Source organism: Sediminibacterium soli, assembly GCF_009939225.1.
GTDB classification, from domain to species: Bacteria; Bacteroidota; Bacteroidia; order Chitinophagales; family Chitinophagaceae; genus Sediminibacterium; species Sediminibacterium soli.
On sequence record NZ_JAACJR010000008.1, the window covers coordinates 1,648,062 to 1,705,732 of the forward strand.

54 protein-coding genes (1 of these 54 only partly in view) are annotated in these 57,671 nt (G+C 50.5%); 29 read left to right on the top strand and 25 right to left on the bottom strand.

Translation table 11 applies throughout. The features are described from left to right. The 4 genes from GWC94_RS14200 to rsfS all read right to left on the bottom strand — a co-directional run. Nucleotides 1-380: the 5' portion of a gamma-glutamylcyclotransferase family protein gene (locus GWC94_RS14200; RefSeq protein ID WP_161835667.1), read on the bottom strand. 46 nt of this gene lie to the left of the window's left edge; 380 of the gene's 426 nt are visible here — the first part of the coding sequence; the start codon lies at nt 378-380; its stop codon lies off the left edge, out of view. 6 nt (nt 381-386) lie between these two features. After that, entirely contained in the window at nt 387-1,019 is a 633-nt protein-coding gene (locus GWC94_RS14205) for a LutC/YkgG family protein (RefSeq protein WP_202628781.1), read from the bottom strand. Beyond that, complete coding sequence (gene ftsH, locus GWC94_RS14210) at nt 1,016-3,049, bottom strand: ATP-dependent zinc metalloprotease FtsH (protein ID WP_235918542.1); 2,034 nt, start codon at nt 3,047-3,049, stop codon at nt 1,016-1,018. Before ftsH ends, GWC94_RS14205 begins: the two co-directional genes overlap by 4 nt. A 100-nt stretch (nt 3,050-3,149) precedes the next feature. Next, nucleotides 3,150-3,551, bottom strand: a complete 402-nt coding sequence (rsfS, locus tag GWC94_RS14215) for a ribosome silencing factor (protein WP_161835669.1) — start codon at nt 3,549-3,551, stop codon at nt 3,150-3,152. 85 nt (nt 3,552-3,636) lie between these two features. On the opposite strand from rsfS, the gene GWC94_RS14220 reads away from it, so the two are divergent. Further along, nucleotides 3,637-4,443, top strand: coding sequence for a biotin--[acetyl-CoA-carboxylase] ligase (locus GWC94_RS14220; protein WP_235918543.1), 807 nt, complete (start codon nt 3,637-3,639; stop codon nt 4,441-4,443). Nucleotides 4,444-4,506: 63 nt separating this feature from the next. Here GWC94_RS14220 and GWC94_RS14225 read toward each other — a convergent pair whose 3' ends face one another. The 3 genes from GWC94_RS14225 to GWC94_RS14235 form a co-directional block, all read right to left on the bottom strand. Beyond that, the gene (locus GWC94_RS14225) at nt 4,507-4,743 is read right to left on the bottom strand and encodes a 4a-hydroxytetrahydrobiopterin dehydratase (protein ID WP_161835670.1); all 237 of its coding nucleotides are present in this window, start codon (nt 4,741-4,743) and stop codon (nt 4,507-4,509) included. Between the two features lie 98 nt (nt 4,744-4,841). Then, a complete protein-coding gene (locus GWC94_RS14230; protein ID WP_161835671.1) occupies nt 4,842-5,276 on the bottom strand; it encodes an IPExxxVDY family protein in 435 nt (144 codons plus the stop codon). A 9-nt stretch (nt 5,277-5,285) separates the two neighbouring features. Beyond that, a complete protein-coding gene (locus GWC94_RS14235) occupies nt 5,286-6,926 on the bottom strand; it encodes a M20/M25/M40 family metallo-hydrolase (protein ID WP_161835672.1) in 1,641 nt (546 codons plus the stop codon). Between the two features lie 171 nt (nt 6,927-7,097). Here GWC94_RS14235 and feoB point away from each other — a divergent pair, with 171 nt between their 5' ends. After that, nucleotides 7,098-9,221, top strand: coding sequence for a ferrous iron transport protein B (gene feoB / locus GWC94_RS14240; protein WP_161835673.1), 2,124 nt, complete (start codon nt 7,098-7,100; stop codon nt 9,219-9,221). A gap of 42 nt (nt 9,222-9,263) precedes the next feature. Here feoB and GWC94_RS14245 read toward each other — a convergent pair whose 3' ends face one another. Further along, nucleotides 9,264-10,559 (bottom strand): MFS transporter, encoded by a 1,296-nt coding sequence (locus GWC94_RS14245; RefSeq protein WP_161835674.1) that lies wholly within the window; start codon nt 10,557-10,559, stop codon nt 9,264-9,266. 133 nt (nt 10,560-10,692) lie between these two features. Here GWC94_RS14245 and GWC94_RS14250 point away from each other — a divergent pair, with 133 nt between their 5' ends. Genes GWC94_RS14250 through GWC94_RS14265 form a run of 4 tightly spaced genes read left to right on the top strand, consistent with a single transcriptional unit; the run spans nt 10,693 to nt 13,182 of the window. After that, nucleotides 10,693-11,139, top strand: a complete 447-nt coding sequence (locus GWC94_RS14250) for a hypothetical protein (protein WP_161835675.1) — start codon at nt 10,693-10,695, stop codon at nt 11,137-11,139. An 8-nt stretch (nt 11,140-11,147) separates the two neighbouring features. Continuing rightward, the gene (locus tag GWC94_RS14255; protein WP_161835676.1) at nt 11,148-11,798 is read left to right on the top strand and encodes a hypothetical protein; all 651 of its coding nucleotides are present in this window, start codon (nt 11,148-11,150) and stop codon (nt 11,796-11,798) included. After that, nucleotides 11,762-12,547: a sensor histidine kinase gene (locus tag GWC94_RS14260; protein WP_161835677.1), complete on the top strand. Its 786-nt coding sequence runs from the start codon at nt 11,762-11,764 to the stop codon at nt 12,545-12,547. Before GWC94_RS14255 ends, GWC94_RS14260 begins: the two co-directional genes overlap by 37 nt. Then, on the top strand, nt 12,544-13,182 hold the full coding sequence (locus GWC94_RS14265; RefSeq protein ID WP_161835678.1) for a response regulator transcription factor: 639 nt from the start codon (nt 12,544-12,546) through the stop codon (nt 13,180-13,182). The genes GWC94_RS14260 and GWC94_RS14265 overlap by 4 nt, the downstream gene beginning before the upstream one ends. Here the strand turns inward: GWC94_RS14265 and GWC94_RS14270 are convergent, their stop codons facing one another. Next, nucleotides 13,183-14,046 (bottom strand): serine hydrolase, encoded by an 864-nt coding sequence (locus GWC94_RS14270; protein ID WP_161835679.1) that lies wholly within the window; start codon nt 14,044-14,046, stop codon nt 13,183-13,185. A gap of 138 nt (nt 14,047-14,184) precedes the next feature. Here GWC94_RS14270 and GWC94_RS14275 point away from each other — a divergent pair, with 138 nt between their 5' ends. After that, nucleotides 14,185-16,575: an ATP-binding protein gene (locus GWC94_RS14275; protein WP_161835680.1), complete on the top strand. Its 2,391-nt coding sequence runs from the start codon at nt 14,185-14,187 to the stop codon at nt 16,573-16,575. 142 nt (nt 16,576-16,717) lie between these two features. Further along, nucleotides 16,718-19,174, top strand: a complete 2,457-nt coding sequence (locus GWC94_RS14280; RefSeq protein ID WP_161835681.1) for an outer membrane beta-barrel protein — start codon at nt 16,718-16,720, stop codon at nt 19,172-19,174. A 17-nt stretch (nt 19,175-19,191) separates the two neighbouring features. Here the strand turns inward: GWC94_RS14280 and GWC94_RS14285 are convergent, their stop codons facing one another. Continuing rightward, the gene (locus GWC94_RS14285) at nt 19,192-20,049 is read right to left on the bottom strand and encodes a helix-turn-helix domain-containing protein (RefSeq protein WP_161835682.1); all 858 of its coding nucleotides are present in this window, start codon (nt 20,047-20,049) and stop codon (nt 19,192-19,194) included. 60 nt (nt 20,050-20,109) lie between these two features. Here GWC94_RS14285 and GWC94_RS14290 point away from each other — a divergent pair, with 60 nt between their 5' ends. Then, the gene (locus tag GWC94_RS14290; protein WP_161835683.1) at nt 20,110-21,729 is read left to right on the top strand and encodes a L,D-transpeptidase family protein; all 1,620 of its coding nucleotides are present in this window, start codon (nt 20,110-20,112) and stop codon (nt 21,727-21,729) included. A gap of 141 nt (nt 21,730-21,870) precedes the next feature. On the opposite strand, the gene GWC94_RS14295 is transcribed toward GWC94_RS14290, so the two are convergent. Beyond that, nucleotides 21,871-22,560 (bottom strand): murein L,D-transpeptidase catalytic domain family protein, encoded by a 690-nt coding sequence (locus GWC94_RS14295; protein ID WP_235918544.1) that lies wholly within the window; start codon nt 22,558-22,560, stop codon nt 21,871-21,873. A 471-nt stretch (nt 22,561-23,031) separates the two neighbouring features. Between GWC94_RS14295 and GWC94_RS14300 the strand changes: the two genes are divergently transcribed. Beyond that, on the top strand, nt 23,032-25,380 hold the full coding sequence (locus tag GWC94_RS14300; RefSeq protein ID WP_161835685.1) for an ATP-dependent helicase: 2,349 nt from the start codon (nt 23,032-23,034) through the stop codon (nt 25,378-25,380). Nucleotides 25,381-25,410: 30 nt separating this feature from the next. Here GWC94_RS14300 and GWC94_RS14305 read toward each other — a convergent pair whose 3' ends face one another. The 3 genes from GWC94_RS14305 to GWC94_RS14315 all read right to left on the bottom strand — a co-directional run bounded on the left by GWC94_RS14305 (nt 25,411) and on the right by GWC94_RS14315 (nt 27,001). Next, nucleotides 25,411-26,226, bottom strand: coding sequence for a nuclear transport factor 2 family protein (locus GWC94_RS14305; protein WP_161835686.1), 816 nt, complete (start codon nt 26,224-26,226; stop codon nt 25,411-25,413). Between the two features lie 201 nt (nt 26,227-26,427). Continuing rightward, complete coding sequence (locus GWC94_RS14310) at nt 26,428-26,622, bottom strand: hypothetical protein (protein ID WP_161835687.1); 195 nt, start codon at nt 26,620-26,622, stop codon at nt 26,428-26,430. Between the two features lie 166 nt (nt 26,623-26,788). Beyond that, a complete protein-coding gene (locus tag GWC94_RS14315; protein ID WP_161835688.1) occupies nt 26,789-27,001 on the bottom strand; it encodes a hypothetical protein in 213 nt (70 codons plus the stop codon). A 361-nt stretch (nt 27,002-27,362) separates the two neighbouring features. Here GWC94_RS14315 and GWC94_RS14320 point away from each other — a divergent pair, with 361 nt between their 5' ends. The 7 genes from GWC94_RS14320 to GWC94_RS14350 all read left to right on the top strand — a co-directional run bounded on the left by GWC94_RS14320 (nt 27,363) and on the right by GWC94_RS14350 (nt 32,026). Beyond that, nucleotides 27,363-27,548 carry a hypothetical protein gene (locus tag GWC94_RS14320; RefSeq protein WP_161835689.1) on the top strand — a complete coding sequence of 62 codons (186 nt, stop codon included), beginning with the start codon at nt 27,363-27,365 and terminating at the stop codon, nt 27,546-27,548. Nucleotides 27,549-27,667: 119 nt separating this feature from the next. After that, the gene (locus GWC94_RS14325) at nt 27,668-28,267 is read left to right on the top strand and encodes a NifU family protein (protein ID WP_161835690.1); all 600 of its coding nucleotides are present in this window, start codon (nt 27,668-27,670) and stop codon (nt 28,265-28,267) included. Between the two features lie 133 nt (nt 28,268-28,400). Then, the gene (locus GWC94_RS14330; protein ID WP_161835691.1) at nt 28,401-29,504 is read left to right on the top strand and encodes a DUF2891 domain-containing protein; all 1,104 of its coding nucleotides are present in this window, start codon (nt 28,401-28,403) and stop codon (nt 29,502-29,504) included. Between the two features lie 5 nt (nt 29,505-29,509). Further along, entirely contained in the window at nt 29,510-30,247 is a 738-nt protein-coding gene (locus GWC94_RS14335) for a class I SAM-dependent methyltransferase (RefSeq protein WP_161835692.1), read from the top strand. 6 nt (nt 30,248-30,253) lie between these two features. Then, on the top strand, nt 30,254-30,904 hold the full coding sequence (gene pnuC, locus GWC94_RS14340; RefSeq protein WP_161835693.1) for a nicotinamide riboside transporter PnuC: 651 nt from the start codon (nt 30,254-30,256) through the stop codon (nt 30,902-30,904). Nucleotides 30,905-31,008: 104 nt separating this feature from the next. After that, nucleotides 31,009-31,470: a four helix bundle protein gene (locus GWC94_RS14345; protein ID WP_161835694.1), complete on the top strand. Its 462-nt coding sequence runs from the start codon at nt 31,009-31,011 to the stop codon at nt 31,468-31,470. Then, a complete protein-coding gene (locus GWC94_RS14350; RefSeq protein WP_161835695.1) occupies nt 31,439-32,026 on the top strand; it encodes an AAA family ATPase in 588 nt (195 codons plus the stop codon). The genes GWC94_RS14345 and GWC94_RS14350 overlap by 32 nt, the downstream gene beginning before the upstream one ends. A gap of 15 nt (nt 32,027-32,041) precedes the next feature. Here GWC94_RS14350 and mtgA read toward each other — a convergent pair whose 3' ends face one another. The 5 genes from mtgA to GWC94_RS14375 all read right to left on the bottom strand — a co-directional run bounded on the left by mtgA (nt 32,042) and on the right by GWC94_RS14375 (nt 37,900). Continuing rightward, a complete protein-coding gene (mtgA, locus tag GWC94_RS14355; RefSeq protein WP_161835696.1) occupies nt 32,042-32,758 on the bottom strand; it encodes a monofunctional biosynthetic peptidoglycan transglycosylase in 717 nt (238 codons plus the stop codon). 242 nt (nt 32,759-33,000) lie between these two features. Further along, nucleotides 33,001-33,663, bottom strand: a complete 663-nt coding sequence (locus GWC94_RS14360; RefSeq protein WP_202628782.1) for a LysE family translocator — start codon at nt 33,661-33,663, stop codon at nt 33,001-33,003. Between the two features lie 77 nt (nt 33,664-33,740). Continuing rightward, entirely contained in the window at nt 33,741-34,373 is a 633-nt protein-coding gene (locus GWC94_RS14365; protein ID WP_161835697.1) for a peptidylprolyl isomerase, read from the bottom strand. 17 nt (nt 34,374-34,390) lie between these two features. After that, nucleotides 34,391-35,932 carry a GH3 family domain-containing protein gene (locus GWC94_RS14370; protein ID WP_161835698.1) on the bottom strand — a complete coding sequence of 514 codons (1,542 nt, stop codon included), beginning with the start codon at nt 35,930-35,932 and terminating at the stop codon, nt 34,391-34,393. A gap of 75 nt (nt 35,933-36,007) precedes the next feature. Then, on the bottom strand, nt 36,008-37,900 hold the full coding sequence (locus GWC94_RS14375; protein ID WP_161835699.1) for a glycosyltransferase family 2 protein: 1,893 nt from the start codon (nt 37,898-37,900) through the stop codon (nt 36,008-36,010). A 103-nt stretch (nt 37,901-38,003) separates the two neighbouring features. On the opposite strand from GWC94_RS14375, the gene GWC94_RS14380 reads away from it, so the two are divergent. The 4 genes from GWC94_RS14380 (at nt 38,004) to GWC94_RS14395 (ending at nt 42,251) form a co-directional block, all read left to right on the top strand. Next, on the top strand, nt 38,004-38,780 hold the full coding sequence (locus GWC94_RS14380; RefSeq protein WP_161835700.1) for an inositol monophosphatase family protein: 777 nt from the start codon (nt 38,004-38,006) through the stop codon (nt 38,778-38,780). 15 nt (nt 38,781-38,795) lie between these two features. Then, nucleotides 38,796-39,830: a thiamine-phosphate kinase gene (gene thiL, locus GWC94_RS14385; RefSeq protein ID WP_161835701.1), complete on the top strand. Its 1,035-nt coding sequence runs from the start codon at nt 38,796-38,798 to the stop codon at nt 39,828-39,830. A gap of 77 nt (nt 39,831-39,907) precedes the next feature. Continuing rightward, the gene (locus tag GWC94_RS14390) at nt 39,908-41,392 is read left to right on the top strand and encodes a S41 family peptidase (RefSeq protein WP_161835702.1); all 1,485 of its coding nucleotides are present in this window, start codon (nt 39,908-39,910) and stop codon (nt 41,390-41,392) included. Between the two features lie 100 nt (nt 41,393-41,492). Further along, nucleotides 41,493-42,251, top strand: a complete 759-nt coding sequence (locus tag GWC94_RS14395) for a hypothetical protein (protein WP_161835703.1) — start codon at nt 41,493-41,495, stop codon at nt 42,249-42,251. Nucleotides 42,252-42,354: 103 nt separating this feature from the next. On the opposite strand, the gene nagA is transcribed toward GWC94_RS14395, so the two are convergent. The 4 genes from nagA to GWC94_RS14415 are packed head-to-tail and all read right to left on the bottom strand — an operon-like array spanning nt 42,355 to nt 45,736. Continuing rightward, a complete protein-coding gene (nagA, locus tag GWC94_RS14400; protein WP_161835704.1) occupies nt 42,355-43,452 on the bottom strand; it encodes an N-acetylglucosamine-6-phosphate deacetylase in 1,098 nt (365 codons plus the stop codon). Beyond that, nucleotides 43,442-44,239 (bottom strand): amidohydrolase, encoded by a 798-nt coding sequence (locus GWC94_RS14405; RefSeq protein ID WP_161835705.1) that lies wholly within the window; start codon nt 44,237-44,239, stop codon nt 43,442-43,444. Before GWC94_RS14405 ends, nagA begins: the two co-directional genes overlap by 11 nt. 46 nt (nt 44,240-44,285) lie before the next feature. Then, entirely contained in the window at nt 44,286-45,242 is a 957-nt protein-coding gene (locus GWC94_RS14410) for a lipid A deacylase LpxR family protein (RefSeq protein ID WP_161835706.1), read from the bottom strand. Between the two features lie 17 nt (nt 45,243-45,259). After that, the gene (locus GWC94_RS14415; protein WP_161835707.1) at nt 45,260-45,736 is read right to left on the bottom strand and encodes a regulatory protein RecX; all 477 of its coding nucleotides are present in this window, start codon (nt 45,734-45,736) and stop codon (nt 45,260-45,262) included. 122 nt (nt 45,737-45,858) lie between these two features. On the opposite strand from GWC94_RS14415, the gene GWC94_RS14420 reads away from it, so the two are divergent. From GWC94_RS14420 to GWC94_RS14450, 7 genes are all read left to right on the top strand, one after another. Further along, entirely contained in the window at nt 45,859-46,263 is a 405-nt protein-coding gene (locus tag GWC94_RS14420; RefSeq protein ID WP_161835708.1) for a response regulator, read from the top strand. A 152-nt stretch (nt 46,264-46,415) separates the two neighbouring features. Continuing rightward, nucleotides 46,416-47,531, top strand: coding sequence for a DNA polymerase III subunit beta (dnaN, locus tag GWC94_RS14425; RefSeq protein ID WP_161835709.1), 1,116 nt, complete (start codon nt 46,416-46,418; stop codon nt 47,529-47,531). Between the two features lie 215 nt (nt 47,532-47,746). Then, nucleotides 47,747-48,568, top strand: coding sequence for a sterol desaturase family protein (locus GWC94_RS14430; RefSeq protein ID WP_202628784.1), 822 nt, complete (start codon nt 47,747-47,749; stop codon nt 48,566-48,568). A 20-nt stretch (nt 48,569-48,588) separates the two neighbouring features. Further along, nucleotides 48,589-49,323 (top strand): 3-deoxy-manno-octulosonate cytidylyltransferase, encoded by a 735-nt coding sequence (locus GWC94_RS14435; protein WP_161835710.1) that lies wholly within the window; start codon nt 48,589-48,591, stop codon nt 49,321-49,323. 113 nt (nt 49,324-49,436) lie between these two features. Next, entirely contained in the window at nt 49,437-52,415 is a 2,979-nt protein-coding gene (locus GWC94_RS14440) for a PAS domain S-box protein (protein WP_161835711.1), read from the top strand. 92 nt (nt 52,416-52,507) lie between these two features. Next, nucleotides 52,508-53,581: an iron-containing alcohol dehydrogenase family protein gene (locus GWC94_RS14445; RefSeq protein WP_161835712.1), complete on the top strand. Its 1,074-nt coding sequence runs from the start codon at nt 52,508-52,510 to the stop codon at nt 53,579-53,581. Nucleotides 53,582-53,691: 110 nt separating this feature from the next. Next, on the top strand, nt 53,692-54,135 hold the full coding sequence (locus tag GWC94_RS14450) for a DMT family transporter (protein WP_161835713.1): 444 nt from the start codon (nt 53,692-53,694) through the stop codon (nt 54,133-54,135). 18 nt (nt 54,136-54,153) lie between these two features. Here the strand turns inward: GWC94_RS14450 and uvrB are convergent, their stop codons facing one another. Continuing rightward, nucleotides 54,154-56,190, bottom strand: coding sequence for an excinuclease ABC subunit UvrB (gene uvrB / locus GWC94_RS14455; protein WP_161835714.1), 2,037 nt, complete (start codon nt 56,188-56,190; stop codon nt 54,154-54,156). Nucleotides 56,191-56,291: 101 nt separating this feature from the next. On the opposite strand from uvrB, the gene GWC94_RS14460 reads away from it, so the two are divergent. Continuing rightward, entirely contained in the window at nt 56,292-56,915 is a 624-nt protein-coding gene (locus GWC94_RS14460; RefSeq protein ID WP_161835715.1) for a DUF2306 domain-containing protein, read from the top strand. Between the two features lie 117 nt (nt 56,916-57,032). Here the strand turns inward: GWC94_RS14460 and GWC94_RS14465 are convergent, their stop codons facing one another. Further along, on the bottom strand, nt 57,033-57,626 hold the full coding sequence (locus tag GWC94_RS14465; protein WP_161835716.1) for a DUF4136 domain-containing protein: 594 nt from the start codon (nt 57,624-57,626) through the stop codon (nt 57,033-57,035). Nucleotides 57,627-57,671 lie beyond the last annotated feature (45 nt).

Sequence of the window (57,671 nt, forward strand, 5' to 3'; positions counted from 1 at the left end):
CTTGTCTGTTCGTTAACCGGCCGGTTATACCAGTATATCCAGGCCGTTTCGGTTGCATCGTTCAGGTAAACCGTAACGGTATCGCGACGATACAGGGATGGTTCGCCGTTCTCGGTGTTCAGTCCCTCGTAATCGTCCAGCTGCGCTATTGCCCAGTCAAATTCATCGGGTGTATTGATGCAGTACAGCTCGCCTGTGATAAAGCTATCTTCTTCCGTAGGCAATGCGGCCGGGTAACTGCCAAGATCGTACAGTTTACCCTTCACCCTGGCATCGCCTGCAAAACGGAAATAGCGGCTGATGTATTCATACGCCGGGTGATGAAAACCCTTGCGGAGAGAACCGTATACAAATAGATAGGGCGTTGCCGGTGTTTGCATAATTGATCAGCTGTCTACTAAAAAACAAAACACTTCTTTCGGGCCATGTACACCCACCACCAGGGTTTTTTCTATATCGGCGGTGCGGCTCGGTCCTGTTGCCAGCGTTACCACCGAGGGAAATTGCTGCCCGTAGTTTTCCCTTACCTGCATAAGACTGTCCGAAATATCGTACACCAGCTGGCTGGTATAGGCGATGCAGATATGAACCGGCGCATATACGCTTACGGTTCTGCCACTTTGCTGTGCACTGCTCAGTACCATGCTGCCCGTTCTCGCCACCAGTGATTCGCAGCCCGTAACGGATGCATCGCAACCGGCAACATCATCTGTGTACACGGTACTGAACCCGTTTGCAGACAACCTGCTTTTCAGTTCTGTTTCGCGGCAATAGATCTTTGTCCATTCCCGTGCACTGATCAGCGACTGCAGCTGCTGAACCAGTTCTTTTTCGTTTGCACAAAAGGAAAAACGCCCCTGCAGTTTGCTGAAGTTTTCTGCAAACAGCAGTTCGTTATCCTGTTCGGGTGCCGTAAACAGCGGTTGCAGCTTTTCACTTGACGGAAAGGGAACAGGCACTGGTTTTTCCAATGCCTGTTTTATTTTTTTCAGTATGTTTTCCCTTGCTGTGGAACTCATGATCCTATAACGGTTTTGTCTTCGTTGCTGCTATCGGTATGGGAAGGGTCGAATGTTTTCTCTCCCACCACATGATCGTTGCTCTGTTCGGGTTCTATTTCAACGATCTTTTTTTCTTCAAACGGTCTTTTACCGATCAGTTCTTCCACATCGCTTTTATGCAGCACTTCTTTTGCCAGCAGTTCCTTTGCCAGCACTTCCACTTCGTTTTTCTTCTCCGTGAGCAATTGTTTGGTTCTGCGGTATGCTTCCTCTATGATGGCCCGCACTTCTTCGTCGATCAGTTTTCCGGTTTCTTCGCTGTACGGTTTGGTAAAAGCGTTCTCCTGCGAAGGATCGTAAAAACTTACGTTGCCAACGTTCTTGTTCATACCATATGCCATGACCATGCTATAGGCGATCTTGGTGATCTGCTGCAGATCGTTGGCGGCACCGGTGGATATCTTTCCGAAGAAGATCTCTTCCGCAGCGCGGCCGCCGAGTGTCATACAGATCTGGTCCATCAGCTGATCGGTGTTATAGAGGTACTGTTCCGTTGGCGTGTACTGCGCATAGCCCAGTGCCGCGGTGCCGCGTGGTACGATGGTCACTTTGAGCAGCGGGTAGGCATGCTCCAGGAACCATCCGCAAACCGCGTGACCCGCTTCGTGGTAGGCGATAATGGATTTTTCGTGCGGTGCAATGATCTTGTTCTTTTTCTCCAGGCCGCCGATCACGCGATCGATCGCATCCTGGAAATCGATCATCTCTACCGATTCTTTTCCTTTCCGCGCTGCAATCAGCGCCGCTTCGTTACATACGTTGGCTATATCGGCACCCGCAAATCCCGGTGTCAGTTCGGCCAGTTTATGCAGATCGAGCGATTCGGATATTTTGATCGGGAGCAGGTGTACTTTGAAGATCGTCTCCCTTCCTTTTACATCGGGTTTGTCGATAGAGATCTGGCGGTCGAAACGACCGGGGCGCAGCAGCGCCGAATCCAGTACATCGGGTCTGTTGGTGGCCGCCAGTATAATAATGCCGCTGTCGCCGCCAAAACCGTCCATTTCCACCAGTAACTGGTTCAGGGTGTTCTCGCGCTCGTCGTTGCTCATGATGGCATTGCGTCCGCGTGCACGGCCAATGGCGTCGATCTCATCGATAAATATGATACAGGGTGCTTTTTCGCGTGCCTGTTTGAACAGGTCGCGTACGCGGCTGGCGCCCACACCTACGAACATTTCCACGAAATCACTGCCGCTCAGGCTAAAGAAAGGCACCTGGGCCTCGCCCGCCATGGCTTTTGCAAGCAGGGTTTTACCGGTACCCGGCGGACCGATCAGCAGGGCGCCCTTGGGTATCTTACCGCCGAGCGAGGTATATTTTTTCGGGTTTTTGAGAAAGTCAACGATCTCCATCACTTCCACCTTTGCTTCGTCCAGGCCGGCAACATCCGCAAAAGTGATGTTCACTTTGGAGCCCTTATCGAATAAAGTGGCTTTGGATTTACCGATACTGAAAATACCGCCGGGACCGCCTGCGCCGCCCTGTCCGCTCATCTTACGCATCAGCAATACCCAAAGGCCGATGATCAGCAGCAGCGAAACGATGGTGTTTACCCAGGGACTGAACCATTCGCCGTTATTGTCTACATCTTCGGGCACTTCGGTTACGCCGGAGCTGCTGTAGGTTTCCTTCATGGAATTGTGAAAGCTTTCCCAATCGGTTACATTGAACTGGAAAAGCGGCGAGGTACCCAGCTTCTGGATACCGCCGATCTTCTTCAGTGCAGCGGCATAAAAAGGTTTGTTAAGACTGTCTTTTTTGATATACACTTTTACCAGCCGCTTATCGGTGATGGACTGGATCTTCAATACATCGCCTTTGGCGAGCATCTGGCTTTTGAATTCCTGTGGTGTGGTGTTGACAGTGCGGTCGGAATAGTTCAGCAACTGTACGGAAATAAGTATCACCGCAATGATCGCATATACCCAGTATAGGTTGAATTTTGGTCCCTTGCGGGGTGCGTTGTCCTTATCCGGTCCGCTCATTCCTGGCCTTTTGTTTTCCTGTGACATAGTAAGTTACCTGTAATAGATACAATTTCTTATGAGTAAACGATCAGCTCCTGCTGATATTGTAATGTTCCGGTTATTCGTGTATGCGCGATTCTGCGTCGCTCCACATTTCCTCGAGTTTGTAAAATTTGCGCGACTCGGGGTGCATCACATGAACCACGATGTTGACATAATCGATCAGGATCCACTGTGAAGCCTGCCTGCCTTCGTGGCGGTAAGGCGTTTCGCCACATTCTTTTTTCACCTCGTGCTCCACGAAATCGCATATCGCCTTTACCTGGGTGGTGCTGGATGCCTCGCAAACAATAAAGAAATCAGCGGAAGCCTCGGGTATCTTGCGAAGATCGAGACTGATGATATGCTCTCCCTTCTTATCCTGTATGGCCCTGATAATGGTTTTGAAAATTTTCGAGTTGCGCGTCAGCCTGCTGATCGTATTCTTCCCGCGGCTTTTTAAAACAGAAAGGGGTTCCAATAATCGGTCTTATTTTAAATGATTTAATGTTTACCGGGACGATTCTATTGCCGGCTGAACTAACTTCGTCAAAAATAGTGATTCTTTGTCACCCTTACCTCCTAAAACTGCTATCGGGCTGCCGTTCATAGAATTACCTGAAACGGGAAGCACCAATATGTATGCCATGGACCGGTTGCAGGCAAATTTGGCTGCTCATGGCACCGCATTTTTTGCGCATCATCAAACCGCGGGCAAGGGACAAAGAGGCAAAAGCTGGCAATCTGAGCCCGGGTCACAGATCGCTTTATCCGTGGTTGCGGATACCAGCTGGCTGTCTTTATCCAACGCATTCCCGCTGAGTGTGGCGGTGGCATTGGCTGCGCATGATCTGTACAGTGCATATGCCGGTGAGGAAACCAGGATCAAATGGCCAAATGATATTTACTGGCGTGACAGAAAGGCAGGGGGTATCCTGATCGAAAATATTGTTCGTGGAAACAACTGGCCCTGGGCTGTGATCGGCATCGGCATGAATGTGAACCAGAAAACATTTCCCGAAACCATTCAAACAGCCGTATCACTGAAACAGATCACAGGGAGGGATTTCTCTGCTGCTGCCCTCGCAAAAGAACTCTGCAGCCATCTCGAAACCCGTTACCAGCAATTGCGCGATCAGCAATTTGACAAAATGTTAACGGAATACAACGAAAAACTGTACAGGAGAAACCAGGCCACCAAACTCAAAAAAGGCTCCATCACCTTTCACTGTGTTATCGAAAGCGTTTCGCCCACCGGGGAGCTCCTTGTTTCGGGCTCGCATCGGTTCCGGTTTGGGGAAGTGGAGTGGAAGGGAGGGGGAACAGAAGAACAAGGAGCAAGGAACGGAGGAGCGGGGATCGGAGGGGAATAATGAACAAGGAATATCGAATGTTGAAAGGTTTTACATCGACATCCGATATTCCTTGTTCGATATTCATCTGTTCACAATAGCGTCTATTTTCTCCGAAAGTTTGCGGTCTTTTTCCGTTACGGTATCGCCGGCATCATGGGTGCTGAGCCAGATTTCCACCTGGTTCCAGACATTGGTCCAGCGCGGGTGGTGGTTCATCTTTTCCGCTTCCAGTGCAACACGGGTCATAAATGCAAAAGCCTCGGAAAAATCCCTGAACGCAAACTGGCGGTAAAGGGTGTTGTTTTGTTCGGTCCACATAGATTGAAATTTTGTGATTGGGGATTGGGGAATTTTGAAATTGTAAAACAAAATTCTGACCAATTTCAAAATTCCCCAATCCCCGATTTCAAAATCTTCTAAAAAACCATATTTCCCTTATTCCTTATCTGTTCATTGGTGAGCTCGGCCACCAATTGCACACCGGCGATGGTTTTTACGGTCTGTTTGATCCAGTCACATTTTTCATCATCCACCGTATCTCCTTTCATCAACCAGAGAAAATCCATATGCCGGAATTCGGGCAACAGGTACTCGCCGTCGTACTGGTTATGATAAAGATAATGCGTAAGAAAGCTGTTCGGCTCTTTTGACTGGTATACGGAGAAATAATAGCTTCTGTCTTTTTTACGAAGGTGTATTTCAATATCGGCATTCAGCCTGAAATCATACCCCAGCAGGTTATTGAGCTGCAGGCAGAACTGGTAGTTCTTCAGCGGTGCGGTAATACCCAGCAAACGCGTGTCTTCAAAGAAATCGTCGTTGAGTTCCTCAATATTAAGACGCAGTTTCATAGCGTTTGGCTAAAATTCAATATCGAATGTTTTTTCTTCATTGCCTCTTTTGATCCGCAGCACCGCTTTGTCGCCCTTGTTAAATTTACCAAGGGCATCCATATAACTGTAAATATCGGTGAACTTGTAATCACCCAGCTGCAGCAGGATATCGCCGGTATGCAACCCGGCTTTCTCCCCAGGTTTGCCTGGACTTACGCCGTCTATCCGCAAGCCTGTGCCGGTATAACCGTAATCAGGTATCACGCCCAGCGTTACATTCATTTTTTTCACGCCGCCGATTTTTTCCGCGGTTTTGGTAAAAGCCAGCCGGCCTTTATCATTCGCTGCCTCTACGATCCGGTATACCATCTTTACAATATCCTTTTCGCCATCGTAATTGATCTTATCCCAGTCATCGGTGGCCTTGTGGTAGTCGGGGTGACTGCCGGTGAACATAAACAGCACCGGGATATCCTTGCGGTAAAATGCAGCATGATCGCTGGGCCCGCTTCCTGCGCTGTCGATTTTGACCAGCAGGTTGTTCTTTGCTGCCTCCAGCACTGCCGGCCAGACGGGTGAAGTGCCATAACCGCCAACCGTTAGTTTGTGCGCGGTATCGTATCGGCCAACCATATCGAGATTGATCATATAGTTGGCGGTGATCTTACGGGTGGGGTATTCGAGCCAGTACTTGCTTCCCAGCAGACCCATTTCCTCTCCTGAAAAATGCATGATAAGGTAGTTATTGCCGGCCGGTGTGCTTTTTCTGAGCATACGTGCAAGCTCTATCACCGCCGCGGTGCCGCTGGCGTTATCATCGGCGCCGTTGTGGATGATATGACCGGTATCGAGTGCATTTTTGTCTTCATTGTAGCCGAGATGATCGTAATGCGCACCTATGATCACCGTATTCGGCGCATGGTTATCGATATAGCCAATGATATTGTGGGCGGTTCGTATATTTTCTGAAATATGCACGGTCAACTCAATGGGAAAACTGGCCGAGGCATCGGAGAAATATTTCGAGAGCCCTTTTTTGGTAAGGTATACCACGGGTATCTTGGCCGGCGCCCCATCATAGTTTTTGTTGAACCGCACGTTGTCAACCAGTGAAGAACTGTTATATACGATCAGCGCGGTGGCGCCTTTTGCCGCAAACTTATCGGCCGTTGTTTTTATCTCCGCATCGATATCGAAATGCGGATTGGTTTTGTTGTCGTCGAGCAGGTCTTTCAGGTCTCTGAACCAGGGCTGACCCGCCTCGTTCAGCGCCAGCGCGGGACTGCCGCTGATACTGGTATTGGCGCTGAAGGCAAGCGGTGTATAGTCTTCGGGAGGCGACAGTGTTTTTCCATCCACTTTCAGCACCGTGGGCCCGTCGATGGATTTACCGCTGTTGATCTCGAAGCGCTGTATATAGTCCTCGTCACCGGCGGGCGCCAGTCCCATCTGCCGGTACTGTCCTATGATATATTCCCTGGCCAGCTCTTCTCCCCCGCTGCCGGCCCTTCTTCCTTCCAGTTTATCGTCGGCCAGGTATTGGATATGCGTTTTCAGGTTGGCGACCAATTCGGCATTGGCCTTTTCTTCCATCTGTCTTTTCTTTCTTTTACTCTGGGAATACACCAAAACAGGGCACAGCGCCAATACCACAAGGGTCTTTTTCATAAAGAAGGTTTCGCGACAAAAATAATTTGAAAAACAGGGATTCCGAAAATTTGAAGCGTTAATCATTCCTGTTTTTACCTGCTGCACCAATCGTTAATACAGATGTAACTTCCCGATCTCGTAACCAACACGCAGTGTTAGCCAGTACATTTGCGCCTATTTTGCAGCAGTTTGCCTAAACCTTTTCTACATATTGCGCTTGTGGGTAACCCGAACAGCGGTAAGAGCTCACTGTTCAATGCATTGACCGGTCTGAACCAGAAAGTGGGCAATTTTCCGGGTGTTACCGTTGATAAAAAGACCGGGCTGATCAACCTCGATAACCAGGTAAAAGCTGAACTGATCGATCTGCCGGGCACCTACAGTCTTTATCCCCGAAGGGCCGATGAGTGGGTGGCCTATAAAGTGCTGATGGGCGCCGAGGCGGGTATGCAACCCGATCTGGTGCTGCTGGTGGCCGATGCCAGTAACCTGAAACGGAACCTGCTTTTCTGCAGCCAGATCATAGACCTGAAGATTCCGGTGGTGATGGCGCTGACGATGAACGATATCGCGGCCAAAAAAGACATCAAAATAGATATCAGCGGGCTCGAAGCGGAGCTGGGCATACCCGTGGTTGCCGTAAACCCGAGAAAGAACAAGGGTCTTTCCGAGTTAAAAAAAGTGCTTTCGCATGTAGCCAGGATGCAGCCCGCACTGCAGACACGCGAATTTGCAGGCACGCACAAACTGGCCCCGGCGGCGATCAACGGCGTGCAGCAGCTGTTTCCGCAGATGAGCGACTACGCGGCGATCCATTACCTGATCAACCACGAGCATTTTCCATTGGATGCGCCTACCCAGACGAAGATTGAAAACATAGAAGCGGAGAACCAGTTCAATCCCACCAAAACACAGGCGGAAGAGATCATGATGCGGTATACGCGTATACGCCAGATCATGCAGCAGCATGTGGTGGAACCCGGACCGCTGGAGAAAAAACTGTTTACCGAAAAACTCGATAACCTCCTGCTGCACCGGGTATGGGGCTACCTCATTTTACTGGTGGTGCTGTTTCTTTTGTTCCAGAGCATATTCTGGCTGGCCGCTTTCCCGATGGATGGCATCGAATGGCTGTTTGCCCAGGGCTCGGGCTGGCTGGCGAATGTATTGCCCACAGCCTGGTGGAGCGACCTGATCGTTAACGGCCTTTTTGCCGGTTTGGGCGGAATACTGGTATTTGTGCCGCAGATCATGATCCTGTTCGGACTGATTACGATACTGGAAGACACGGGCTATATGGCGCGTATCAGTTTTTTGAGCGATAAACTGATGCGGAAAGTAGGGCTGAACGGCAAAAGCGTGATGCCGATGATCAGCGGTTTTGCCTGTGCGGTGCCCGCTATCATGAGCGCCCGGAATATCGAGAACAGAAAAGAACGGCTGCTGACCATTCTGGTAACCCCGCTGATGAGCTGCAGCGCCAGGCTGCCCGTATATACGATACTGATCTCTTTGGTGATAGACGATAAATATTACCTCGGCTTTCTCAGCCTGCAGGGCCTGGTGATGATGGGACTCTATTTTCTCGGCACCGCCATGGCGCTGGTGGTGAGTTACGTGATGAAATGGTTTATCCGGATCAGCGAAAAAAGCTTTTTTATTCTGGAACTGCCCATCTACCGCGGCCCGCGCTGGAAGAACGTACTGGTAACCATGGTGGAGAAAGCCCGGATATTCGTGACCGATGCGGGCAAAGTGATCATGGTCATCAGCCTGCTGCTCTGGTTCCTCAGTTCTTACGGACCGGGCGACAGGATGAAACAGGTGGAAAACAAATACGCTTCGCTGATCATCGCCACACCGCAGCCTGAAAAAATCGATTCGTTACAGAAACAGCTGTCTTCCGAAAAACTGCAGCATTCCTATGCAGGCATTGCCGGGCATACCATAGAACCGCTGATCAGACCGCTGGGTTTTGACTGGAAGATCGGTATCGCACTGATCACCTCCTTTGCCGCGCGCGAAGTGTTCGTGGGTACGATGGCTACTTTATACAGCGTGGAGGAATCCGACGACAATGCCTCGCTTCGCGAAAAAATGGAATCGGCCCGGCACCGCGACGGCAGCAAAGTGTATACGCTGGCCGCGGCTTTATCGCTGATGGTATTCTATGTACTGGCCATGCAGTGCATGAGCACCCTTGCCGTGGTAAAACGCGAAACCCGCAGCTGGAAATGGCCCGTGTTCCAGTTTGCCTACATGACCGGCCTGGCCTATGGTATGAGCTGGCTGGTCTATCATATCTGGTCCTGATTGTTGCAGGCCAGACCATCTAACCATCTCCATACACCTTTTTTACTGCACGGGATCCCGGTCCATCAGCGATGTCTTCTTTGTATCCCGCATGCCGATGTATACCAGCAGCGATACGAATATACAGGCGCTGGCATACCAGTAATACCCGCTTTCGTTTCCACTGTTCTTAAACCAGAGGGCCAGGTATTCGGCGGTGCCGCCAAACAGGGCTACAGTAACCGCATAGGGAAAACCCACGCCGAGTGCGCGTATCTCGGCAGGAAACAGTTCGGCCTTTACCACCGCGTTGATGGAGGTATAACCGCTTACAATGACCAGCGCCGCCATCATCAACAGGAATATCGGCAGCATTTGCGTGGTTGCAGCAATGGCGGTCAGTATCGGAACGGTGCATACGGCTCCCAGCACGCCAAAACCGATGAGCAATGGCCTGCGGCCTACGCGGTCTGACAGCATACCCAGCAAGGGCTGTATGGCTGCATAGATAAACAGGGTAACAAAACTGAGCAGCGCAGCTTTTTCCTTTGGCAGATGCACGGTATTCACCAGAAATTTCTGCATGTAGGTGGTATAGGTATAAAAAGCCAGCGTTCCGCCCAGTGTTAGTCCGGCAACGGTCAGCACGGCCCGGGGATGCCTGAACAGTTCCTTCACCGAACCTTTTTTTTGCGCCGTGGCGGTTTCGTAGCGGAATGCTTCCGTTTCATCCATATTTCGCCGCAGGTAAAAAGCGGTCAGCGAAAGCAGGGCGCCGATGAAGAACGGTATCCGCCAGGCCCAACCGCTCAATTGTTCCGGGGTGAAAAAAACATACTGCATCAGTAATTGCACGCCTACCGCAGTCAGTTGACCGCCAATCAGTGTTACATACTGAAAGCTGGAATAGAAACCGCGGCGGTTGCTGGTGGCCATTTCGCTGAGATAGGTGGCTGCCGTACCGTATTCTCCGCCAACGCTCAGGCCCTGCAGCAGCCTGGCCAGCAGCAACAATACCGGCGCCGCAATACCGATCTGCCGGTAGGAAGGCGTTAAGGCAATGGTCAGAGAGCCCAGCGACATCAGCAGCACGGAAAGCGTCATCGACCATTTTCTTCCCCTGCGGTCTGCCAGGCTGCCGAACAGCCAGCCGCCTATCGGCCGCATCAGGAAGCCAACGGCAAATATACCCGCGGTATTCAGCAGGTTGGCCGTTGCATCCTTACCCGGAAAAAATACGGGTGCAAAATAAACAGAGAATGCCGCATAGGCGTACCAGTCGTACCATTCCACCAGGTTACCCACCGAGCCGCTGATGATGGCTCTGATGCGATGGGCCGGTTGCTTGTTGGGATCCATTGCCAAAAGATAAGCAGAGAATCGGCAGCGTTTCAACGGTATTTTCAGGTGCAGGCAAAAAAGGGGGATTTTCCCGGTTTTTTATCCCGCGAAATAGTGGAATATTGTTCCTTATACCCAAAATCAACTGTTTATGGCACAAGACAATCCAAAACTACGGGGCAAACTGCCCAAAGGAGAGGGTCGCCTGATAGGTGATGCTTTCCAGAAACTGGTAAAAAATGTACCCGAATTCAAACATGCGCCCCAGGCCGTTTGCTTTACGGTAGACGAACTGCGCGCTTTCCTGGATGCGGCAGAGCAAACCGTTAACCCCGATCCGGCCAAACCCGTTCCCGCCAATGAGATCGGCGTGGCGATCATACCCGGGTACAGGAACAACAAGATCACCTTTATGCTGGTGGCCACACGCTTCAGGGAAGACAAACCGAACCAGCAGGTGCTGGCGATCAACAACCCGGTAACCGGTATCCATATGGAGCCTGCCGCACCGACCCTTGGCGCAGAACCCCCGTTACCGCCGGATCCGGAGCCACCGGTTGGCGACACCACCTATGATACAGGAAGTACTTATCCATAAATAGAATTATGCTGTTTCCGTTTACGCAGATCGCGGAGTTGGTTTGTTTGATTTTTGCAATCAGGTTTCTCGCGGGAATAAAAGATTCCTTCTGGGGCTATATCAGGTGGTTCATGCTGTTTACCGTAATGGTGGAAATAGCCGGACATGCCATGCTTTCCATGAATGTTCCCAATCACTGGCTGTACAACCTGTACCTGCCGGTTGAAATGCTGTTCAAGTATTACCTGCTGTACAAGATCTGCAATGGCTATTTCCCGGTAAAATACCTGGCTGTTTCCTTCCTGGCGCTGTTTGGCCTTTTATATGCCTATGAAGGTATCGCCAGCGGGTTTAACGAATACAGCGTATGGAGCAATTCCGCGGCATCGGTGGGCATACTCACCATCTGCTGTTTTTATTTCTATTATTTTCTGAAAAAAGAGGAGTATGTTGATATCTATCAGCATGCTCCTTTCTGGATAGTGACCGCGCTGTTTTTCTTTTATCTCGGCGGTACGGCCTGTAATGTATTCTTTAAATACCTGGCCAATATTTACGAGAAGCAGCATATACCGGTGCGGTACATTATCTACACGTTGCTTAATTTCATATTTTACGGCTGCTGGAGTTATTCATTTGTATGCAGGTATCGCCAAACGACATCGTCTTTATCGTAATCATCAGCAGTTGCTGTCTTTTTATCGCGGCGGCGGCGCTGATCACCTATGTAAGATTGTACAACGAACGCAAGAAAAAACATTTCGAGGAAAAAGAACTGATGGCTGCCGAATTCGACAGACAGCTCATGCAGTCGCAGCTCGAAACACAGGAAGAAACCCTCAACGTGGTGAGCCGCGAGCTGCATGATAACATCGGCCAGCTGCTCAACAGCACCAAATTACTGATCGGTGTTACCGAAAGAAGCCTTGCCGCCGTTCCCGAAACGCTGATCACCGCCGGACAAACGCTTGGACAGGCCATACAGGAGCTGCGCGCTTTGTCTAAATCGCTCGATAAAGACTGGCTGTCACAGTTCAATTTCGTCGAAAACCTCGAGGCCGAGATCAGCCGTATCCATTCTGCGCAAACCCTGCATATCGAATTCAGCCGCCCCGAAACCCTGCCGCTTGCACCCGGGCAGCAGATCATCCTGTTCCGTATTGTGCAGGAGATCGTACAGAACGTGATCAAACACGCGCAGGCAAAAAAAGCGGTGATCAGGATCGTAAAATACCCCGGCCACCTTACATTGCATATCAGTGACGACGGCATTGGTTTTGTCGGGGACGATGCACCGAAAGGGCTCGGGCTCCGCAATATCAAACACCGTACAGCCCTGCTGGGCGGCAGTGTGCAGTGGCATACCCGTCCCGGAGGCGGCACCGTGGTGGAGATCAGCTTACCGGTTAACCAGACTAACGAATGAAAACAACCATCGGCATCATCGACGACCATATCCTGTTCGCCAAATCGCTCGGACTTATGCTGAGGAGTTTCCGGGATTACGAGGTGGTGATAGAAGCGGGTAACGGAAAAGACCTGCAGGAGAAACTGACTGCCGGCAAACCGGTTCCCGATATCATGCTGATAGATGTGAATATGCCGGTAATGAACGGTATCGACACCGCCAGGTGGTTATCGGCACACCATCCCGGTGTAAAATTGGTGGCGCTTTCCATGAATGATGAGGAAAACATCATCATCGATATGCTGAAAGCCGGTTGCTGCGCCTATATGCTGAAGGAAACGCATCCCGACGAACTTGAAAAAGCGCTGGAAGAGATCGCTGTCAGGGGATATTACAATCCCGATTCCAACAATATCCATTTTCGCCGTCTGCCCGAGGCGGAGAAGAACCCCCTGCCCCCGATCAACGAGCGCGAAAAACGGTTCCTGCAGCATGCCTGTTCCGATCTTACCTACCGGGAGATCGCATCGCTGATGCACCTCAGCGAACGCACCATCGACGGCTACCGCGAATCCTTATTCGGTAAACTCAATGTACAGAGCCGGGTGGGTCTTGCGCTCGAAGCCATCAGGAAAGGGCTGGTTACACTCTGATCAGTTATAATATTTCCACAGCAGGGCAGAAACCGCGCGTGTAAGCACCCAGGCCGCATTGCCGGGCTCCCAGCTGGTGTCTTTGTTATTCTTTGTGCAGATACAGAAAAGATAGCGGCTTTTTTTTGCGTTCACAAACACCACTTCGTTCCGGGTGGCATTCACGGCTCCGTTCTTGCTTGCCACGAACGCATCGGCGGGAATGGCAGACACAGCCACTTCGTCCCAGTAATTTCTTCCCAGCAACCGCAGCATTTTTTCGCTGGCGGCGGCATTGATCACTTCTTTGCGAACGATCTTCTCCATCAGTGTGGCCATTTCCAGGGGGGTTGTCTGGCCCCAGCCATACTCTGCCCGGTTATTTTCGCGGCCTGGCGTACGGCTGTTCACGCGGGTATACCGCATACCCAGGCTGTCCATCAGTTCGTTGATGCGTGTGCCGGTACCGGCAAGACTCTGCAGCCATAAACTGGCGGTATTATCGCTCATGGTAAGCATCAGCATCATCAGTTTGCTCAGTTCTATCTTTTCATTGTTTTTAAAAGAGCCCAGTATATCAACGCCCTCATAGAGCAGCGAGTCCCTGTAGGTAAGCGTCTGGTGATAATTCAGCTCCCCCGATTCCAGTTTGTGCATGATACCGGTAAGTATGGGAATCTTGACCATGCTCGCAGTCGGAAAAACGGTATCGGCATTGATGGCAACGATCTTATTCTTTTTCAGGTCGTGCACATAGATGCCGATGCTGCCCGGGTAATCCCGGAACATTTCCGATAACCGGCGCTGCAGGCGTTTATCTGTAGGCTGCGCATGGGCAGACAGCAAGATCGTGCTCATAACAAGCAAAAGCAGCAATTGTTTCATACGGCGGGTTTAAAACGTTTTGACAATAATGAAGTCTTTCAGGAACAATGAAAATAATCGATAAATGACGAGAATGAAAACATGCCCCGGAATTATTTTAGTAAATTCGTACGCCTACAAACACTGTTATCTGCGTCTATGAAGGGCATCACCACCATTTGGCTGCGTCTGCTGGTTTTTACTGTTATCTGCTGCCAGGCATCGGTTATTAACGCGCAGCCACCAGGCAAAACGGGGATGCAGGATGGCCTGGTTGACCTGCGCAATACAGATCTGAGCCGGCAACCGGTTTCGCTGAATGGTAACTGGGCTTTTTACTGGAAACGGCTGATCGTTCCCGGAGATTCGCTTCCCTCTCCCACCGCTTTTATCCCATTTCCCAAACTCTGGCGCAATACCACAGTGAACGGAAAAAAATTTCCCGATATAGGATATGCCAGCTATGCGGTAACCGTATTGCTTCCCCCGCATACCAACCAATTGGCGCTGCAGGTGCCCGACACTTATACCAGCTACCGTTTGTTTGTGAACGGAAAAGAACTGGCCGAGGCCGGCAACCCGGACAGTATTGCCAAAAGAGCCGTTCCCAAATGGCTGAACCGGACGGTGGAGCTCAAAGGAACAACCGATACGCTGCGCATTGTGCTGCATGTTGCCAATTACTGGCATTCCAAAGGCGGCCCCTACAAGGAAATGCTGGTGGGCGATTTCGATTACCTCGTACAGAAAAGAGATATCGGCTTTGCCTTCGACCTGGTGCTGACGGGTTGCCTGTTCATGGGCGGTCTGTTCTTTTTTGGTCTGTTCCTGTTTGGCCGGCATGATAAAGCAATGCTGTACTTCGCGCTGTTCGCCATTACCTACAGTTACCGCATCATCGGCGCGCGTTTGTATGTGCTGCACTCCATATTTCCCGATATACCCTGGTCTGTTACCGTTCACCTCGAATACCTGAGTCTTTTTGTAAGCGTTACCTTTTTTGTACTGTATACCCGGATGCTTTATAAAGAAGACTCCAATAAGTACATCCTGGGCGCGCTGGTATGGGCCTGCCTGGGTCTGGCGGCGCTGGTAATCGTTTCGCCGCCGGCGGTGTTCACCCAGCTCATCAATCCATTCCTGGTGGTTATGTTCGGGGTTATCGCCTACGCATTTGTGATCTACATCAAAGCCATGCGCAACAAGCGCGTGGGCGCCAGTTATGCGCTGCTGAGTTCGGGGGTTGTGTTCCTGGTTTTTGTTGTGATCAACCTGCAGTATTTCGGTTTCGTGCAACCGCAGCAAGGCATACTGTTCGCGGGCTATATCAGCTTTTTCTTCCTGCAGTCGCTGATTATGTCTTTCCGCTTTGCGCACGCCCTCAAACAGGCAAAACAGCAGGCTGAAAAAGCACTGGGAGCCAAGAACGAGTTTCTGTCAACCATGTCGCACGAAATACGCACGCCGCTGAATTCGATATTGGGTATGACGCATATCATCCTCCGCGATAACCCGCGCAAGGAACAGAAAGAACAGCTGGAGGTGCTGCTGTTCTCGGCCAATAACCTGCTGGCCATCGTAAACGATATCCTCGATTATAACAAAATCGAAGCCGGCAAGGTCAATTTCGAAGCCATCGATATGGACCTGCCCGCCATTGTACGCAACCTGTTCTCCGGTTTACGCATAGCGGCCGAGGAGAAGAACATCGATCTCCGCCTGCACATCGATCCTTTGCTGAAGCAGGCCGTGATAGGCGATCCCACCAGGCTTTCCCAGGTGCTCACCAACCTGCTGGGCAACGCCATCAAATTCACCAAACAGGGATATGTGCTGCTTGACATACAGGTAAAAGAACAGAACGACCAGGCAGTTACGCTGAAGATAAAAGTAACGGATACCGGCATCGGCATCGCTCCCGATAAACAACAGCTGATCTTTGAACAGTTCACACAGGCAGATACCTCTACTTCACGTAATTTTGGTGGCACGGGTCTGGGGCTTGCCATCTGTAAACGTTTGCTGGAACTGCAGGGAAGCCAGCTGCAACTGCAAAGCACCCCCGGAAAAGGCTCTGTTTTTTATTTTACACAGACGTTCCCAAAAGTGATCAAATCCAATCAATCTATGGCACCGGCGAGCAACGAATTACCACCAGAAGAAAGCAAACCACTCAGCGGCAAATGCATCCTGCTGGTGGAAGACAGCGAAGTGAACATCATCGTTGCAAGAACTTTCCTGGAGAGATGGGGCGCAGAGGTCGATATCGCCCTCCACGGACAGGAAGCCCTGGATATAGTTGACCCCGACAAACATGCCATCGTGTTAATGGATATGCATATGCCGGTAATGGACGGTTACAATGCCACGCGTATGATGCGCCAGAAAGGACTGACCCTGCCGATCGTTGCCCTCACCGCCAGCCTGCCGAGAGATGTGGAGGAACGGATCAGGGAAACGGGTATGAACGATATCGTCATCAAACCATTTGTTCCCGAAGACCTGTATAAAACCGTACTGCACTACACGGGTGTTTTCAGGACAGACTGACCAAGTGCACCACCTTCTTTCATGTAAAAAACGGACATCCGTTTTCCGGCCGGCTTCCATTCAACCACGCTATTGCGCAGCCTGTAAATACGCATGTACGAATTTTGTCGTTTACCAGCATCTTTGGCAAAACAAGGAAGGTATGCGTAAGATCACCGCGTTTATGATCGGTTTGCTGGCAGCGGCTACCGCCGTTCACAGCCAGGATGCAAAAGGCAAAGTATCTGTTACCATATTCGGTGCGCAGCAGGATGCGATCGAAAATGTCACGGTGGAACTGTTGAAGGCAAAAGACAGTACGCTGGCCAGAACAGCCATCAGCGACAGGAACGGCGTGGCCGATTTTGAGGGAGTGCGTACCGGCAGTTATCTGATCAGGGCCTCATTTATCAATTATACAACGGTGTATTCGGCAGTGTTCACGGTTTCTGCGGAACAGCCGGGTCCGCAGGGTCCGCCGCTCCGGCTCAACCCTTCAGCGGCGCAGGTGGGTGAAGTGGTGGTAACGGCACGGAAACCCTTTCTGCAGAAACTTTCAGACCGGCTGGTGGTGAATGTAGATAACAGCATTGTAAGCGCAGGCAGCTCTGCGATGGATGTGCTGGAGCGCGCACCGGGTGTGGCTGTGGACCAGAACGATGCCATCGGGCTGCGCGGCAAACAGGGTGTCATTATCATGATCGATGGCAAACCCACCCCTTTGAGCGGCGCCGATCTTGCCAATTACCTCCGCGGGCTGCCGTCCAGCGCTATCGAAAGGATCGATATCATTACCAATCCTTCCGCGCGGTACGATGCAGCGGGCAATTCCGGCATCATCGATATCCGGATGAAAAAAGACCAGCGCCTGGGCTTTAACGGAACGGTGACGGCAGGCTATGGCCAGGGCGTTTATCCCAAAACCAATACCGGCACCACTTTCAATTACCGCAATAAAGCAATGAACCTGTTCGGCAATTACAATTATTCCTACCGTGCTAATTTCAACCACCTGGTGCTCGACCGGAATTTTTATACCAACAACAAATACAACGGCGGCGATCTGAAAGACAACAGCATCTACAGTACGGCAAGCTTTCATGCAATACGCGCCGGCGCCGATTTCTTCCCCGGTAAAAAGAACATTCTCGGGTTTGTAGTTACACAGAATACCGGCGATTTCCGGGTCGATGCCAGTAACGCCTCCCTGGTGATCAACGATAACCGTCAACTGGTATCCACTTTCGCCACCCGGTCGGGTAACAATAGCAATAACGATAACATCGTGGTCAATGTTAATTTCAAACACGCATTCAATACCACCGGCAAAGAACTTACCGCAGATGCGGATTATGGCGTATACCGATCAGACGCCATCAGCTTTAACCATACCAGCTATTACCAGCTCAATGGCACTCCGGCCAAACCGGCCTACCTGCTGGATGGAGACCAGCGCGGCACACTAACCCTGCGCACCGCAAAACTGGATTATACCAACCCTTTACCAAAAGGTGCCCGTTTCGAAACAGGTTATAAGACCAGCTATGTTTCATCAGACAACGATGCCAAGTTCTGGGACAGGAGCAGTGGCACGGCGGTGGATGACCCGAATAAAACCAACCGCTTCTTTTATGACGAATACAACAACGCGGCCTACCTGAACTTCAGCAAAGAGTATGGAAAATTCAATATGCAGCTGGGGTTGCGCGGAGAACATACCCGGTTAAAGACCCACCAGGTAAAAGGCAATTCGTATTTTGACTCGAGCTATTTCCAGCTGTTCCCCAGTGCCTTCTTTAACTATAAACTCAAAGAAGACCAGACCCTGGGCATTTCTGTAAGCCGTCGCATAGACAGGCCGGGATATTCGCAGCTCAATCCCTTCCTGTTCCTGATAGACGTAACCACCTATGCAACCGGCAACCCCTGGCTGTTGCCGCAGTTTACCTGGTCTTATGAAATGAGCTACACGCTGAAGAATATCAATTTTACGCTGGGATACAGCAAAACCACACAGGCGCAGAATATCACCATCCTGTTATTCAGGGATGCCTTTCCGGGTATACTGCAGCCGGATAATGTAACGGTGCAGATGCCCATTAACCTAAGTTCAACAGAGTACTATGGTGTTACGGTTGCCGCGCCGCTGCGTATCGGCAAATACTGGAACATGGTCAACAATATCAATGCTTACTACAATACATTCCATGGCAGCATCGGTGTTACGCAGCTTAACAGGGGCCGCCTGGCTTTTGATTACCGGATGAACAACACGTTCACACTGAAAAAAGGCTGGGTGCTGGAATTTAACGGCAACTTCAGCAGCGGCGGTCAGTACGGGTTTATGGTAACCGATCCGCAATGGGCGGTTGCCGCAGGCGTGCAGAAGTCGGTATTGAAAAACAAGGGAACACTGCGTTTCAACATCACGGATATTTTCTGGACCACCCTGCCAAAAGCGGTCATCACCTATAATAATTATGTAGAAAAATGGCATGCCAGCCGCGAAACAAGGGTGGCCAACCTTAGCTTCACCTACCGGTTTGGCAAGACCACCGTGCAGGCCGCGAGAAAAAGAACAACCGCCTCCGAAGAAGAAAGACAACGGGCGGGTAACTGATCAAGGACCATGGGTTGCTATTTCTTTCGACCATGCAGTTTCTCCAGCAGCAGGATATGCGGGCTGAACAGTTCCATATTCTTCTTGTCGAGAAACTGCTTCAGGTGTTTGTAAAAATGGCTGTGATCGTAGTAACCGTACGCAGCGCAGTCAAAACCGCCGGGGTCTGTCACCAGCTGCTCCACGGCCTTCCTGATACGGAGTATCTGCAGCGCTTTTTTGGTGCCGATGCCCGTATGCGTCTCAAAATACCGCTGCAGGGTTCTGGAAGAAATGCCGTACTCGTTGGCCAGTTCTGTAACAGGCCGGTGAAAATACCCTTCGCCGTTTGTGGAAGAAAATACATCGGTAACCACTTCCACCGGCAGCAGCGAGCCATCGTATTGCCTGATGAGCCTGGAAAAATACACCGACAGTAGCTCAATACGTTCCTGAAAAGAAGCTGCCGCTTTTGCTTCCCTGACAACAACCGGATCCACCAGGTAACTCAGCGGATAGATAGCATCCCTGTACTCCGAAAAATTCACTTTTTTCTCAAAAATGATCGGCGAGGTTTTGAACTTGATGCCAAACAACCGGTTGTCTTTGTGATGAAAACATTCCAGCGCGCGGTTACGCGGCAGGAACCCATCTGTGCGCATCGGGAATTTTTTTTCGCCCAGCTGCATGGTGAACGGCGTACCCAGATTGAGCAGGTAGGTATACCCCGTATTGGGAAAAAGTATATCGGAGAACCCGCTCGGGTATTGCTGCCACAAACGGTCGAAATCCGTTTCCCAGAAAAAGTCGATAAACAGTTGCAGCCGCCCGGTTGCCTGCCTGCGGTGGTACCGGTTTGCAAAATGTTCCGTATCGATAAATTCAACGTGTTGCACTTGCTAAAGATACCGTACCCGCCGTTCGGTTGGAAGGCATGGCTTTTGTATTTTTAGTGTATGACCAAAAAAATAGTCTTCGCCGCGCTGCTCGCGCTGCTCGTATGCACCAGTTGCAAAACCAGAACCCGTCGTATCTGGCAGCGCATCATCAATTCGGAGAAAGTGGAAGAAGATATATATGCAAGGGATTATTCCATCACAAAAGAAAATGCATACAACGATATTTTCCTCGACAGTCTCGGGTTTGAAAAATTTATCGCAGCCAAGGCGTTGAACGACAGTGTCTCTTCCAATATGCGCGACTTCTACAATATGCGCAATTTTGAATATGCCTGGTTTGATTCGAAAGGACTGACAGAACAGGCGCTGGGCTTCCGGAGTCTTTTTAAATACAAGACAGACAGCGTTAACAAAAAACTCGACCAGCAACTGGATAACCTGATCCGGCATGATCAGAAGATCGATCCTGCCGATCCGGCGATCATTGCCATAGAACTGCAGCTGTCTAAGCGATTCGTGCAATTCATTCTCGACTCTTATAAAGATGATAACATAGAGCTGCGCAATCTCGAAAGTTTTATACCGATCAAAAAACAGAACCCGCTCGACCTGGCCGATTCCCTGCTCTCTCGCAAAAGCGAGGACGCGGAAAAATTCGCGAAGATCAGTCCTGCTTACAACGGACTTCGCGAACAACTAAAGAAATACGCCCCCATTGCCAGGAAGGGTAACTGGGATACCATACCTGTATCCAAAACCAAATATGCTCTGGGGAAAAAATTCCCCGAAATACCCTATATCAAAAGCCGGCTGGCGGTAACCGGCGAGCTGGAGACGGCAGACACCTCCCGTTTGTTTACTCCTGAGCTGGAAGAAGCGGTAAAAAAATACCAGGCAACACATGGCATGACACCCGACGGAAAAATAGGTCCCCTGGTGATCAGGAGCCTGAATGTTTCTGCGCTCGACAGGGTAAAACAGTTACTCGTGAACATGGAACGCATGCGCTGGATGCCTACGCGCAAAGAAGGAAAACTGCTTACGGTAAACATTCCTGAATTCACCCTGCACGTAACGGAAGGTGAGAACCATGTGCGGCATATGCCGGTGGTGGTGGGTAAGGAGGGACATACCACCGTTATGTTCTCTGATGACCTGGAATATGTGGTCTTCAGTCCTTACTGGAATATTCCCCCAAGTATAGTGCGTAATGAAATACTGCCAGCCCTGAGCCGCAACGGCGCCTATCTGGAACAAAACGATATGGAGATCGTAAGCAAGGGCGGCGGCACTCCCGAAATGCGCCAGCGTCCGGGGCCTAAGAATTCATTGGGTCTTGTCAAATTCCTTTTCCCGAACAGCTTCAATATCTATTTCCACGATACACCCGCCAAGAGCCTGTTTGAAAAAGACAACCGCGCATTCAGCCATGGCTGTATCCGGCTGGGCGACCCGGTATGGATGGCCAATTACCTCTTGCAGGATTCGCCCGAGTGGACACCCGAAAAGATCGACGAAGCCATGCACGCAGGTGTTGAAAAAACCGTGAAACTGAAAAATGCGGTGCCGGTGATCATCACTTATTACACGGCCTGGATAGATGAGAACAACCAGCTCCAGTTCAGGGATGATATCTATGGCAATGATAAGAATGTAGCCCAGAAAATGTTTCTGTAGAAGATTGGTGGATTTTTATCTCTCTCGGCAGCGGCTTTAAAGGAATTTACCAGGTCGCAATCACAAATGTTTGATACCTGCACAAATAAAAAACAGCCCATACTACCGGGCTGTTTTTGTATAAGTGGTTTCTGTTCATATCTATCCGTTGATAAGCTGGGAATGCGATGTATAGTAAGTGTCGGGACTGTACAGGAAAAGACAGCTGCCGTCTTTTATCTTACCGATGATCTCTTTCGAGATATTCTGCGGTAAAGCGGGGCAACCCTGGCTGCGTCCGATAAAACCCTGGCGGGCTACGATCTCTTCGTCTGCATAGGCGGCGCTGTGCATGACGATGCCGCGGGCAAATGCATTGTCGTTAAACCCTTTTTCTTCGCCCATCAGGCGCAAGGATTCTCCATGCTTGCCTGTGTAGATAGTGCCGGTAATGTAAAACCCGAGGCTGCTTTGGTGACTGTTGTTCTTGTTGGAAAAACGTGTGGCCATATCGGCGCCTGAATTACGGCCATGCGCTGCATAGGTATTGAACAGCAGCTGACCGGTGGCCAGGTCGATCACAAACAACCGCTTCTTTCCGGAAGGCAGTGAAAAATCAAGAATGGAAAGGATATTGTCCTTTACGATGCGTCCGCTGCTGAGCAGCCGGTTGTAGCCGGTAAGCGCATATTCGAACGCTTTTTTGGAAAGACCCTTGTCGTCAAGGTCGAGGCTGTCATACAAACCCATTTTCTCTTCCACCAGGCTAACGGTGCTGTTGGTGGTGGTTGCCGCTGCCACCAGTGTTCTTTTTGCCGACACATTTTCCGGGTGGATAAACGCGAAACTCATACAAATCAAAAGAAGGATGAGCGTTGCGGCGTGCCAGCTTTGAATTTTTTTCTTCAATTGTTGCATCTTGCTGTTGACTTTTTTTGATTAGGAAAAAGTGCAGAAGAATTTGGTTGTGCCGATTAATTGGAGCACAAATGTAGAAATAACGCAACGAAATGAACGTTAATCAGATGTTGTGATATTGCCTTTTAACAAGATGGGATATGCGATTTGTTAAAGTATGGCTGGCTCCCGGTTCAGGCTTTGTTTTTAAACTGCGCAAACCTGTTAAAAATGTTAAAACCATCCATTCTGGCATGATAAAAAACGGGCAATTATATGCACCGGCCGGGCTGTCGGGGGGTTGATTCTATGCTAAATGGCCGTATTGTTTAGACCAGTGTAACCAAAACCACAGAGGCATTTGCCGTGGCCGGTCGAGATATACACACCACAGGTTTTCCCGCCTGCGGGATTTATCTTCGCAGCATGCAAGACTATTTGAAGGGATTGAATGAGCCGCAGCTCGAGGCGGCTACCCATATCAATGGCCCGCTGATGATCATTGCCGGGGCGGGCAGCGGCAAAACCAAGGTACTGACCACCCGTATTGCACACCTGATGGCCAATGGGGTGGATTCGTTCAACATACTCGCGCTCACCTTCACCAACAAGGCCGCAGCCGAAATGAAGGAGCGTGTTGAAAAAATCCTGCAGAATACCGAGGCGCGCAACCTGTATATCGGCACCTTTCACAGCGTATTTGCCCGCGTGTTGAGGGCCGAAGCACATCGCATCGGTTTTCCCAACAATTTCACCATTTACGATACGGACGACAGCCGTTCGGTGTTAAAAGCCGTCATCAACGAAATGAACCTCGATGACAAGCATTACAAACCCAGCACCGTACACAACCGTATCTCCTCTGCCAAGAATGCATTGGTGGGACCGGCGGAATACGCCCTGGATCACTATATTCAGCAGGAAGACATGCGCTCCAACAGACCTGCCATTGCGCAGATCTATGCCGCTTATTCCGCACGTTGCTTTAAGAACGGCGCAATGGATTTCGACGACCTGCTGCTGAAGATGTACGAGCTGCTCAAGGATTTTCCCGAAGTGCTGCACAAATACCAGCATAAGTTCCGGTATATACTCATCGACGAGTACCAGGATACCAACCCGGTTCAGTACCAGATCACCAAATTACTGGCGGCCGTTCACGAGAACATCTGTGTGGTGGGCGATGATGCGCAGAGCATTTACAGCTTCCGCGGTGCCACCATCGAGAACATATTGCAGTTCCAGAAAGATTACGACGATGTAAAAGTGGTAAAACTGGAACAGAACTACCGCAGCAGCCAGACCATCCTCAATGTGGCCAATGAAGTGATCGCCAATAACAAGGGGCAGATACACAAAAGCCTCTGGACCGAAAACGGCGTGGGCGAAAAGATCAGCCTGGTGCGCACCATGACGGATAACGACGAGGGAAAGTTTGTTGCCGATACCATTCAGGAGCAGAAACTGCGTAACCATTACCATAACCGGCATTTCGCCATATTGTACCGCACCAATTCGCAGAGCCGTTCTTTCGAAGAGAGCCTCAGAAGAATGGGCATCACCTACCGGATTTACGGCGGAACCAGCTTTTACCAGCGCAAGGAGATAAAGGATATGCTTGGCTACCTGCGGATAGTGGTTAACACAAAAGACGATGAGGCGCTGAAACGCATCATCAACTATCCCGCACGCGGCATCGGCAAAACCACACTCGAAAAAGCAGCCACTTTTGCCAACGAGCAGAACATACCCATGTACGAAGTGCTGGTACGCGCCGCCGAATTCGGTTTTAAAGCAGGCACGCTCGAGTCATTACAGAATTTTGTAACGATGATCCGCTATTTCCAGAGCCTGCTGGCGGAAAACAATGCCTACGATGTGGCTGTACAGGTGGGCAAGCACACCAGCCTGGTAAAGGAACTGTTCAGCGACAAGACCACCGAAGGCCTCGCCCGTTACGAGAACATACAGGAATTGCTGAACTCTATTAAAGAATGGACCGAAAGCCCGTCCAATGAATACGGAGAAGTGGGTGATAAAGGACTGGGAAGCTACCTGCAGCAGATCACCTTGCTGACAGATGCCGACGACGATAAGGAAAACAGCGATGCCGTAAAACTCATGACGATTCACGCGGCAAAAGGGCTCGAATTCGATTGTGTGTTTGTTGCCGGTCTGGAGGAAACGCTTTTCCCGAATGCGATGAGCATCAATACCCGCGAGGAACTGGAAGAAGAACGGCGTTTGTTCTATGTGGCCGTAACACGCGCCAAAGCCCGTTTATGGCTGAGCTATGCCAACGCACGCTATCGTTTCGGGCAACTGGTGCAGAACGATCCCAGCAGGTTTATCGAAGAAATGCCCGAACAGTACCTCGACAAAGCCTATGCAGGCGGCGGCGCAAGAAATACATCCGATAACCGGGGCAGCGCTTTTGAGCGCATGCAGCGCGGTTTTGGTTATGGCGATAACGCACAGGCGGAAAGAAGGTACGGACCACCGCCCTCCAAAAAACCCGAGAATAAAAAACCGGAATACCTGCCCATTGCACCTCCTGCTGCAAAAATTGTGGGGCACAAAGCCAGCAGCAATTTTGTGGCGAGTGATATTTCCGTACTGGAAGCCGGTCAGAAAGTGGAACACCAGAAATTCGGCTTCGGCACCATACTCAGGATAGAAGGATCCGCACACAACCCTGTTGCCACGATCAGCTTCACCCAGAACGGTGAAAAAAAGATCATGCTCAACTATGCCAAGCTGATGATTATCGGTTAGGCATTGGCGTAAGCGATGCCCCTGCGGGATTTACCATTTCAGTGTTTGTGCAATCACCTGCCATTGTCCGTTGCGGTAGATCCATGCGCGGAGGTAATTGTTTTTCACCGGTCCATTGGCAACCATGCCATAGGTATAGGCCAGGTCGCCCGCGGCCGATAGCTCACCCGTTTTGGTGGCGATGATCAGTCCGGCCGGAACTTTCTGCATGGCATCTGCGATCTGCAGCATTCCCGTGGCCGGAAACTGTGCATCCATATTAAACCGCGAGTCGGAAGAAATAAAAGGCATCCATGCCCCCATATTTTTTTCCTGTATCGCCCTGTTGAATTTTTTGTCGAGCTGTATGATCTCCTCCACCAGGCCCGGCGCACTGCTGGTTTTGGAAAGTACGATCTGTCTCAGCTCCTGTTCGGGCGCTTTCTTTGTATAGCCGGTGCCAAAATCGGCAAGAACTTTCCACTCGCCCTGCCTGCTGATACGCCATATGGAAAAGAAAGTGCCGCGGCCCGTTGCGGTATCTTCGGGCTTCAGCCTGAATTCGTAGGGGCCTGTGGTAATACCCATATCGCCCGAAGCACTTATCACGGCAAATACAGGCTCCCAGCTGAGCACTCCCGGCGATGCGGTTTGTCTTTTATAAGTATCCATCGCATTGATGTCAACTCCCTGGCGAAAGATCACACCCGCGCTGTCCATATACTTCAGAAAACCCTCTTTAACGGTATGGGTGGCGGTGAACTCGGCAAAACGCCGTTCCGCATTTACCAGGCCCCTGATGCCTTTCTGCGCCACGGCCATATCAATACAGGTAAACCCTGCCAGCAGGAACAAAAGCTGTTTCATACGAAAGAATTGCCCGCGAAAGTTAGTGAAAAACAGGGGTTATCGGGCGATTACCCGGGCGGCCCATTGGTTTACTGCGAAGTGTGGCGGCGATCTTTACAGGATATGCGCGATGGAAATATCGTCGTATCCCTCTTCGCCGGACAAAAGCATCAGGATGGTGAAGAAATAGTCCATGATGTTTAAAAAGCGTCTTTCCATTTATCGGGTATTTTTCCATGCATCTCCGGGCCTGTCTTTCGTTGCTTTCTTATTTGCAGCGGATGACTGTTTGGTCCAGACAAGTTCATGGTTCCTTGTGTCTGCTGTTGTTTCCGTCACTTCCAGGCTAAAGCAGCCGCGGCCATTGCCCAGAATGGCAAGGATAAGCGATGTGCTGATGTATTTTCCTTCCATGATCGTTTGATTTGACTGACCGATGCGTAAATTAAGTGTGCGTACCGGTCATCACACGAACCTTGAAACCCTTTACCGGTAAAGGTTTCAAAGGTAGTGAGGTACAGGTGCATTGCATCGCCGCTTATCTTTTCGCCCACCCGCTTATCCGCATTTTGTAACCGGATTACCCGGTTTCCGATTTTCGTTGTTCCTGCCCGTTAAACCCCATCTTGGTCCATATGGCTTTCTGTATGGCCAGGATCTGCTCTCCGATCTGGGAAAACGACTCCCCCTGATGAGTTCCTTCATTCATCATATGCGTGTAGCAGGCAGTGTGTTCGGCGAGCATATCAATCAGTTCTGACAGCTCATAATCCAGGTAGTTATGCATTTGCATTTGGGGGCGTAGGCTTTTTTACCACAAATAGTGTGCTACTTCGGGGGGAAGCAAAACCTGAGTTATCGCGAGTCGGCGTGAGTTATCGTGAGACGTGAGTCGTCAGACCTGGTGTTGGTTGCCGTTGGGAGAGGCGGGGCGGCTTTGCAAAAAAGAGGCCTGCAGTGCATTTTATCCCCCAAAAAACTCACGATAACTCAGGTCTGACGGCCCCAGGTTTCACGACTAGATTTTCCCCAAAAACAGCATAAACACGCATATTTTGCTGTTTTTTGTTTAAAATCGGCAAAAACAGGCTAATTTTGCCGGCTCAAAAACAGTTCTTATGAACGCAGTATTACGAAACACCATCCTTTGAACCATGTGCACAGCGGGTATCGTATTGGCTGCCCCCCACCAATCCGTTACCAGGGCCGCTACGGTCCGGGGATTTTCCGAAGCCATCGTCACCTGCCGCATTGATAATTGCAGTAAGCGCGGACTGGCAGCTGTAAAGAAACCGGTTTCCGCATTTATGCACGAATCGGCGGCAACGCTTTACTGGTAGGTTTCGATTTCCGAAAATGTAGGCGAACAGGAGCCGGTTTAACAGCCCGGGCATAAACCGCTGGTGTGTTTTTGCTATTTTTGTACAACAGATCCAGTTATCTGTTAAAAAGCATCCGTATGATCAAAACAGGAAATCCGGTGATCAGTATTTACACCGAAATGACGCCGAACCCGGAAACAATGAAGTTCGTTGCGAACAAATTGCTGTACCCCGGTAAGAGTATCGATTTTGCAGAAGAAAGCCTGGCAGGTCCTTCGCCGCTGGCAAAAGAACTGTTCAGCTTTCCCTTTATCAAAAGCGTGTTCATAGCCAGCAATTTTGTTACGCTGACAAAAACCGCAGACACTGCCGACTGGCAGGATGTGATCCCTACCATCAAAGAATTTTTGAAAGAATACCTGGAGAACGGCGGCGTGGTGGTGAATGAAGAAGAAGTGGCCAAGGTAAAACAGGAAGCCAGCAATACGGTGAGCGCCGATGACGACGATGTGGTGAAACGCGTAAAAGAATTGCTGGAGAACTATGTAAAACCCGCGGTTGAAATGGACGGCGGCGCCATACAGTTCAAAAGCTACGAAGACGGCGTGGTGAACCTGATGTTACAGGGAAGCTGCAGCGGTTGTCCTTCATCGATGATCACGCTGAAAGCCGGTATCGAGGGAATGATGAAGCGCATGATCCCCGAAGTAAAAGAAGTGGTGGCCGAGGCCGAATAATATTTTGTAAGTTGAGTTTCAGAAATGTCCTGCCAAAGCGGGGCATTTTTGTTTGGGGCAACTCCATCAGACCAGGCGCATTGTTTCGCAGGGATGTTCACCAGAACACTTACCTTGATCAAAATTTAATCGCATGTTCCGTTCCGGTTTTCTCTTTGTACTCCTGGTGGCAGCGCTGCCTGTGTTCTCTCAGCACAAACAGCTCTTCAGCATCAACCACGACAGTACTGTTTTTTCCCTGACGATGGAGGGCGCCTCGCATCTTGCTTCCCTGCCATTGAAATGTTTGCAACAGGAATATCCCAATAAGACCGGGCATACTTCCCTGGCAGATTCCGATCACCTGATGACGCCGAAACAACAGCATCCCGCATTTTATGGCTGTTTCGACTGGCACAGCTGCGTGCACGGCCACTGGATGCTGGTAAAACTGCTGAAGCAGTTTCCCAACCTGCCCGAAGCAGGCCTGATCCGGGACGCGATCGGTAAAAATATTACGCCGGAAAATATCCGGGGTGAGATCGGTTATTTCGGCGGTAAACTCTCCCGTAATTATGAACGCACCTACGGATGGGCCTGGCTGCTGAAACTGCAGCAGGAACTGCTTGGCTGGCAGGATGCGGATGCCGTTGTATGGCGCAACACCCTGAAACCGCTATGCGACACCATCATCAAATTCTGGATCGAATACCTGCCCAAACAAACCTATCCCAACAGAACGGGCGTGCATCCCAATACCGCGTTCGGACTGGCTTTTGCGCTCGATTATGCCAGGGCCGCGCACCATCTTTTATTTGAACGCGAGATACTGAAAGCCGCCAGGCAGCTTTACCTGAGCGACAAAGCCGCACCAAGCCGGTGGGAACCCGATGGCACGGATTTTCTCTCTCCTTCCCTCGAAGAAGCAGACCTGATGCGCAGGGTATTGGCTCCCCGGGAATTCAATACCTGGTTTACCAACTGGATTTCACCCGAAGGACTGCGCCATTTAACGCAGTTGCCCATTGTATCGGACCGCAACGATTTCCAGATCGTGCATTTGGATGGTTTGTGTTTCAGCAGAAGCTGGTGTATGCAGGGTATTGCCGCTGCCTTACCCGCCAAAGACAAACGCAAACAACTGCTCAGGCATTCGGCCATCCGGCACCTCAATGCAAGTCTGCCGCATGTGGCCACCGGTAACTACGGCGGCGAACACTGGCTGGCGAGCTTTGCCGTATACGCTTTAGCGAACTAGCAAATATGAAAGACCATTTTTCACAAGACGCCGCCCGGTATGCGCAGTTCAGACCGCAATACCCGCTGGCACTGGCCATATACCTTTCGGGACTGATCAGCGAAAGAAGGGCAGCCTGGGATTGCGGCACCGGCAACGGACAGTTTGCCGCGCTGCTGGCGGATTATTTTGACGATGTCTTCGCAACCGATATCAGCGCGGCGCAGATCGCAAACGCTGTCAGGAAAGCCAATATCAGTTACAGCATCCAGCCTGCGGAGACAACCGGCTTCCCTGACCGGCAGTTTACGCTGGTTACCGTTGCCCAGGCCATTCACTGGTTTGATTTTACCGCGTTCTACCGCGAAGTAAAAAGAGTGCTTCAGCCGGGTGGCATCATTGCGGTGATCGGTTATGGCTTATTGCAGACAGAACCGCACCTGCAGCAGGCGATCGATCACCTGTATAAAAATACCCTGGGTTCGTATTGGCATGCGGAACGGCGTTATATCGATGAGGCATACCGCACCATCCCCTTTCCATTTACAGAGATGGAAGCGCCCGCTTTCGATATGTATTTTGAATGGACGCACGAACAGCTCATCGGTTATCTCAACACCTGGTCTGCCGTAAAACAGTATACCCGTATACACGGTCATAACCCCGTGGAAGATTTTGAGAAGGAGCTGCCTGCGCTCTGGAAAAACGATACGGTGCAGACTTTCCGTTTCCCTTTGTTACTTCGCATCGGCAGGAACCAATAACCCATTATGAATAGCAGCGAAATTTTTCAGCAGTTGATAACCGGTTTGCAGAACACCAGCCTGCTGGAGTTCATCGCCGTGTTCGCCGGCATCGGCAGCGTTTGGTTCAGCAGAAAAGAGAATATCTGGGTATATCCTGTAGGACTTATCAATACCGTCATCTATATCTACCTAAGCGTAAAAGGCCACCTGTTCGGCGAAGCCAGCGTAAATCTGTATTATACCATTATGAGTATTTACGGGTGGATACTCTGGGCAAAAAAAGACAGTGTGCGGCATGAGCATGTACTGCATATCAGTTTCAGCACGCGTAAAGAATGGATGGTGCAGCTGCTGTTCTTCGGCGTTTTCTATGTGGTGATCTTCTTTTGTCTTACCTGGCTCAAAAAAGCCTTCGCCCCGGAAGCCATTCCCTGGGCCGATGCTTTTGCCAGCGCAACCGCCTATACCGGTATGTGGCTGATGGCCAAAAAGAAAGTGGAAAGCTGGCTCTGGTGGATCGCCACCAACCTCGCCTCCATCCCGCTCTATTTTGTAAAAGGGTATGTATTTACCAGCGTCCAGTTCCTCATCCTGTTCGGGCTGGCCATTGCCGGGCTGGCGGAGTGGAGAAGGAGGGGGAGGGGAATATCGAATAATAGAACAAGGAACGGATGAACAAGGAACGGAGGAGCAGGGAAAGAGGGGTGAACAGGTAAACAGGAATTTATACTGCGTGTTTATACGCTAGATAATTTCAGGAATTCCCGGGAACTTGGGGAATGCAGAAATTTTTACTGGCTGAACGCGTAATCGATTTTGCTGTGGTCTCTATTAAAATCGCAGAGCAACTGCCGCACTCTTTTGCCGGAAACCATTTAGCCGGGCAATTAACAAGAATTGGTACTGCACCCGCGTTACATTATGGCGAAGCACAGGCTGCAAAATCCAGGGCCGACTTCATTCATAAGATGAAGCTGTCTGTTAAAGAACTGCATGAAACTTTTCACTGTTTAAAAATTATCGCCAAAATGGGCTGGTTTGAGAAAGATAATCTTAGCTTAGAACTGTCAGAATGCAATGAACTGATCAGCATCTTTATAAAAGCATCAGTAAAGCCCAGAAAAATAAATCAGTTGGCTCTTAGTGGTCCTTTGCTTCTTGCTCGTCTGTTCCTTGTTCATCCGTTCCTTGTTCTTCTGTTCTTTTCCTATGGTCAAAAAAATCATCATCCTCGGTCCTGAGTCAACCGGTAAAAGTACGTTATGCGAGCAGCTGGCGCAGCATTATCATATGCAATGGTGCCCGGAGTTTGCAAGGGAGTACCTGCTGACCAACGGCACGGATTATTCCTTTGACGACTTACTGACGATCGCAAAAGGACAGCTTGCGCTGGAAGACGAGTACACCGGCATGGTAAAAAGCCAGTGGTCGAATGTGGAGGGCGTAAATATCAACCCGCATACCTTATCCAGCTCCCGACGGGATCCTATGCTGTTTGTGGATACGGATATGTACGTGATGAAGGTATGGTGCGAGTATGTGTTTGGCAGGTGTCATCCATATATTCTCGACCAGATCGTTGCGCGCAGGTACGATCTGTATCTTTTGTGCAATACCGATCTTCCCTGGGTAAAGGATGAACTCAGGGAATATCCCGATGAAAAAAACCGGGTGGAACTGTTTCATATTTACAAGGATCTGCTGATCAACCAGCAAACACCATGGGCAGAGATCAGCGGCAATTATGAAGAAAGGCTGGTCACCGCCATCAATGCCGTGGAAGAGTTTATACGGTAGCACCGTGTGAAGCTGTTACCGCAGCAGCGATCTGATATCGGGATCGTCTTCGATATTGCTCATCTCGCGCATGATCTGCGGGTAACGCCAGGCAACGCGGTGACTCATGGGTTTTACAATGAATTTTTTGGGATTGGGTAAACCTGCAATGATCATGGCCGCTTCTGCCCTGCTCAGGCTCTTCGCAGATTTTCTGAAATAGGTTTGCGCGGCCGCTTCGATACCATAGATCCCCGGTCCGGTTTCTATTACATTAAGGTACACTTCCAGTATCCGTTTTTTGCCCCAAATCCATTCGATAAGCTTGGTAAAATAGATCTCGGGCACCTTGCGCAGGTATTTTGTAAACCCGCCGCCCTGCCACAGGAATACATTCTTGGCCGTTTGCTGCGTAATGGTACTGGCTCCGCCGCCAGGCGGTATCTTGGATTTTTTTCCTTTAGGAGGATGCAGGCTTTTATCCAGTGCCTCCCAGTCGAACCCGCCATGATCCAGAAAGGCCTGGTCTTCGCTTGCAATGGCCGCCAGTTTCACATTGTAGGAAATATCGTTCCATCCCATATAGTCGCGGTACAGCCCATAACCGGGTAAGTTACCCAATTGTGTAAGCGTAACCGGTGGCATCAGCCAGCAACAGATAACCAGGTATAACAGCGAAGAGCTGAACAGCAACCAGATACCGGTCCTTATCCACCGCCAAAAGCGCCGGCGAGTTGGTTTTGGAGTTGTCATGGGAAGCAAGATAGGGAACGGAAGAACAAGGAGCAAGGAACAGATGAACAAGGAATAATGAATATCGATCGGACGGGGATGGCTGATCGGTTGTGGAGCGTGAAAACATAATTGATCGGAAACACAGAGCAGTATTTTTTGGCTTCGCGGTCCGCTGCGCTATGCTTTGCGCCCCCTCTCTTCCCTGGTTCTCCCCCTCCCCGCTCTTCTGTCTCTTGTTCTTCTGTTCATCTGTTCTTCTGTCACTTATCAGCGATCCTGTCGCCATAGGCAAATACACCAACCGCAAGGGCGATGCCGAAGCCGATCAGGATCAGTCCGGATATCTTATTGAATATGCGGAGTATCCGGGGTGTCATCCTCGATCTGAGTTTGGAAGCGAGGGCCACTTTGGCAATATCGGTAAGCAGTACAAACAGCAGGCAGGTGCCGAAAACGATACAGCGGTATTCGAGCGGGTGTTTGGCGGTTTGTGCATCGAGCGAAACAGCACCGGACCACACCAGCCAGAAAAAGAATACGGCAGGGTTTAGGATATTGATCAGGAAACCCGATGCAAAGATCCCCACAAAATGATGCGTCCTGAACTCCCGCTGCACGATCTTATTGGCTTCATCTGTTTTTACTTTTTTGAAGAACAGGGTATAGATGCCCAGTCCTACCAGAAAAATACTTCCTGCAACCGCAATCGCTGTTTTGTGGCTGATGATGGCGGTAAACAAAGAAGAAAAAAGATTGCATACCAGCACCAGCAGCACATCGCTGGCACTGATGCCCGCTACAAAATAATATCCCGCCTTATGCCCGTTATTGATGCTTTGCTTGATGATGGCGAATATGACAGGACCTACTGATATGGCAAGGAACACACCCAGTACCAATCCCTTTATCAGCGGCTCAAGCATAATGGTTTTTTGTTTGGCCCGAAATTAGGATCAAATCATTAGATTTTGCGGGCTCATCCATCCCATTCGTCAAATAACTAAGGAATGATCTTTGCCGAGAGTATCTTATCCAGACCCGGAAATAACTGTTCATAATATGCATTGCCCCTGCGGTAAAGATCTATCTGCTGCGCACCCGGCTGTTTCCCGTATTTCGCATAAAACCGGGCGACCACTTCCATACCGCTGATCACTTTTGCCACCGGTGTAAACCCTTTTACGCCGTCGCGTACCGTCGTATCCAGTTTGGGATTGTCGGTCATATCCACAAATAACTGCGTACTGCGTGAGTTCTTTTTATCGCGTGCAAAAGCCACCATCCCCCTGGTATGTTTCTGCATTACCGGTTCATCGGGAATATATCTTTCGTACCAGAATTTTTTTGTCTCGTATTTTTCAGCGATGCCGAACTGCACCACGTACTTGGGCTCCACCCTGAACACGAGGCTGTTGTTGTAATATCCCGAAACGATCAGCTGGTAAAGTCTGTCAACCCCCAGGGGCGACCAGCTCCGGTAAGCTTCCAGTACAAAATCTCCTTTGGTGGTTCTGAACACCGCGCGGAACTGCTTCGGCGCCTTCCTGCTGAGCAGGGAAACAGCCGGTGTTTGCGCAGTAACCTGCGAAAACAAAAAAAACAACAGTACTAAAACGGAATTCCTGAATCGCATACTATCGGTCGGTACGATCAATGCACCAGTTGGGGTCTTGGTTGTTTTTGCAGGAAGGCCTGCCAGTCCTCCAGTAAACTTCCGCGCAATACACGGGGAAATTTATGCTGTCCGCCTATTTTTCCCTTGGAATGCATAAAATCCATGAACTGCTGTTCGGTCAGCACATCCAGCAGAACATCTTTTAAGGCACTTTTTCTTTCAACGGCATAATCGTCGTTGAGTTCCTTCAGTTTTTCATCGATGCGTTTACGCAACAGGTCTGCATCCACTTTATCATCGCAGGCAACATACCAGTGATGCGCAAAGAAATTGCCATGCGGTATACCCGCAACCGTAAATTCGGGTATGCTGATATTGAGCTCTTCGCTGGCAAGCTGGATGGCTTTGTTCATGTTCTCCACGCTGAGATGCTCTCCTACAAGGCTCAGGAAATGTTTGGTGCGGCCGGTGATTACGATCTCGCATTTTTCCTTGTCCACAAAACGAATGGTGTCGCCGATCAGGTAACGCCAGGTGCCCGCTGCGGTGCTGATGAGCAGGGCGTAATCGCGGCCTTCCTCCACCTCGTGTATCATCAGGGCTTCGGGATTATCGATCATCTCTCCGTTTGCATCAAAATTCTTATCGTCAAAAGGAACAAATTCCATGAAAATATGCTCACCGGTTACCAGGCGCATACCTTCGGAGAGCTGCCTGTCCTGGTACGCAATAAATCCTTCGCTGGCAAGATAGGTTTCAATATAAGTGATCGGTTTGCCCAGTAATTTTTCAAATCCTTTTTTATAGGGTTCAAAGCTTACGCCGCCGTGCACAAAGAAGGCGAGGTTGGGCCACATCTCGTGGATATTATTGAGTTTATAGCGTTCGATCACCAGTTCCATACACATTTGTATCCATGCAGGAACGCCGACAAGAAAACCAATATCCCATTCGGGCGCTTTTTCAACGATCTCCTCCAGTTTTTTATTCCAGTCTTTTTCCTTGGCTATTTTTTTACCCGGTTTATAAAAGGGCTGAAACCAGAACGGCGATTTCTTAACCGTGATGCCGCTGAGATCGCCGGCAAAATAGCCGGAGCCTTTTTGCAGGTCGGTGCTGCCACCCAGGGTAAGCCAGCCTTTGCCGATAGAGCTGTACGGTATGTCTTCGTAGGTACGCAGGCTCAGCAGCTGCTTGATCATAACGATCTTGTTGCCACGCAGCAGGTCGTTGGTAATGGGAATGTATTTGCTGGCGGCTTCGCTGGTACCGCTGCTTAATGCATAATAACGGATCTTGCCCGGCCAGCACACATCGGGCTTTCCTTCAAGCGTTTTGTGCCACCATTCCTGATAGATCCTGTTGTAGTTGAAGGTAGGAACCAGTTCCTGGAATTTTTTTCCGGGATGTTTGCTCACCAATATCTCGTCAAACAAATATTTCTGTCCGAATTCAGTGAACCTTGCCTTACGCAATAATTTCTTCAACACCCTGATCTGCTGCCTGCGGGGATTATTCTGCGGCAGCCTCAGGGCTTTGAGAACACTGTTAGGGAGTTTGATATCCAGAATCGCCATCGTTAGAGACCCTTTATAGCGCACGAAGCTAAGCAAATGCCTCAAAATAAACAGGTTTTATGGCAGATGGCTGCTTTACGCCAGTTGATAATACCGACTGAAAACCATAAAAATATCCTGCCACCAGGCATAATCGAACGCATACCAGGCATCGGCGCTTAACCGCCATGCCGGTGAGGGGTGTTTGTTATGACTGATGATGCTTCTGCGCAACGGCGGAAGTGTTTCGCAAGCTGTCTGGTAACCGATCCAGGTGGCTTCTCCGGACAATACTTTGATGGTGTTGGCCAGCAGTTGCATGGCGTTGGGATGAATGATGGCATGCGCCGGCGCCGTAAGCAGGAAAAGAACCGACAGCACAATATCCGTTACCCGTTTCATTCGCTGCTGTAAAGGCTGCGCAATGGCGTATTGCATGGCAACCGGAATAGTCCTGCCCGATGCAGACCGCCAATCACTGCCTACGATGCTGCTACTGCCGGCAGAATGGAACAGAAAACGCAGTCCTTTTTTCGACAGCGCCTGCATATGCCGCATACATGCTTCCAGTGAAATATCTCCGGTACAAAAAACAAGTTCCCTGCTGTGTGTTTGCCTGCTCATGGCAAGAAGGCCCTCGCTGTTGATACCCGCGGGAGCATAATGTATGGCTTCGGTTGCCGGTTTATTAAGCATGCTTTCCATAGCAGGCCTTGTACCCGGCGCACAAATCACCAGCCTGCCCGCGGCTTTGGCAGGTTCATAACCCAGCCAGCCATGCAGGGATCTGAACAAGGTTATCCTGGAAAAAAACACCAGCGCCGATCCCAGCGATGCGCCACCCAACACCACCGCCCTGGAAAAACGCAGCTGTTCGGGCAGTAATGCATATAACGCAAGTGTGCAGATGCATCCGGCAAACAGCGCAGATACGGTTTTGGAGGCACGGTAGCGCCGGTCGTAGATACCCGCAAATCCTGCGGTCATCACAAATACCAGGGAAAACAGCGGTAATGCATAACCGATAAACGGAACATGAAAATCAACTCCCTGCCGCGCAAAGCGGATCCAGCCTGCGCTTACCAGCCGGAAGGCCAGGAATAACAGCAGTGTATCAGCCAGCGGCAGCAGCAATGGCCTGGTAATACGCACCGCAAAAGAAAGGGCTGCGCGAAGCGCGATGGCCAGCCGTATGGCCGGTCGGTACCGTTTTGCGCCGGTGTTGCTGTAGTGTTTGTCGAAGAACAGCAGCATAGCCCGGTAAAAATGCCGCACATAATCTGCCTGTTGCCCGCCGGTGCTTTCGCCTTTGAAATGGACGATGCGTGTTCCTGTAAAATAATGGTTTTCCCAGCCGGCTTTGCCGATACGGAAACTCAGGTCTATATCTTCCCCATACAAAAAAAAACGCTCGTCGAAGCCGCCGGTTATCGCGAGTGTTTTTTTACGGCATATCATAAAAGCGCCGGCCAGCACCTCCACCCTGCCGGTAGTGTCTTCATCCAGGTCGCCAAGCGCATACCGGTTAAAATAACCGGAACGCGGAAACAGTGCAGCCAGCCCGGTAAGTTTATACAGGGAGGCCAGGGGCGAGGGGAAAGCCCTTTTGCTTTCGGGTAAAAAACGGCCACGCCCGTCGATCATCGGAACACCTACCGCGCCGGTTTGCGGATGCCCCTCGAGGTAGGCTACGCAAAGCCGGAGCGACTGCTCCGCAACCAGTGTATCGGGATTGAGGAACAGCACATAGTCTCCCGAGCAATATTGCAGTCCCTGGTTACAGGCTTTTGCAAAACCCGGGTTATGGTCGTTGGCTATCCAGGTAACAGAGGGGAACCGTGCAGAAAGATAACCGATCGTATTATCGGAGGAATGATTGTCTACGACGATCGTTTCCGTTGCCATACCAGCCGAAGCGTTTGCAACGGCATACAGGCATTGCTCCAGGAAATACCTGACATTGTAGCTGACAATAACGATCGAAAGCACGGTGCAAAATACGATTTACGGGGCACCGGCAACGAAGAAGCCCAATCATCAGCCACTTCATGAACACATCTCCTAATACGCGCATATCAGTTACCTTTGCGCCATGTTAAAACAGACTTTACTGAAAGCCATCGAGGCCGGGGCAGCCGAGCTTACCCGGTTCTTTAACGGAACCTTTGTGATCAGCAATAAAGAAGGGGTGAACAACCTGGTTACCGAGGCCGATCATGCCGCGGAGAAAGCCATTTTCGAGGTGATACAGAAAGACTATCCCGATCATGCCATCCTGAGCGAAGAGACAGGCGAGATCGCACAGGACTCATCCTATAAATGGATCATCGACCCCATCGACGGTACCGTAAATTTTGCCAACGGCATTCCCCTCTGCTGCGTAAGCATCGGCATCGAGCAGGATGGCGAGATGGTAATGGGCGCCGTGTACAATCCTTTTCTGAACGAACTGTTCTTTGCCCAGAAAGGCTTTGGCGCCACGCTGAACGACAAGCGCATCCAGGTAAGCGAGCAACCTGCGCTGATCAACAGCTGCCTGGTAACGGGTTTTCCCTATACCTACCTGGATTCACCCAACGGGCCTTTGCAGGTTTTTGAGAAACTGATCCGCAAGGGCGTTCCTGTGCGAAGACTGGGCAGTGCGGCCATCGATCTCTGCTGGGTGGCGGCGGGCAGGTTTGATGGTTTTTACGAACACAAACTGCAGGCCTGGGACAGCGCAGCAGGTTTTCTGATCGTAAAAGAAGCGGGCGGAACGGTAACGGATTTTAAAGGAAAGCCTTATTCCCCCTACCAGCCCGGCATCATCGCCAGCAACGGAAAAATACACAACGAACTGGTGAACGTGGTAAACGGCGGCGAACTGTAAATTAAACATAGCTACATGGCAAACCAAAGAACGGAAATAGGAGAACTGGGAGAGTTTGGCCTGATAGACCATCTCACAAAGAATTTTGAAACCTACCATGCATCCACCATACTGGGTGTGGGAGATGATGCCGCGGTGATCGATCACCTCGGTAAACAAACCGTTATCACCACCGATCTTTTACTGGAAGGCATTCATTTTGACCTTGCCTACACACCGCTGAAACACCTGGGGTATAAAGCCATCGTGGTAAACCTAAGCGATATCTATGCAATGAATGCCATGCCCACACAGGTAACGGTGAGTCTTGGCATCAGCAACCGTTTCAGCGTGGAAGCGCTTGATGAAATGTATGAAGGCATCTACCTTGCCTGCGAACGCTATAAGGTTGACCTGGTTGGCGGCGATACCTCTTCTTCCAACAAAGGACTGATTATTTCGGTAACGGCCATCGGCGAAGCGGTTCCCGAAAAACTGGTAAAAAGAAGTACGGCAGGCAAAGGAGACCTGATCTGTGTAAGCGGCGACCTGGGCGGGGCCTTTCTGGGACTGACACTGATGGAACGCGAGAAAAAGATTTTTGCCGAAAATCCGCAGATACAGCCCGATCTCGAAAATGAAAGTTATATCGTGGGAAGGCTGCTCAAGCCCGAAGCGAGGAAAGACATCATCGATTTTTTTGAGCAGCAGGAGATATTGCCCACATCGATGATGGATGTAAGCGATGGCATCAGCAGCGAGGTGCTGCATTTGTGCAGGCAGAGCAACCTGGGATGTCTTATCTACGAAGAAAAAATACCCGTTGCCGAACCCGCCCGCAGCGCTGCTTTCAAATTCGGCCTCGACCCCACCGTATGCGCTTTGAACGGCGGCGAAGATTACGAGCTGATCTTTACACTGAAGCAGGAAGACCACGACAAGATCGTACTGAACGAAGAGATCAGCGTAATCGGCTATATGACGGAACTGGAAGAAGGCTGCAACCTATTCACCAGGGGCGGCAACCGGTTCCCCATCAGCGCACAGGGCTGGAATGCATTTCAGAAATAACGGGGGCCGTACAGACAATTTTTCGGTAAGCTCCGCCCGTATTTCACCTATCTTTATTCGTAGCACCTGCTGTTGTTATGAAATCATGTAGAAGCCTTGTTTTGTGGGTTTGCCTCTTGCTGGTAAACGGATCGCATGCGCAGGGCAAACCGGCTATACTTCCTAAACTGCCGCCTGCCGCCTTACGCGACGACCTATCGCTTTTGCAGAAAATACTCGAAGCCAACCATCCCAGCCTGTACTGGTACACCACCAAAGACAGTCTTGATGCCGTTTTTGCAACCGCTATCGGCAGCATCAGCGATTCGATGGATGAAGTGGCGTTCAAGAACAAAGTGGCGTATGTGATCAGCCATATCCGCTGCGGGCATACCACGGTACGTTTTTCAAAAAGTTATCTCAAGAAGGCGGCCAGGTTCCGCTATCCCATGTTCCCGCTGCAGTTAAAAGCATGGGACGACAGCCTGGTGGTACTTGCCAGCGCGGTACCGAACGACCCGGTCTTTAAAAGAGGCACCGTTATCACCGGTATCAACGGCAGGAACAACCGCTCCTTACTCGACACCCTTTTCCGGTATATGAGCACCGACGGGTATTCGGTCAACTTCAAAAACCAGGTGCTGTCCGGCAATTTTCCGGCATGGTATAAAACCGTGCTTGGCCTCGACAGCGTATACGCCATTTCGTATATCGACTCCACCGGCAGGGAAAATATGGCACAGCTGAAAAATTTCAGTCCGGTAATAGATCTCTCAAAAAAAGAACCCAGAAACCTTCCCGCGGTGCAGCGGCCCACACGCAGGCAGCTGCGCAAGGCAGGGCTGCTCGAAAAAAGATCGCTTGTGATCGATACGGCAAACAGTACGGCCTATATGCGCCTGACAACTTTTTCAACCGGCAACCTGCGGTCTTTTTTCCGCAGCAGTTTCCGCTCGATGGAAAAAGAACATATCCGTAACCTCGTGATCGATCTGCGCGAGAACGGCGGCGGCAAGGTTCGCAACAGCATACTGCTGAGCAGTTATCTTGCAGACCATCCTTTTAAAGTGGGCGACAGTGTTGTTGCCCTCAGCAGGAAGTTCAGGTATGGCCGTTATATAAAACCTTCCTGGGTTTACTGGTTTGCCATGAACTTCGGTGCGCGCAAAATGGAGGATGGAAAGATCCATATCCGCCGTTACGAAACCCATCTCTTCACACCTTCGGACCGTTATCATTTTGGCGGCAATATCTACCTGTTCCAGGGCGGGTATACTTTTTCCGCGGCCACCATGTTCCTGTCCAATCTCAAAGGACAGAAAAACGTAACCACCATCGGCGAAGAAACGGGCGGCGGTTATTACGGCAATTCGGCCATGCATATTCCCACCATCGTATTACCCAACACGGGCATACAGGTAAGCCTGCCCATGTACCGTTTGGTGATGGATGCCGGCAGGGAAAAAGGACATGGTTTTTTGCCCGATATAGAGATAAAACCTTCGTCCGATGCCATCCGGCAGGGTCTTGACCTGAAGCTGCTGAAAGTGCGGGAGCTGATCGGGTCGCAGAAACAACCCTGACCATCCGTTGGGGGCTCGCCTGAAAGATTCCTTATTTTCCCGGGCAGCTTTCTTTCCGGTGATCGCATCATCGGGTGAAACCATAACTTTGCTGCACTGTATGTCAGTTACGCGGACCTCACTGTATTCCTTCTGCTGTCTGTTATTTTGTATGGGCGCCATTGCCCAGTCAGACAGCGCACGCCATGCCGATTCCCTTCCGGCCAAAGATTCCGTTCCGGTAAAAAAGGATACTGTTATCCGGAAAAAGCTGACACTCAAGCCCACCACCGATTTTGACCAGCGATTTTCTTTTATCGATAACCAGGATGTGAATATATGGGGATACCGTATCGGGCTGGTGGTAAACGATAAATTCAAAACCGGTATCGGCGGCTATTTTCTGAAGCAGGAGCAGGCCGGCATCCGGGTTGATGCCGCGGGCATTCCCATCAACCGTCTCACCAAAAGTCTTTATTACGGCACCATCTATTACGAGCCCTATCTTTTTCGCAGGAAGCGCTGGGAAATGAGTATGGTATTTGAGCTGGGATACGGGCAGGCCGTACTTGATTCGGTCAATAAGATCAGGGGCAGGTTTCTGGCTACAACAGAAAAGCAGGCTTTTGTTCCGGCGGGAATGGGGTATTCTGTCAACTTTATCATGCCCGATATCAAGGGGCTTCATTTCCTTACCTATTTCGGGCTGAACGGTATGATCGGTTTACGCAAAGCCGTTTTTGAGAGCGACCTGAAATACAATTACGATGGCTGGTACTGGAGTATCGGCGGCGCCATTTTCATTGATAAGGTCTTTGCAGACCTCAAAAAAGCAAAGAAAAAAAGAGAAGCCGCCAGGGCAGGGGAAACCGCGCTGTGAAACTCCCTGTACGCCGGGCGCCGAACCCCGTTCCGGTTTGGGGAGTGGGGTGGAAGGGAACAGAAGAACAAGGAGCAAGGAACAAGGAATGGCAGAGATGTTGTTACCAGCCGGTGATCAGCTCCACCACTTCCAGTGATTGGTCAAGCACCACAAATCCTGCTTCATAACCCGGTTCCAGTTTTCCGAGGCGATCTGATAAATGCATCACCTGTGCCGGGTACAGACTTACCATCCGCAAAGCTTCGTCAACAGGTATGCCGACTCTATTAACCAGGTTACGCAGCGAGCTTGCCATGGTCAGGGCCGAACCGCTGAGTATGCCGTTGGCTTCGTATTTATCACCAGCCAGCCGGTGCGGGTAAGGACCTTCGGTGGTATCGGTTACCGCATCGGTGATCGCAAACAGTCTTTCGCCCATGATCTTTTTGGCCACGCGTATCATGGAAAAATCAACATGGTAACCATCCGGAACAATGCTCGACTTTACGGTGGCGTGGTCGAATATGGCGCCCACCATTCCCGGTGCGCGGTGCTGCAGGGGGCTCATGGCATTGAAAAGATGCGTTGCCGCCGTAATGCCTTCATCGAAGGCTGCAGTTGCCGCTTCGTAAGAGGCGTTGCTGTGCCCGGCAGAGACCGCCACACCGTAGGATTGCACCAGCGCAATCACTTCTTTACTGCATACCTCGGGCGCCAGTGTGATCATGGTGATCACTTCTTTACCATATTCCAGCAGTTCCCGGGCTTCGCTGACAGAGGGGACGTGAATAAACTGCGATAGATGCGCGCCTTTTTTTGCATCGCTGATCCAGGGACCTTCCACATGCAGGCCTATACAACCCCTGCCGCCCTCTTTGCGGTAGACGCGTACCGCGTCTATGCAGCGATGAAAAACCGCCGTATCGTTCGTAGCCACGGTGGGCTGAAAATAGGGTGCTCCGCCTTTTGCACAGTAATCGTACATCTTATGCAGCGTGTCCGCTTGGGGATACACCGACAGCAGTTTGCCGTATGCGCCGTATAACTGTATATCCATAAAAACCGGCGCAATAAGATAAGCATCTGCAGCGCCGGCCGTTTTTGACGGGAACAGTTCCGTTACTTTTCCGTTGCCAACGGCAAGGGAATGGTTTTTCAGCCAGCGATCGCCGGTAAACAGGTTGGCCGCCTGGTATACCCGTTGGTTATCATTCTTCATGCTGTAATATCTTGAATTCATCAGCGTCTTTCCAGAACGGAAAACGCTGTCTTATTTCTTCCAGCGGCGCTTTCTCCAGTGTGATCGTATGAACCGATTCGCCTGTCTGGCTGTGGTACAGGGTGGCGCCCAGCGCGTCCGTTACCAGGGTGTCGCCGCCATGCGCAATACCGTTGCCGTCGTTACCAACACGGTTTACACCGGCCACATAACACTGGTTTTCTATTGCCCGCGCCGTGAGCAGGGTCTTCCATGCATGGCTTCTGCGCTCGGGCCAGTTGGCCACATAGAGCAACAGATCGTATTCCGGTGTTTCGCCCGACTGCTGTCTTGCCCAAACCGGAAAACGCAGGTCATAACAAACCTGCAGGTTGATCTTCCAGCCTTTGACACTTGCAATCAGTCTTTTGTTACCGGATGTATATTCCTGGTCCTCGCCTGCAAAAGCAAACCGGTGCCGTTTATCGTAACAGCCGATGGTGCCGTTGGGCAGAACCCATAACAGGCGGTTGAAATAGTTGCCGTTCTCCGCTATGATCAGGCTGCCGGTGAGGATGATCTTTTTTTCTGCGGCGATGCGCTGCATCCATTGCACTGTGGGCCCATCCATGGTTTCGGCCAGCAGGGCCGGCTTCATACTGAAACCGGTGCTGAACATCTCGGGCAACACCACTATTTCGGTTCTCCCGCGGATGGCCGCTATTTTCTGTTCAAACCGGGAAAGATTGGCCGCTTTGTCTTCCCATTGAAGATCGGATTGTATCAGCGATAAGGTAAGTGAGGACATATACAAAGAAACAAAGGATTTCAGAGCTAATCAGAACCGCACCAAACTATTTCATACGGTAGGCGAGCATCAGTGATCCGTATTGCTGCGTATTTTTCTGCTGCACGGCTTCGCGCGCTTCAAAGACGATACCGGCTTTCAGGGTAATGCGGGATGATGCGTAACAAAGACCCGCCGTATGCTGGAACAGCACCCTCCTGGGATCGGCCAGCACCGCGCCCTGGCCTTTGGCGAAGAGCCCGCCCTGCAGCGTTGCATTGTATCCCTGCACCGTAAGCTCGGGGTACCAGAAGAGGAACCATTCGTTCTTTTTCCTTTTCTGTTCCGGCGAAGCCTGTACGCTTGCATTCCACAAAGCGCTGTTGCGGTTTTTTTCCATCGCCCCAAAACAGACATACATACCCGCGCTGGCATTGGTATAGTTCATACCCAGGCTGGCCTGTACCAGCGGCACCAGCTTGATCCAGGCACTGTCTTCCCACAGGGTCTGCGCATAGGATATGCCCAGGTCAATGCCTATTGCGTTCTGCACCTGGTACTGCCATCCCGTGAATTTACCATATCCGAACAGGGCATGGTAACTGTCCTGCACATTTTCACCCAGCGAGGCCTCACCCACCGTGCCCAGTGTTATGCTGTACTGAAAAAGCCCTTCCTTCCGTTTGGAAAAAGCGGTCTGCTGGTAGCGGCCGTATAAAAACCCGCAGTAGGGCCGGTCTATATCCGCAGTGGTCTGCGTTTTCCGGATAAGCGGGGTATAGATCATTTGTCCGAGCTCGAACTGGCGAAGCAGCTTACGATCCTGTTTTTCCTTTGCATAGCGGAAAAAAAGAAAGATCCCGTTTGTATAGTAAGCGTCGTGTTTACGGAAAAGATAGGCATCGTTCTCGTTCACAAACGACACTTCATGGCGGAATACCGAATCCCGCGGGGGCTCCTGCGCCCCGGACAAAGCCATCGATACCGAAAAAAACACCGTGATACACCAGCGCATCATCCGCATGCTATCCGTTTATAAGATTATCCGTTTGCCTGCAATTGCTTCACAACCGCCAGAACGGCCGGGCGCTCATACCCTTTTTGCAAAAGATAGGCCATTGTTTTTGCCTGGCGGGTAAGGTATTGTTCGCCTTTTAACGCCTGCCATTTAACCCGGGCCAGTTTCTGCAAAGATGTGGTATAATCCGGGCCGTCTATTTCTTTCAGCGCTTTTTTGATGACCGGTTCGCTGACCTTTTTCTGCCGAAGCGCATATACGATCTTCTGCCGGCCCCATCTTTTCTGCCGGAAATGACCGCCGGCAAACAGGTCGGCAAACCGCTGCTCGTTCAGCACATCTTCTTCTATCAGTCTGGAAATCAATGTCTCAACCTCGTTCCGCCGGAGCCCGAACGAATACAGCTTTTCCCGTACCTCGGAATGACACCGCTCCCGGTAGGCGCAATAGCCGCGTATTTTAGGCCAGTTGGGGCCTTCAAAAAACGGGGTTTTTCCCATGATTGAAATTTCCGCTTGTTATGGATTATGGTCTATATTTGAACTCAATGTCCAATATCCCTCGGACATCAAAAAGATCCCCGCATTTTCCGCCAATGTATTTTTTTAATACGGAGCCAGCAATGCCTTTTGCCAAACATATCGTTTTCCTGATTGATGACGACAACATCTATCAGTTCACTGCGCGCAAGATCCTGGAATCTACCGGCCTGGCAAAGGAGATCGTTTCTTTTTACAACGGCAAAGAGGCCATCAAATACCTGACAGACGATAAAAACCGCCTGTCGGAGAATTTTCCCGACCTGATCTTTCTGGATATCAATATGCCCATCATGAACGGCTGGGAATTCCTGGAGGAATACCATTCCTTATACGGCAATTTTCCCAAGCCCGTAGTGGTATACGTGGTGAGCTCTTCGATCGACAGCCACGACATGAAAAAATCGAGGCAGTACAAGGGCGTTACCGACTATATCGTAAAACCCGTTACCCGCGTAAAATACAAGGAGCTGATCGAAAGCCTGTAGCCCTGCGCCGGGGTTGCAGACCGGGCACCACAAAAACTGCCGCCAATCCACACCGGATTAACAACCAACGCTTAATTGGCCGGATCCCCGTATTTCTGTTGCAGAATGTTAACATTTTGAATTAGGTTTGTTGCGAACCTAAATTCTGCAGAATGAAATTTATTGTGTCTTCTTCTTCCCTGTTAAAACACCTGCAGCAGATCAGCGGTGTGATCAACGCGAATACCGTGTTGCCGATACTGGAAGACTTTTTGTTTGAGATCCAGGATAAAAAACTGAATGTGGTGGCTACCGACCTGGAAACCGTTATGCGCGTACAGATGGATGTGGAAAGCAAAACCAACGGAAAAGTCTGCATCCCCGCTAAGATCCTGCTGGATTCTTTGAAGAATATTGCCGATCAGCCCCTTACATTCAATATCGATAAAAGTTTTTCTGTTGAGATCACCAGCGATAACGGCAAGTACAAGGTAATGGGCGAAAACCCCGATAATTTTCCCAAAGAACCCGCTGCAGACGATACCACCGGTTTTACCATGAGCAGTTCGGCGCTGCTGACCGCTATCAACAAAACGCTGTTTGCCGTAAGCAACGATGACCTTCGTCCGGCCATGACTGGTGTGTTTTTTGAACTGGCAAAAGACGGTGTTCAGTTCGTGGCCACCGATGCGCACAGGCTGGTACGTTATAAAAGACTCGATACCAAAGCCAGTAAGGCAGATTCGTTCATCGTTCCCAAAAAACCGCTGAACCTGCTGAAAAATGCGCTGCCCGATAACGATGATGAACTGTCTGTAAGTTATAACAGCAACCATCTTTTTGTGACACATGGCTCCACGCAGATGATCTGTCGCCTGATCGATGCCCGTTTCCCGGATTACAAAGTGGTGATCCCGGCTGATAACCCTTATAAACTGATCGTGAACAAACACGATTTCCAGAATGCGCTTCGCCGGGTAAATGTATTCAGTAACAAAAGCACCAACCAGGTAGCGCTGAATATTACCGGCAGCGAGCTGCAGATGGCCGCGCAGGATGTGGACTTCAGTTTTGAGGGTAATGAACGCATGAATTGCCAGTACGATGGCGAAGACCTCCAGATCGCATTCAATGCGCGTTTCCTGATCGAAATGCTCAATGCGGCAGATACCGAAGATGTAAAGATGGAGCTTTCCACCCCCACCAAAGCCGGCCTGATCAAACCCACCGAACAGGCCGCCGGCGAAGACCTGCTGATGCTGGTAATGCCGCTGATGCTGAACAACTGATAACGCACCTGAGTCAATAAAAAACCCGCTTCTGAGCGGGTTTTTTATTGGGGGATTCCGGATTGGCGGATTAAAAAGATGATGCGAATGGCTGCAGGTTTGCGCTGTTGCGACTCTCCCGCAACATTCCATCCGCGAATCCACTAATCCGCCAATCCGGAATCCCCTAACCATTCTTCCCCTATTCTTCTTAATTTACCACAACAACGCGCAACATGATAGAAAGCATCATCCGGTACTTTGAGCATATACCCAGCCTGCACCGCGCACTGGTACTGGCGGGCGGCATCACTTTTTTCTGGCTGGTGGAAGGTGCCATACCCTTATTCGGTTTCCGTTACAACAAATGGAGACATGCTTCTGTCAATATCTTTTTTACCGTTACCACCATTGTTGTCAATTTTGCGTTTGCGCTGCTGATCGTAAAAGCGAGCGACTGGGCCGTGCAGCACAAATTCGGGTTGCTGCAACTTGTCGGGCTGCCTCTGTGGGTGTTTATGATCGCCGGACTTTTGTTACTGGATCTTGTGGGCGCCTACCTGATCCATTACATCGAACACAAGGTGAAATGGATGTGGAAGTTTCATATGGTGCATCATGCAGACTCGCATGTGGACACCACCACCGCCAACCGCCATCACCCGGGAGAAAGCGTGTTCCGCGCGGTATTTACCCTGATCGGGGTGATTGTGCTGGGCGCACCCATGTGGCTGGTGATGATGTACCAGAGCCTGAGCGTGGTGTTCACCCAGTTCAACCATGCCAATATCCGTTTGCCGGGCTGGCTGGATAAACCGCTCAGCTGGGTCATCGTTTCGCCGGATATGCATAAGGTGCATCACCACTATATGCGGCCGCAGACAGACAGCAACTACGGAAATATCTTTTCTGTCTGGGACCATGTTTTTGGCACGTTCAATGCAACGCCTGTTGACGGGTTGCGTTATGGTCTCGATGTGCTGGATGATACCACCGACGAAAAGCTCGGCTACCAGTTACAGCTGCCCTTCGATAAAAAAATAAAGACCGATTACTGATCTACGCGCATCTTTGTGACATGAAGAAAGCAGCGATGATACCGGCCCGGTATGCCGCCACCCGTTTTCCCGCAAAACTGATGCAGCTGCTGGGTGATAAAACGGTTATCCGGCATACCTACGACAATACGGTGGCCACCGGTTTGTTTGACGAGGTATATGTGGTTACCGACAGTGAGATCATCTACAGCGAGATCACAGGTCATGGCGGAAAAGCGGTGATGAGCAAACGGCCCCACGAAAGCGGCAGCGACCGTATTGCCGAGGCCGTCGCTGATAGGGAACTGGATATCATCGTAAACGTACAGGGCGACGAGCCCTTTGTAAAACGCGGACCGCTCGAAAAACTGTTGTCCGTTTTTGAAGGAGAGCAGGGCCGCAACGTACAGGTGGCTTCTTTGATGCAGGTATTGAAAGAACAGGTATTTATCGAAGATCCGAATTATGTGAAGGTGGCGGTTGACAGAAATATGAACTCGCTGATGTTTTCAAGAAGCGTTATTCCCTATCCCCGCGCCAAAGACCAGCCGATTACCTACTACGAACACATCGGCGTATACGCTTTCCGTAAAAGCGCGCTGATGGCGTTTACCCAATGGGAGATAACCCCGCTCGAAGCCGCGGAAAAAATAGAATGCCTCCGCTACCTGGAGAATGGCATCCCTTTAAAAATGGTCGTTACAGATTATATGGGCGTGGAAATAGATACGCCCGAAGACCTGGCGCGTGCCGCCGCATTGCTTTCCCGGCCATAGCTTTTTTCTTCCTGTCTGTATAATTCGCGTGATTTTGGCGTTTTAACGCCGGTTTTATCGATATTTATACGAGTGTATATGTATTCTACCCAATTTCCATTACGTACGGCACTATGAAACCACTATTTACCGGCCAACTGAACAGGGTGGACAAGCGGATCCAGTGGGTGCTGTTGTTTTCTGTGGCTGCATTCCTGTTTTTCCTGGCCATTGTATTTGTTCAGAACAAGAGCCAGCAGGATGCGCGGAAAGACATGTACCATGCCTATACCGCTATCCAGAAACTGGATAATATCCGTATCCTCGTTCTCGAAACAGAGTCTGCAAGCAGGGCTTTCCTGATCGCCAGGGATTCTTCTTCACTGGCCTGGCTTTACCGGCTGCACAAAGAGCTGCCCGATACGCTGCGCACCCTGGTTCAGTATATGAACCCGGACGAAGCCGACAGCATCGGCCAACTGGGGCTGGTCATCCAGCAGAAACTGAAATACCAGGACTCGTTTGTTCATAACCTGATCGATGTTACCAGGGAGAACCCCGCCAGAACACGCGCAAGGAACACCACGGTGGAAGTAAAACGCATGCTGGCATCGATGGTATCGCGCGAAACGGGACGGCTTACAGACAAGGTGCTGGTGAACGAGAACCGCAACAATGTAGGTTTGGGCATTGCCATCTTCGGCGGCTTTCTTGCCCTGCTGCTGATCCTTGCCATCCTGTTGCGGTTGGGCAACGATATCCTGCTGCGCAGAAAAGCCGAGGATGGCCTGCTTGCCAGCGAATTCAAATACCGGAAGATCATCGAGAACGCCGGTGCGGTTATGTTCACCGCCGATATAGAAGGCAGGATCGGCTTTACCAATAACCAGGTACTGCAGATGACCGGCTATTCTTCAGAAGACCTGCAGGGTAAACATTTCTCTGTGCTGGTGGATCCGGAGTGGCTGCCAACGGTTACCGATTTCTACGCACGCCAGCTTAGCGAGGAGATACCCTCTACCAGTCTCGAGTTCCTGGCGCGTAACCGGAACGGCGGCGCGGTTTGGGTAGAACAGTTTGCACAGCTGCTTACCGAGGGCAACCAGGTAACCGGCTTCCAGTGCATGGTGCGCGATATCACCGAAAAGAAAAAGATAGAGCTGGAACTGGGCCAGTCGGAACAGCAGCGAAAAGAAAATGAATACAGGCTGGTATCCATTCTCGAGAACACCACCGCGCTCATTTTTATCAAAGATCTCCAGGGCAGGTATGTGATGGTGAACAAGCGGTTTAAGGAAATGATGGGACTTACCGATGAGATGGTCATCGGCAAAACCGATTTCGATTTTGATGCGGTTGAACGCGCGGAGTATTACAAGCGCTCCGACCAGATCATCATACAAACCCATAACGTGATCGAGACAGAAGAGGTGATCGAGACAGAAGAAGGCATCCGTAACCTGCTGCTGCTGAAGTTTCCGCTGCTGGACGATAAGCGAAATATTTTCGGCATCAGCGGTATTGCCACAGACATCACCGAACGCGTGCAGAGCAGGCAGCAGCTGGAGTCGGCGCTGCAGCATGCCAGGGAAGCCAAGGAACTGCAGGAACAGTTCCTGGCCAATATGAGCCACGAGATACGCACACCGATGAATGGCATCCAGGGTATGACTTCCCTGCTGCTTGAAACGGAACTGACGGATGACCAGCGTGAGTTTGCACTGCTGATCAGGCATTCGCTGAACAACCTCACAGCGCTGATCAACGATATCCTGGATTATTCCAACCTGCGCGCGGGTAAGATCACCATCGATAAGATCGCCTTTAATATCAACGACCCGCTGGATGCGGTGAAGATTCAGTTCTCAAATGTGGTTAGCCGCAAAGGGCTTGCGTTCTACATTACACTCGATAAAAACCTGCCGCTGCTCGTTATCGGCGATCCCTATCGTTTGAAACAGATACTGGTAAGTCTGGTAGACAACGCGATCAAATTCACCAAACAGGGACATATTGCCATACATGTAAGCGTGGATACACTCAATGGCGACAATGCCATTGTGAAATTCCGGGTTACCGACACCGGCTCCGGTATTGAGCCCGATAAACAACGGCATATTTTTGAAGGTTTTACCCAGGCCAGTATGGATATATCGAGAAGTTTTGGTGGCGCAGGACTGGGTCTGGCCATCAGCAAAGGGCTGATTGAATTGCAGGGTGGACGTATACAGGCAGAAAGCGAACCGGGAGAGGGATCGGTGTTCAGCTTTACCATTCCCTATGAATTACCCGCCACCATCACCGAAAAAACACAGACAGCCGAATTAAAAGAAAATCTCCGCAACAAACACGTGCTGGTGGTGGAAGACAACGAAGTAAACCAGCAACTCATCAACTTTGTCTTGAACCGCGTGGGCAGCCGCGTACGCATCGCTTCCAACGGCAAAGAAGCGATTGCCCTGTTTGACGAGAAAGATCCTTTTGACCTGGTGATCATGGACCTGCAGATGCCGGTTATGGATGGATACGAAACCGCCACCTATATCAGACAGCAGCTGCATTCCCAGGTGCCGATCCTTGCGCTTACCGCAACAGCGCTGAAAGGCGAGCAGGAGAAATGCAGGTCGGTGGGCATGAACGATTTTATGCTGAAGCCTTTTGATTTTGACGATCTGTACAGGAGACTGGTACATTTGCTGCAGCATAAAGTCGTTGCAAGAAACGAACAATCCATACCTATGACCACTGCTAACCAGAAATCCTACGACCTCTCCATGCTCGAAGAGCTGGACGACAATGCATCCGTGCTGGATGTATTGACCATGTTCCTCGAGAATACGCCGGCTGAGATCGGGGAACTGGGTAAACTCTGCGCCGAATACAAATGGCCCGAAGTGCAAAGACTTTCTCACAAAATAAAAGGAGCGGTTGCCATTGTACAGGCATTGCCGCTTGCCAGGCGTCTTGCCGCAATGGAAGAAAACGCCAGGGAACTCAGGAATGAAGACAGACTGGTTCTGGAAGCCCAGGATGTAAAAATGCTTTTTGAAGCGCTCCATAAAGCGCTGCAGCCCGAAGTGGAACGTTTACAGAAAATCGTTTTCAATGCTTAGCAACTGACCGGCACAGACCGATACGCAGGTGAATTTGTCTTTTTCAATTGCAGTAACTGGAGTAGGTTTGCATGGATTTCAATACAAGAACTATGAGTTTTCGCAATTTTAAGATGGTCAGTTACGTGGTGTATGGCCGCGGTAGTTTTAACCAGCTTGACGAAATACTGGCGCCGCAGCGCAAAACGGATGCGCCCATCATTTTCCTGGTGGACCATTTCTTTGAAGGCAGGCCATTGTTGAACAGGATACCGCTCCGCGGCAAAGACAAGATCATTTTTGCCGATGTTAGCTATGAGCCCAAAACAACACAGGTAGACGCGCTTGCAACACAGTTAAAGAATGAATTCGGCACCATAAGCGGTATCATCGGTATCGGCGGGGGATCTGTAATGGATCTTGCCAAAGCCGTTTCGCTGATGATGACCAACCCCGGCTCTTCCGCCGATTACCAGGGATGGGACCTGGTTAAATTTCCAGGCGTATACAAGGCCGGCATTCCCACATTAAGCGGCACCGGCGCCGAGGTAAGCCGGACCACCGTGCTTACCGGTCCAACCCGTAAACTGGGTATGAACAGCGATTTCACTCCGTTCGATCAGATCGTACTCGATCCCGAACTCACCAGGGACGCGCCCGTTAACCAGCGTTTCTATACGGGTATGGATTGCTATATCCATTGCATCGAAAGCCTCGAGGGCACTTTCCTGAATGAATTCAGCAAAAGCTATGGCGAAAAAGCGCTGCAGCTCTGCCAGGAAGTGTTTGTAAAAAAAGACCGCTGGAACAACGAGTCCGACGATCAGCTGATGATGGCTTCCTATGCCGGTGGTATGAGCATCGCCTATTCACAGGTGGGCGTGGCGCATGCAGTGAGCTATGGACTGAGTTACCTGCTCGGCACCAAGCACGGTATCGGCAACTGCATCGTGATGAACCACCTCGAAGAATATTATCCTGCCGGTGTAAAGGAATTTAAACACATGGTGGAGAAAAACGGTATCGAAATCCCCGGGGGCATCTGCAAAGGACTGACGGATGAGCAGTTTGATACCATGATCAATGTATCCCTGGGTATGAAGCCGCTCTGGGAAAATGCGCTGGGAAAGGATTGGGAAAAGATCATGACAAGAGAAAAACTGCGCGCGCTGTACGGGAAATTATAGGATTATGGATTAGCGGATGATGAATTAGCGGATGGTATCCCCCGTATATTCTTACCAACAAATCCATCATCCGTTAATCCGCAAATCCGCAATCGTACTATTTTTGGCGGATGAAATACATTGTATACCTGCTTCCTTTTATTTCCGGACTTACGATCGCCACGCAGGCGGGTGTTAACAGCCAGCTGCGTTTTTCGCTGAACAGCCCGCTGATGGCCGCTTTTGTTTCCTTTCTCGTGGGCACCGTTATCCTGGGCGCCCTGTTACTGGTTACCCGACAGCCTGCTGTCAGTCTGGCGCAGCTGCGCGGTATCGAGCTGTATAAATTCGCCGGCGGTTTACTGGGTGCATTCTTTGTGAGCGCCATCATCATCACCGTACCCAAGATCGGTTCCGCCAATGTATTTGCGCTGGTAATAGCAGGACAATTGTTTATGGGAATGCTGTATGATCATTTCGGTCTGCTGGGATTTCCGCAGAACAGCATCAACTGGAGCAAGGTGCTGGGTGCCCTGTTTGTAATCAGCGGTGCTTACCTGATCAATAAAAAATAATACGATCGCGGCAGCGGATCATTTTATTTTTTCGAGTTCTTTCTGCAGCCGGAACATTTCATCACGCAGTCTTGCCGCTTCAATGAAGTCGAGATCGCGGGCGGCTTTCTCCATTTCCTTTTTCACTTTGCCGATTGCTTTTTCCATCTGTGGAATGGTCTGGTAGGTCTCCTGCTCTTCTGCGGCGCGGGTAACGATGTCCTCGTCGCCCTGGATGGCATAGGGTCTTGCCGCATCAAATCCTTTGATATCGAGTACGGAAGTCTGGGCAAATACCTGTTCCTTGCTTTTCTTGACTGTCATTGGAACGATGCCGTGTTCCAGGTTATGCGCAACCTGTTTTTCGCGGCGCCGGGTGGTTTCATCAATGGTGCGCTGCATGCTTTCCGTCATGATATCTGCATAAAAGATCACTTTGCCGTCCACATTGCGGGCTGCACGTCCCGCCGTCTGTGTCAGCGATCGTTCGTTGCGGAGAAAACCTTCCTTGTCTGCATCGAGTATGGCAACCAGCGATACTTCCGGAAGGTCAAGGCCTTCCCGAAGCAGGTTCACGCCTACCAGCACATCTATTTCACCCAAACGCAGCTGCCGCAGTATCTCCACTCTCTCGAGCGTGTCCACATCGCTGTGAATGTATTTGGATTTGATATCGATGCGTCCCAGGTATTTATCCATTTCCTCCGCCATACGTTTGGTCAGCGTGGTCACCAGTACACGATCTCCTTTTTTTACGGTCTTATCGATCTCATCCAGCAGGTCGTCGATCTGGTTCACACTGGGGCGTATCTCTATCGGCGGGTCAAGCAGTCCTGTTGGCCTCACCACCTGCTCCACCACCACACCGCCTGTTTTCTCCAGTTCGTAGTCTCCCGGCGTGGCGCTTACAAATACCGTCTGACCTACCATGTTCTCGAATTCATGAAAATTCAGTGGCCGGTTATCCATCGCGCTGGGCAAACGGAAACCGTAGTCAACCAGCACCAGCTTGCGGCTTCTGTCGCCGCCGTACATACCCGCCACCTGCGGAACGGTCTGGTGGCTTTCGTCGATCACACATAAAAAATCTTTCGAAAAATAATCAAGCAGACAGAATGGCCGGGTACCCGGCCGCCTCCTGTCGAAGAACCTCGAATAGTTTTCGATGCCATTGCAATAACCCAGCTCGCGGATCATTTCGAGATCGTATTCAACCCTTTCCTTGATACGCTGCGCTTCGATGAATTTGCCGCCGGTTTTGAAATATTCCACCTGCGCCATCATTTCATCCTGTATCTCGTGCATCACATCCACGATAAGGTCTTTGGGCGCAACATACAGGGTGGCGGGAAAGATGGCAGCATCCTGCATGGTGCCGATGCGTTTGTTTGTTGCGGTATCGATGGTTTCTATCTCTTCGATCTCGTCGCCGAAAAAAGTAACCCGGTAGCCATAGTCCACATAGGGCAGGTTGATGTCGACCGTATCTCCTTTTACACGAAACGTGCCCCTGGTAAAATCAACCTGCGACCGGTTGTACAAAGAGTTCACCAGGCTGTGCAGAAAACCCTGTCTCGAAATAACCTGTCCTTTGTTGATCCGCACAATGCCGTTCTCGTATTCGGTGGGGTTACCCATGCCGTAAATACAGCTTACGCTTGCAACAACAATGATGTCGCGTCTTCCGCTGAGCAGCTGCGCCGTGGCCTGCAGCCGCAGTTTATCCAGCTCTTCGTTGATACTAAGGTCTTTTTCAATGTATACATCGCTTACGGGCATGTATGCCTCGGGCTGGTAATAATCGTAGTAGCTTACAAAATAACCAACTGCGTTGTCGGGAAAGAATTGCCTGAACTCGCCATACAACTGCGCCACCAGGGTTTTGTTATGCGTAAGCACCAGCGTAGGGCGTTGCAGGTTCTGGATCACATTGGCCATGGTAAATGTTTTACCGGAGCCGGTAACACCCAGCAGGGTCTGGAACTGTTCTCCCTGCAGTATGCCATCTGTGAGTTGCTGTATGGCATTGGGCTGGTCGCCCGCGGGAGCATAAGGGGATTGAAGCTGGAACGGCATCGGTACTTACTTTACGGTTACGAAATTAGCAAGACGGGGCGATGTTGGCGGTTTTGTTTTACTGCGGATTTCCGCTATTTTGGTAAGAAAACATTTATGCCATGATACAGAAGACGGGGTGGATATTGTTTGCATTGCTATGCATCGGTATAGGTTTTTATCCTGCCATCTATTTTATTATAGACGAAAAATTTGGCCTGCTGGGCAGCAAGCCGGAGGGATTGCTCGGGAGCGCGGCATGGCGGTCCGCTTTTTACGTGCATATCGCACTGGGCGGAGTGGCGCTGTTAAGCGGCTGGTCGCAGTTCAGCGAAAAGATAAGAACAGCCAGACCCGGCGTTCACCGCAGCCTGGGAAAGATCTATGTGGTGTCGGTTCTGCTGAGCGCAACGGCAGGGATCTATATCGCTTTCTTCGCAACCGGCGGTATCATACCCGCGGCCGGGTTCGGGCTGCTGGGACTGGTCTGGTTTTTTACCACTGCCTTTGCCTATAAAACCATCCGCGAAGGAAATATCGATCTCCACCGCAACCTGATGGTATACAGTTATGCCGCCTGTTTTGCCGCGGTAACGCTGCGTATCTGGCTGCCATTGCTTATTATGCTTTTCGGAAGTTTCTCCATCGCCTACCCGATCGTGGCCTGGCTTTGCTGGGTGCCCAATCTGGTTGTGGCGAGGGTGATCGTGGTAAAAAATAATAAAATGATCACAAACCCGCAGTAAGGGTTTTAAGAAAAGCAGCGTTGCCATCCTAACCCCTCCCGAGGCAGTGAATGCAAAAACAACAAAACCATTTAACAATTCAACAATAGAGCCATCCCCTAACGCAACAATTCTCCCTTACTTATCCAGCTTCTTCAAAATCGCTTTTACATTGCCCGCGATCTCTTTGTCACTCAGCACCCGCCCGTTCATCTCCGTGGTGGTCCAGCCCTGCCAGATCGTTTTGTCCGTATCCGCATCCATCATGGTAAGCGTGAGGGTACTTTCCCTTACGGTTTCGGTGGCGTTATCGTATCCCAAAAACTGCGAGGGGTAATATACCGGCACATACCTTCTTGCATACGGGTTAAAGAACCACCGGGTGGAAGGCATTGAATAAACGGGATTGCTCACATTCCTGTTCTCGCGCTGTACGTCTACATCGTACACCAGCAACACATCGGGACGACGGTTATCCAATACCCATCCGCCCGACTGCAGGCGCTCGTCTATCTTATCACGGATCTTCCGGTCTACCAGGTCGTTTGACCTTGCACGGGAAACATTGTCGCCCCTGGCTTTCTGCGTACCGTTCACCCACGCATAGGATCGGATCTTGTTGAAGTTATAGGAGTTGTCTTTTTGTATATAGGCCGTGCTTCCGCAACCGGTTAAAACGAATATACCGAGCACAACACCCAATAACCCCAGCATGTGTTTGATGCTGTTCATACTACAGTGTTTATATCCATTAGATGCAATGGATATGCCGATGTA

Coding starts and splice junctions, on each gene's coding strand:
- GWC94_RS14465 (WP_161835716.1), bottom strand. CDS start 57,626: ATGAACAGCATCAAACACATGCTGGGGTTATTGGGTGTTGTGCTCGGT.
- GWC94_RS14360 (WP_202628782.1), bottom strand. CDS start 33,663: ATGCTTGAGCCGCTGATAAAGGGATTGGTACTGGGTGTGTTCCTTGCC.
- GWC94_RS14395 (WP_161835703.1), top strand. CDS start 41,493: ATGTCAGTTACGCGGACCTCACTGTATTCCTTCTGCTGTCTGTTATTT.
- GWC94_RS14460 (WP_161835715.1), top strand. CDS start 56,292: ATGATACAGAAGACGGGGTGGATATTGTTTGCATTGCTATGCATCGGT.
- GWC94_RS14440 (WP_161835711.1), top strand. CDS start 49,437: ATGAAACCACTATTTACCGGCCAACTGAACAGGGTGGACAAGCGGATC.
- GWC94_RS14450 (WP_161835713.1), top strand. CDS start 53,692: ATGAAATACATTGTATACCTGCTTCCTTTTATTTCCGGACTTACGATC.
- GWC94_RS14380 (WP_161835700.1), top strand. CDS start 38,004: ATGTTAAAACAGACTTTACTGAAAGCCATCGAGGCCGGGGCAGCCGAG.
- GWC94_RS14410 (WP_161835706.1), bottom strand. CDS start 45,242: ATGCGGATGATGCGCTGGTGTATCACGGTGTTTTTTTCGGTATCGATG.
- GWC94_RS14365 (WP_161835697.1), bottom strand. CDS start 34,373: ATGCGATTCAGGAATTCCGTTTTAGTACTGTTGTTTTTTTTGTTTTCG.
- GWC94_RS14300 (WP_161835685.1), top strand. CDS start 23,032: ATGCAAGACTATTTGAAGGGATTGAATGAGCCGCAGCTCGAGGCGGCT.
- GWC94_RS14275 (WP_161835680.1), top strand. CDS start 14,185: ATGAAGGGCATCACCACCATTTGGCTGCGTCTGCTGGTTTTTACTGTT.
- GWC94_RS14230 (WP_161835671.1), bottom strand. CDS start 5,276: ATGAAACTGCGTCTTAATATTGAGGAACTCAACGACGATTTCTTTGAA.
- GWC94_RS14420 (WP_161835708.1), top strand. CDS start 45,859: ATGCCTTTTGCCAAACATATCGTTTTCCTGATTGATGACGACAACATC.
- GWC94_RS14430 (WP_202628784.1), top strand. CDS start 47,747: ATGATAGAAAGCATCATCCGGTACTTTGAGCATATACCCAGCCTGCAC.
- GWC94_RS14295 (WP_235918544.1), bottom strand. CDS start 22,560: ATGAGTTTCGCGTTTATCCACCCGGAAAATGTGTCGGCAAAAAGAACA.
- GWC94_RS14310 (WP_161835687.1), bottom strand. CDS start 26,622: ATGGAAGGAAAATACATCAGCACATCGCTTATCCTTGCCATTCTGGGC.
- GWC94_RS14245 (WP_161835674.1), bottom strand. CDS start 10,559: ATGGATCCCAACAAGCAACCGGCCCATCGCATCAGAGCCATCATCAGC.
- uvrB (WP_161835714.1), bottom strand. CDS start 56,190: ATGCCGTTCCAGCTTCAATCCCCTTATGCTCCCGCGGGCGACCAGCCC.
- GWC94_RS14435 (WP_161835710.1), top strand. CDS start 48,589: ATGAAGAAAGCAGCGATGATACCGGCCCGGTATGCCGCCACCCGTTTT.
- mtgA (WP_161835696.1), bottom strand. CDS start 32,758: ATGACAACTCCAAAACCAACTCGCCGGCGCTTTTGGCGGTGGATAAGG.
- GWC94_RS14325 (WP_161835690.1), top strand. CDS start 27,668: ATGATCAAAACAGGAAATCCGGTGATCAGTATTTACACCGAAATGACG.
- thiL (WP_161835701.1), top strand. CDS start 38,796: ATGGCAAACCAAAGAACGGAAATAGGAGAACTGGGAGAGTTTGGCCTG.
- GWC94_RS14265 (WP_161835678.1), top strand. CDS start 12,544: ATGAAAACAACCATCGGCATCATCGACGACCATATCCTGTTCGCCAAA.
- GWC94_RS14335 (WP_161835692.1), top strand. CDS start 29,510: ATGAAAGACCATTTTTCACAAGACGCCGCCCGGTATGCGCAGTTCAGA.
- GWC94_RS14345 (WP_161835694.1), top strand. CDS start 31,009: ATGCAGAAATTTTTACTGGCTGAACGCGTAATCGATTTTGCTGTGGTC.
- GWC94_RS14350 (WP_161835695.1), top strand. CDS start 31,439: ATGGTCAAAAAAATCATCATCCTCGGTCCTGAGTCAACCGGTAAAAGT.
- GWC94_RS14270 (WP_161835679.1), bottom strand. CDS start 14,046: ATGAAACAATTGCTGCTTTTGCTTGTTATGAGCACGATCTTGCTGTCT.
- GWC94_RS14235 (WP_161835672.1), bottom strand. CDS start 6,926: ATGAAAAAGACCCTTGTGGTATTGGCGCTGTGCCCTGTTTTGGTGTAT.
- GWC94_RS14260 (WP_161835677.1), top strand. CDS start 11,762: ATGCAGGTATCGCCAAACGACATCGTCTTTATCGTAATCATCAGCAGT.
- nagA (WP_161835704.1), bottom strand. CDS start 43,452: ATGAAGAATGATAACCAACGGGTATACCAGGCGGCCAACCTGTTTACC.
- GWC94_RS14415 (WP_161835707.1), bottom strand. CDS start 45,736: ATGGGAAAAACCCCGTTTTTTGAAGGCCCCAACTGGCCTAAAATACGC.
- GWC94_RS14320 (WP_161835689.1), top strand. CDS start 27,363: ATGTGCACAGCGGGTATCGTATTGGCTGCCCCCCACCAATCCGTTACC.
- GWC94_RS14225 (WP_161835670.1), bottom strand. CDS start 4,743: ATGTGGACCGAACAAAACAACACCCTTTACCGCCAGTTTGCGTTCAGG.
- GWC94_RS14315 (WP_161835688.1), bottom strand. CDS start 27,001: ATGCAAATGCATAACTACCTGGATTATGAGCTGTCAGAACTGATTGAT.
- GWC94_RS14390 (WP_161835702.1), top strand. CDS start 39,908: ATGAAATCATGTAGAAGCCTTGTTTTGTGGGTTTGCCTCTTGCTGGTA.
- dnaN (WP_161835709.1), top strand. CDS start 46,416: ATGAAATTTATTGTGTCTTCTTCTTCCCTGTTAAAACACCTGCAGCAG.
- GWC94_RS14290 (WP_161835683.1), top strand. CDS start 20,110: ATGACCAAAAAAATAGTCTTCGCCGCGCTGCTCGCGCTGCTCGTATGC.
- GWC94_RS14305 (WP_161835686.1), bottom strand. CDS start 26,226: ATGAAACAGCTTTTGTTCCTGCTGGCAGGGTTTACCTGTATTGATATG.
- GWC94_RS14370 (WP_161835698.1), bottom strand. CDS start 35,932: ATGGCGATTCTGGATATCAAACTCCCTAACAGTGTTCTCAAAGCCCTG.
- GWC94_RS14330 (WP_161835691.1), top strand. CDS start 28,401: ATGTTCCGTTCCGGTTTTCTCTTTGTACTCCTGGTGGCAGCGCTGCCT.
- GWC94_RS14445 (WP_161835712.1), top strand. CDS start 52,508: ATGAGTTTTCGCAATTTTAAGATGGTCAGTTACGTGGTGTATGGCCGC.
- ftsH (WP_235918542.1), bottom strand. CDS start 3,049: ATGAGCGGACCGGATAAGGACAACGCACCCCGCAAGGGACCAAAATTC.
- pnuC (WP_161835693.1), top strand. CDS start 30,254: ATGAATAGCAGCGAAATTTTTCAGCAGTTGATAACCGGTTTGCAGAAC.
- GWC94_RS14280 (WP_161835681.1), top strand. CDS start 16,718: ATGCGTAAGATCACCGCGTTTATGATCGGTTTGCTGGCAGCGGCTACC.
- GWC94_RS14250 (WP_161835675.1), top strand. CDS start 10,693: ATGGCACAAGACAATCCAAAACTACGGGGCAAACTGCCCAAAGGAGAG.
- GWC94_RS14255 (WP_161835676.1), top strand. CDS start 11,148: ATGCTGTTTCCGTTTACGCAGATCGCGGAGTTGGTTTGTTTGATTTTT.
- GWC94_RS14405 (WP_161835705.1), bottom strand. CDS start 44,239: ATGTCCTCACTTACCTTATCGCTGATACAATCCGATCTTCAATGGGAA.
- GWC94_RS14205 (WP_202628781.1), bottom strand. CDS start 1,019: ATGAGTTCCACAGCAAGGGAAAACATACTGAAAAAAATAAAACAGGCA.